Origin of the sequence: Nocardia sp. NPDC059177 (genome assembly GCF_042755165.1) — a bacterium.
Lineage (GTDB): Bacteria > Actinomycetota > Actinomycetes > Mycobacteriales > Mycobacteriaceae > Nocardia.
The window spans coordinates 227,229-281,690 of the sequence record NZ_JBHZBX010000005.1 but is presented as its reverse complement, the minus strand read 5'-3'; the positions used below and the strand labels follow the sequence as shown (position 1 = coordinate 281,690).

57 protein-coding genes (2 of these 57 running past the window's edge) are annotated in these 54,462 nt (G+C 70.2%); 14 read left to right on the top strand and 43 right to left on the bottom strand.

Annotation, left to right across the window (positions count from 1 at the left end):
- The 15 genes from ACFXK0_RS09255 to ACFXK0_RS09185 all read right to left on the bottom strand — a co-directional run.
- A protein-coding gene (locus ACFXK0_RS09255) for a cytochrome P450 (protein WP_379409528.1) crosses the window boundary here: on the bottom strand, positions 1-586 show its 5' portion. 596 nt of this gene lie to the left of the window's left edge; only the first 586 of its 1,182 coding nucleotides appear in the window; the start codon lies at positions 584-586; its stop codon lies off the left edge, out of view.
- A 94-nt stretch (positions 587-680) separates the two neighbouring features.
- Positions 681-875, bottom strand: a complete 195-nt coding sequence (locus ACFXK0_RS09250) for a ferredoxin (protein WP_378949392.1) — start codon at positions 873-875, stop codon at positions 681-683.
- On the bottom strand, positions 872-2,065 hold the full coding sequence (locus ACFXK0_RS09245) for an NAD(P)/FAD-dependent oxidoreductase (protein ID WP_379409495.1): 1,194 nt from the start codon (positions 2,063-2,065) through the stop codon (positions 872-874). The genes ACFXK0_RS09250 and ACFXK0_RS09245 overlap by 4 nt, the downstream gene beginning before the upstream one ends.
- Positions 2,062-2,889, bottom strand: a complete 828-nt coding sequence (locus ACFXK0_RS09240) for an SDR family NAD(P)-dependent oxidoreductase (protein WP_379409494.1) — start codon at positions 2,887-2,889, stop codon at positions 2,062-2,064. Before ACFXK0_RS09240 ends, ACFXK0_RS09245 begins: the two co-directional genes overlap by 4 nt.
- Positions 2,890-2,918: 29 nt before the next feature.
- The gene (locus ACFXK0_RS09235) at positions 2,919-3,773 is read right to left on the bottom strand and encodes an alpha/beta fold hydrolase (protein WP_379409493.1); all 855 of its coding nucleotides are present in this window, start codon (positions 3,771-3,773) and stop codon (positions 2,919-2,921) included.
- Positions 3,770-4,906, bottom strand: a complete 1,137-nt coding sequence (locus ACFXK0_RS09230) for a 3,4-dihydroxy-2-butanone-4-phosphate synthase (protein ID WP_379409492.1) — start codon at positions 4,904-4,906, stop codon at positions 3,770-3,772. Before ACFXK0_RS09230 ends, ACFXK0_RS09235 begins: the two co-directional genes overlap by 4 nt.
- Complete coding sequence (locus ACFXK0_RS09225; RefSeq protein ID WP_379409491.1) at positions 4,903-5,517, bottom strand: NADPH-dependent FMN reductase; 615 nt, start codon at positions 5,515-5,517, stop codon at positions 4,903-4,905. Before ACFXK0_RS09225 ends, ACFXK0_RS09230 begins: the two co-directional genes overlap by 4 nt.
- Positions 5,518-5,532: 15 nt before the next feature.
- Positions 5,533-6,522, bottom strand: coding sequence for a cyclase family protein (locus ACFXK0_RS09220; RefSeq protein ID WP_379409490.1), 990 nt, complete (start codon positions 6,520-6,522; stop codon positions 5,533-5,535).
- Between the two features lie 19 nt (positions 6,523-6,541).
- Positions 6,542-7,372, bottom strand: a complete 831-nt coding sequence (locus tag ACFXK0_RS09215; RefSeq protein ID WP_379409489.1) for a coniferyl-alcohol dehydrogenase — start codon at positions 7,370-7,372, stop codon at positions 6,542-6,544.
- A 29-nt stretch (positions 7,373-7,401) separates the two neighbouring features.
- On the bottom strand, positions 7,402-8,727 hold the full coding sequence (locus ACFXK0_RS09210) for an LLM class flavin-dependent oxidoreductase (protein ID WP_379409488.1): 1,326 nt from the start codon (positions 8,725-8,727) through the stop codon (positions 7,402-7,404).
- The gene (locus tag ACFXK0_RS09205; RefSeq protein ID WP_379409487.1) at positions 8,724-10,505 is read right to left on the bottom strand and encodes an FAD-binding protein; all 1,782 of its coding nucleotides are present in this window, start codon (positions 10,503-10,505) and stop codon (positions 8,724-8,726) included. The genes ACFXK0_RS09210 and ACFXK0_RS09205 overlap by 4 nt, the downstream gene beginning before the upstream one ends.
- A gap of 35 nt (positions 10,506-10,540) precedes the next feature.
- Complete coding sequence (locus ACFXK0_RS09200; protein ID WP_379409486.1) at positions 10,541-11,542, bottom strand: 3-carboxyethylcatechol 2,3-dioxygenase; 1,002 nt, start codon at positions 11,540-11,542, stop codon at positions 10,541-10,543.
- Positions 11,499-13,172, bottom strand: coding sequence for a bifunctional 3-(3-hydroxy-phenyl)propionate/3-hydroxycinnamic acid hydroxylase (locus ACFXK0_RS09195; protein ID WP_379409485.1), 1,674 nt, complete (start codon positions 13,170-13,172; stop codon positions 11,499-11,501). The genes ACFXK0_RS09200 and ACFXK0_RS09195 overlap by 44 nt, the downstream gene beginning before the upstream one ends.
- A 1-nt stretch (position 13,173) precedes the next feature.
- Complete coding sequence (locus ACFXK0_RS09190) at positions 13,174-14,037, bottom strand: alpha/beta fold hydrolase (RefSeq protein WP_379409527.1); 864 nt, start codon at positions 14,035-14,037, stop codon at positions 13,174-13,176.
- 38 nt (positions 14,038-14,075) lie between these two features.
- Positions 14,076-15,719: an FAD-dependent oxidoreductase gene (locus ACFXK0_RS09185; RefSeq protein WP_379409484.1), complete on the bottom strand. Its 1,644-nt coding sequence runs from the start codon at positions 15,717-15,719 to the stop codon at positions 14,076-14,078.
- Positions 15,720-15,981: 262 nt separating this feature from the next.
- Between ACFXK0_RS09185 and ACFXK0_RS09180 the strand changes: the two genes are divergently transcribed.
- Genes ACFXK0_RS09180 through ACFXK0_RS09160 form a run of 5 tightly spaced genes read left to right on the top strand, consistent with a single transcriptional unit; the run spans position 15,982 to position 20,890 of the window.
- The gene (locus tag ACFXK0_RS09180; RefSeq protein ID WP_379409483.1) at positions 15,982-17,343 is read left to right on the top strand and encodes a cytochrome P450; all 1,362 of its coding nucleotides are present in this window, start codon (positions 15,982-15,984) and stop codon (positions 17,341-17,343) included.
- Positions 17,343-18,440, top strand: a complete 1,098-nt coding sequence (locus ACFXK0_RS09175) for an amidohydrolase family protein (RefSeq protein WP_379409482.1) — start codon at positions 17,343-17,345, stop codon at positions 18,438-18,440. Before ACFXK0_RS09180 ends, ACFXK0_RS09175 begins: the two co-directional genes overlap by 1 nt.
- Before the next feature lie 17 nt (positions 18,441-18,457).
- The gene (locus ACFXK0_RS09170; protein ID WP_379409481.1) at positions 18,458-19,603 is read left to right on the top strand and encodes an amidohydrolase family protein; all 1,146 of its coding nucleotides are present in this window, start codon (positions 18,458-18,460) and stop codon (positions 19,601-19,603) included.
- A gap of 1 nt (position 19,604) precedes the next feature.
- Positions 19,605-20,009, top strand: a complete 405-nt coding sequence (locus ACFXK0_RS09165; RefSeq protein WP_379409480.1) for a Rieske (2Fe-2S) protein — start codon at positions 19,605-19,607, stop codon at positions 20,007-20,009.
- Positions 20,010-20,020: 11 nt separating this feature from the next.
- Positions 20,021-20,890, top strand: a complete 870-nt coding sequence (locus tag ACFXK0_RS09160) for an alpha/beta fold hydrolase (RefSeq protein ID WP_379409479.1) — start codon at positions 20,021-20,023, stop codon at positions 20,888-20,890.
- A 10-nt stretch (positions 20,891-20,900) separates the two neighbouring features.
- Here the strand turns inward: ACFXK0_RS09160 and ACFXK0_RS09155 are convergent, their stop codons facing one another.
- The 3 genes from ACFXK0_RS09155 to ACFXK0_RS09145 form a co-directional block, all read right to left on the bottom strand.
- Positions 20,901-21,344: a hypothetical protein gene (locus tag ACFXK0_RS09155; RefSeq protein ID WP_379409478.1), complete on the bottom strand. Its 444-nt coding sequence runs from the start codon at positions 21,342-21,344 to the stop codon at positions 20,901-20,903.
- A gap of 150 nt (positions 21,345-21,494) precedes the next feature.
- Positions 21,495-21,977 (bottom strand): nitroreductase family deazaflavin-dependent oxidoreductase, encoded by a 483-nt coding sequence (locus ACFXK0_RS09150; RefSeq protein ID WP_379409477.1) that lies wholly within the window; start codon positions 21,975-21,977, stop codon positions 21,495-21,497.
- Between the two features lie 32 nt (positions 21,978-22,009).
- Positions 22,010-23,173, bottom strand: coding sequence for an SRPBCC family protein (locus tag ACFXK0_RS09145; RefSeq protein ID WP_379409476.1), 1,164 nt, complete (start codon positions 23,171-23,173; stop codon positions 22,010-22,012).
- A 134-nt stretch (positions 23,174-23,307) separates the two neighbouring features.
- Between ACFXK0_RS09145 and ACFXK0_RS09140 the strand changes: the two genes are divergently transcribed.
- The gene (locus ACFXK0_RS09140) at positions 23,308-23,913 is read left to right on the top strand and encodes a TetR/AcrR family transcriptional regulator (RefSeq protein ID WP_379409475.1); all 606 of its coding nucleotides are present in this window, start codon (positions 23,308-23,310) and stop codon (positions 23,911-23,913) included.
- Position 23,914: 1 nt separating this feature from the next.
- Here ACFXK0_RS09140 and ACFXK0_RS09135 read toward each other — a convergent pair whose 3' ends face one another.
- On the bottom strand, positions 23,915-25,090 hold the full coding sequence (locus tag ACFXK0_RS09135) for an acyl-CoA dehydrogenase family protein (protein ID WP_379409474.1): 1,176 nt from the start codon (positions 25,088-25,090) through the stop codon (positions 23,915-23,917).
- Positions 25,074-26,066 (bottom strand): acyl-CoA dehydrogenase family protein, encoded by a 993-nt coding sequence (locus tag ACFXK0_RS09130; protein WP_379409473.1) that lies wholly within the window; start codon positions 26,064-26,066, stop codon positions 25,074-25,076. The genes ACFXK0_RS09135 and ACFXK0_RS09130 overlap by 17 nt, the downstream gene beginning before the upstream one ends.
- A 107-nt stretch (positions 26,067-26,173) precedes the next feature.
- Here ACFXK0_RS09130 and ACFXK0_RS09125 point away from each other — a divergent pair, with 107 nt between their 5' ends.
- Positions 26,174-27,775, top strand: coding sequence for an FAD-dependent oxidoreductase (locus ACFXK0_RS09125; protein WP_379409472.1), 1,602 nt, complete (start codon positions 26,174-26,176; stop codon positions 27,773-27,775).
- Here ACFXK0_RS09125 and ACFXK0_RS09120 read toward each other — a convergent pair whose 3' ends face one another.
- From ACFXK0_RS09120 to ACFXK0_RS09075, 10 genes are all read right to left on the bottom strand, one after another.
- Complete coding sequence (locus ACFXK0_RS09120; protein WP_379409471.1) at positions 27,776-28,099, bottom strand: hypothetical protein; 324 nt, start codon at positions 28,097-28,099, stop codon at positions 27,776-27,778.
- A gap of 88 nt (positions 28,100-28,187) precedes the next feature.
- Positions 28,188-29,630, bottom strand: a complete 1,443-nt coding sequence (locus ACFXK0_RS09115) for an MCE family protein (protein WP_379409470.1) — start codon at positions 29,628-29,630, stop codon at positions 28,188-28,190.
- Positions 29,630-30,757, bottom strand: coding sequence for an MCE family protein (locus ACFXK0_RS09110; protein WP_379409469.1), 1,128 nt, complete (start codon positions 30,755-30,757; stop codon positions 29,630-29,632). Before ACFXK0_RS09110 ends, ACFXK0_RS09115 begins: the two co-directional genes overlap by 1 nt.
- A complete protein-coding gene (locus tag ACFXK0_RS09105) occupies positions 30,754-32,004 on the bottom strand; it encodes an MCE family protein (RefSeq protein ID WP_379409468.1) in 1,251 nt (416 codons plus the stop codon). Before ACFXK0_RS09105 ends, ACFXK0_RS09110 begins: the two co-directional genes overlap by 4 nt.
- The gene (locus tag ACFXK0_RS09100; protein ID WP_379409526.1) at positions 32,001-33,035 is read right to left on the bottom strand and encodes an MCE family protein; all 1,035 of its coding nucleotides are present in this window, start codon (positions 33,033-33,035) and stop codon (positions 32,001-32,003) included. Before ACFXK0_RS09100 ends, ACFXK0_RS09105 begins: the two co-directional genes overlap by 4 nt.
- 2 nt (positions 33,036-33,037) lie before the next feature.
- On the bottom strand, positions 33,038-34,060 hold the full coding sequence (locus ACFXK0_RS09095; RefSeq protein WP_379409467.1) for an MCE family protein: 1,023 nt from the start codon (positions 34,058-34,060) through the stop codon (positions 33,038-33,040).
- Positions 34,057-35,202 carry an MCE family protein gene (locus ACFXK0_RS09090; RefSeq protein WP_379409466.1) on the bottom strand — a complete coding sequence of 382 codons (1,146 nt, stop codon included), beginning with the start codon at positions 35,200-35,202 and terminating at the stop codon, positions 34,057-34,059. The genes ACFXK0_RS09095 and ACFXK0_RS09090 overlap by 4 nt, the downstream gene beginning before the upstream one ends.
- A 9-nt stretch (positions 35,203-35,211) precedes the next feature.
- Entirely contained in the window at positions 35,212-36,057 is an 846-nt protein-coding gene (locus ACFXK0_RS09085) for an ABC transporter permease (protein WP_379409465.1), read from the bottom strand.
- Between the two features lie 13 nt (positions 36,058-36,070).
- Positions 36,071-36,868: an MlaE family ABC transporter permease gene (locus tag ACFXK0_RS09080; RefSeq protein WP_379409464.1), complete on the bottom strand. Its 798-nt coding sequence runs from the start codon at positions 36,866-36,868 to the stop codon at positions 36,071-36,073.
- Positions 36,869-36,901: 33 nt separating this feature from the next.
- A complete protein-coding gene (locus tag ACFXK0_RS09075; RefSeq protein ID WP_379409463.1) occupies positions 36,902-37,204 on the bottom strand; it encodes a hypothetical protein in 303 nt (100 codons plus the stop codon).
- A 158-nt stretch (positions 37,205-37,362) separates the two neighbouring features.
- On the opposite strand from ACFXK0_RS09075, the gene ACFXK0_RS09070 reads away from it, so the two are divergent.
- From ACFXK0_RS09070 to ACFXK0_RS09060, 3 genes are read left to right on the top strand one after another with little or no spacing between them, the layout of a single operon-like run.
- A complete protein-coding gene (locus tag ACFXK0_RS09070; RefSeq protein ID WP_379409462.1) occupies positions 37,363-38,181 on the top strand; it encodes a hypothetical protein in 819 nt (272 codons plus the stop codon).
- Positions 38,178-38,744 (top strand): twin-arginine translocation pathway signal, encoded by a 567-nt coding sequence (locus tag ACFXK0_RS09065; RefSeq protein ID WP_379409461.1) that lies wholly within the window; start codon positions 38,178-38,180, stop codon positions 38,742-38,744. Before ACFXK0_RS09070 ends, ACFXK0_RS09065 begins: the two co-directional genes overlap by 4 nt.
- A 31-nt stretch (positions 38,745-38,775) precedes the next feature.
- Positions 38,776-39,840 carry a dihydrodipicolinate reductase gene (locus tag ACFXK0_RS09060; RefSeq protein ID WP_379409460.1) on the top strand — a complete coding sequence of 355 codons (1,065 nt, stop codon included), beginning with the start codon at positions 38,776-38,778 and terminating at the stop codon, positions 39,838-39,840.
- Positions 39,841-39,904: 64 nt separating this feature from the next.
- On the opposite strand, the gene ACFXK0_RS09055 is transcribed toward ACFXK0_RS09060, so the two are convergent.
- Entirely contained in the window at positions 39,905-40,750 is an 846-nt protein-coding gene (locus tag ACFXK0_RS09055; RefSeq protein ID WP_379409459.1) for an HpcH/HpaI aldolase/citrate lyase family protein, read from the bottom strand.
- A 128-nt stretch (positions 40,751-40,878) separates the two neighbouring features.
- Here ACFXK0_RS09055 and ACFXK0_RS09050 point away from each other — a divergent pair, with 128 nt between their 5' ends.
- Positions 40,879-41,250: a hypothetical protein gene (locus tag ACFXK0_RS09050; RefSeq protein WP_379409458.1), complete on the top strand. Its 372-nt coding sequence runs from the start codon at positions 40,879-40,881 to the stop codon at positions 41,248-41,250.
- Here the strand turns inward: ACFXK0_RS09050 and ACFXK0_RS09045 are convergent.
- Together ACFXK0_RS09045 and ACFXK0_RS09040 are read right to left on the bottom strand one after the other, a co-directional pair.
- Positions 41,193-41,585: a DUF427 domain-containing protein gene (locus ACFXK0_RS09045; protein ID WP_379409457.1), complete on the bottom strand. Its 393-nt coding sequence runs from the start codon at positions 41,583-41,585 to the stop codon at positions 41,193-41,195. The two genes, ACFXK0_RS09050 and ACFXK0_RS09045, sit on opposite strands and share 58 nt — an antisense overlap.
- A 14-nt stretch (positions 41,586-41,599) precedes the next feature.
- Positions 41,600-42,430, bottom strand: a complete 831-nt coding sequence (locus tag ACFXK0_RS09040) for an acyl-CoA thioesterase (protein ID WP_379409525.1) — start codon at positions 42,428-42,430, stop codon at positions 41,600-41,602.
- A 144-nt stretch (positions 42,431-42,574) separates the two neighbouring features.
- Between ACFXK0_RS09040 and ACFXK0_RS09035 the strand changes: the two genes are divergently transcribed.
- Entirely contained in the window at positions 42,575-43,252 is a 678-nt protein-coding gene (locus ACFXK0_RS09035) for a TetR/AcrR family transcriptional regulator (RefSeq protein WP_379409456.1), read from the top strand.
- A 43-nt stretch (positions 43,253-43,295) separates the two neighbouring features.
- Positions 43,296-44,102 carry an acyl-CoA thioesterase gene (locus ACFXK0_RS09030; protein WP_379409455.1) on the top strand — a complete coding sequence of 269 codons (807 nt, stop codon included), beginning with the start codon at positions 43,296-43,298 and terminating at the stop codon, positions 44,100-44,102.
- A 43-nt stretch (positions 44,103-44,145) separates the two neighbouring features.
- On the opposite strand, the gene ACFXK0_RS09025 is transcribed toward ACFXK0_RS09030, so the two are convergent.
- On the bottom strand, positions 44,146-45,639 hold the full coding sequence (locus ACFXK0_RS09025; RefSeq protein ID WP_379409454.1) for a class I adenylate-forming enzyme family protein: 1,494 nt from the start codon (positions 45,637-45,639) through the stop codon (positions 44,146-44,148).
- A 96-nt stretch (positions 45,640-45,735) separates the two neighbouring features.
- A complete protein-coding gene (locus tag ACFXK0_RS09020; protein ID WP_379409524.1) occupies positions 45,736-46,245 on the bottom strand; it encodes a hypothetical protein in 510 nt (169 codons plus the stop codon).
- A gap of 155 nt (positions 46,246-46,400) precedes the next feature.
- Between ACFXK0_RS09020 and ACFXK0_RS09015 the strand changes: the two genes are divergently transcribed.
- Positions 46,401-46,949: a carboxymuconolactone decarboxylase family protein gene (locus ACFXK0_RS09015; protein ID WP_379409453.1), complete on the top strand. Its 549-nt coding sequence runs from the start codon at positions 46,401-46,403 to the stop codon at positions 46,947-46,949.
- 37 nt (positions 46,950-46,986) lie between these two features.
- Here ACFXK0_RS09015 and ACFXK0_RS09010 read toward each other — a convergent pair whose 3' ends face one another.
- The 8 genes in view from ACFXK0_RS09010 to ACFXK0_RS08975 are tightly spaced (at most 50 nt apart) and all read right to left on the bottom strand, a layout consistent with a single transcriptional unit that may run on beyond the window.
- A complete protein-coding gene (locus ACFXK0_RS09010; protein ID WP_379409452.1) occupies positions 46,987-48,162 on the bottom strand; it encodes an acyl-CoA dehydrogenase family protein in 1,176 nt (391 codons plus the stop codon).
- Positions 48,146-49,144 carry an acyl-CoA dehydrogenase family protein gene (locus tag ACFXK0_RS09005; RefSeq protein ID WP_379409451.1) on the bottom strand — a complete coding sequence of 333 codons (999 nt, stop codon included), beginning with the start codon at positions 49,142-49,144 and terminating at the stop codon, positions 48,146-48,148. The genes ACFXK0_RS09010 and ACFXK0_RS09005 overlap by 17 nt, the downstream gene beginning before the upstream one ends.
- A gap of 12 nt (positions 49,145-49,156) precedes the next feature.
- The gene (locus ACFXK0_RS09000; protein ID WP_379409450.1) at positions 49,157-49,990 is read right to left on the bottom strand and encodes a mycofactocin-coupled SDR family oxidoreductase; all 834 of its coding nucleotides are present in this window, start codon (positions 49,988-49,990) and stop codon (positions 49,157-49,159) included.
- Between the two features lie 16 nt (positions 49,991-50,006).
- The gene (locus tag ACFXK0_RS08995; protein WP_379409449.1) at positions 50,007-51,284 is read right to left on the bottom strand and encodes a cytochrome P450; all 1,278 of its coding nucleotides are present in this window, start codon (positions 51,282-51,284) and stop codon (positions 50,007-50,009) included.
- 29 nt (positions 51,285-51,313) lie between these two features.
- A complete protein-coding gene (locus tag ACFXK0_RS08990; RefSeq protein WP_379409448.1) occupies positions 51,314-51,952 on the bottom strand; it encodes a hypothetical protein in 639 nt (212 codons plus the stop codon).
- Positions 51,953-52,002: 50 nt separating this feature from the next.
- A complete protein-coding gene (locus ACFXK0_RS08985; RefSeq protein WP_379409447.1) occupies positions 52,003-53,283 on the bottom strand; it encodes an MlaD family protein in 1,281 nt (426 codons plus the stop codon).
- Complete coding sequence (locus ACFXK0_RS08980) at positions 53,280-54,386, bottom strand: MlaD family protein (protein WP_379409446.1); 1,107 nt, start codon at positions 54,384-54,386, stop codon at positions 53,280-53,282. The genes ACFXK0_RS08985 and ACFXK0_RS08980 overlap by 4 nt, the downstream gene beginning before the upstream one ends.
- Positions 54,383-54,462, bottom strand: partial view of an MCE family protein gene (locus ACFXK0_RS08975; RefSeq protein ID WP_379409445.1) — the 3' portion only. It continues 1,024 nt past the right edge of the window; 80 of the gene's 1,104 nt are visible here — the last part of the coding sequence; its start codon lies off the right edge, out of view — the gene reads right to left on this strand; its stop codon occupies positions 54,383-54,385. The genes ACFXK0_RS08980 and ACFXK0_RS08975 overlap by 4 nt, the downstream gene beginning before the upstream one ends.

Genomic DNA, 54,462 nt, shown 5'->3' with positions numbered 1-54,462 from the left:
CGTCGAGCTTGCGTTTGATCAGTTCGATCAGGTAGCGCGCCAGTCCGGCCCGGCCTTGGGCGGCCTGTTCCTTGGTGGCGAACCGGTCCACGTTCACGCTGGCGTGCTGCTGGAAGAACTCGTGGTCCTCGTAGGGCACGCCGAGCATCTCGCTGATCATCAAGGTCGGTACCGGCAGGGCGAGCGCCTCGACCAGGTCCGCCGGTGTCGGCCCGGCCAACAGCCGGTCGAGGTGCTCGTCGGTGATCTGCTGGATGGCCGGGCGCAGGCCCTCGACCCGTTTGAACGTGAACGGCTTCGTGAGCATGCGGCGGTAGCGCTGATGCTCGGCACCGTCGGTGGTGAACACCGATTTCGGCCTGCTGTCCTTGATCGCGAGCATGCCCTCGTTCCAGTGCGGAAACCCCGGCTGATGGTCGTCGACACTCACGTTCGGATCGGACATGAGCTGCTTGTACTCGGTGTATCCGGTGACCAGCCACGGGGTGCTGCCGTCCCAGATCCGGACCCGGTGCAGCGGTGCGGACCGGCCCAGTTCGAGGGTTTCGGCGGGCGGCGCGAACGGGCAGCCCGCGGCGCGCAGCATGGGATAGTCCGGGGCCGCCGCGGTGGCGGTCGTCTCGGCCGAGGTTTCGGACACGGTTGTCTCCTTCTCCGGGCGCCACGCGGGCGCCGCACGTTCATTCCTCGATGTGGATGGCCATGGCCGGGCAGACGGCGGCGGCCTGGCGCACGTCGTCGGCGAGTTCGGCCGGTGGCGTGTCGTCGAGGAGCACGACGATGCCGTCCTCGTCGCGCTGGTCGAACACCTCCACCGCGTGCATGACGCAGTGGCCGGCGGCCACACACTTGACCTGGTCGACGGTGACCTTCATCGGGACCTGCTCTCGCTCGGGACGAGCGGCTGCCCGTCGATCAATTCCTGGCGGCGGATCCTGGACTGCTTGGCCATGTTCCAGCCGAGGATCGCGGTGACTACGCCGTCGCGGGTGTAGCGGACGACGAACCGGCCCGCGGCCGGGTCACCGTCGACGATCTCGGCGTCCGCGTCGCGGGTGACGGTGCCGTGGACCTGGATCTTCGTGGCGAACTGGTCGGTCCAGAAGTACGAGATCGGCGCGTGCGGTCGGGGGGTGCCCGCGATGGCGGCGGCGACGGTCGCGGCCTGCTCGGTGGCGTTGGTGCGGTTCTCCCACCGGACCTCGGTGCCGAGCACCGGGTGGTGCCAGCGCGCGACGTCACCCGCGGCGTAGATCCCTTCGGCGGCACGGCAATACGGGTCGCAGACGACACCGTCGCGCAGGGTGAGGCCGCTGCCGTCGAGCCAGCGGGTGGCCGGTGCCGCGCCGATGGCCACCACGACCAGGTCGGCGGGCAGCACGGTGCCGTCGGCGAGGGCGACGCCGGTGACCGCGCCGTCGCATTCGGTGAGTCCCTGCACCGCCGCGCCCAATGCGAGACGAACCCCGTTGGCGCGGTGCAGATCGGCGAGCAGGCTCGAGACCAACGGGCCGAGCTGCCCGGCCATGGGCGCGTCGAGCGGCCCACACAGGGTGACCTCGCGGCCGAGTTCACGTGCGGTGGCGGCGATCTCGCTGCCGAGGACACCTTCCCCGACGACCACGACCCGCTGCGCGGTGCACAACCCGTCGCGCAGGGCGAGGGCGTCGTCGAGGCTGCGCAGGACGTGCACGCCGCGCAGTCCGCGCGAGTCGGGCAGGGTCCGTGGGCTGGCGCCGGTGGCGATCACGATGTGGTCGGCGATGATGGCTCCCCGCGCCGTGCGCACGGTCCGGGTCGCCGCGTCCAGGCCGAGCGCGGGGGTGTCCAGGATCAGGTCCAGGTCGAGACCGGCCAGCTGCCGTGGCGGGCGCAGCAGCGTTCGTTCCGGGCCCCACTGGCCGGAGAGGATCTGTTTCGACAGAGGCGGCCGGTCGTAGGGCAGGTGCGCCTCGGCACCGAGGACGGTGATCCGCCCGGGAAACCCTTCGCGCCGTAGTGCTTCCGCGGTCGCCAGGCCGGCGGCCGACGCGCCGACCACGAGAACATCGGTGCCGCGCTTCATCGCGCACTCCCCTGCTCGGCGGGTTTGCGGCGGCGGAGCGGTTTGCCCGCGACCGTGCCGCCGTCGACCGGCAGGACCGTCCCGGTGACGTAACGGGACAGTTCGCTGCCGAAGTAGACCGCTGCCTCCGCGACGTCGGCGGGTTCGCCGTCGCGCTGGAGCGGGCGGTCCTCGCGCATGGATTCGCGGACCATGCGGGTGAACTTCTCCATCGCCCCGCTGGGCATCCGGTCGGCGGAGGAGGCCAGCAGTGGGGTCGGGATGCTGCCGGGGGCGATGCAGTTGACCCGGATCCCGTACTGGGCCAGTTCGATCGCCGCCGATTTGGTGAAGTGGATGACCGCGGCTTTGGAGGCGCGGTAGGTCTGCACGCCGCCACCGGCTTGAATGCCGCCGATGGAGGACACATTGACGATCGACCCACCGTCGGCTTCGGCCATCCGCGCGGCGGCATGGCGGGTGCCTGCCATCACGCCGAGCAGGTTCACCCCGAGTACCCGGTGGAAGTCGAGCAGGTCGTCGTGCAGGAAGTCCTTGTGCATCACCCCGGAGATGCCTGCGTTGTTGCACATCACGTCGAGGCGCCCGAATGTCTCGACGCTCAGGTCGACCAGGCGCCGGACCTGTTCCGGGTCCGCGACATCGGTCTCGGCGAAGACCGCGGTGCTGCCGTAGCCTGCAATCGAGGCACGGCCCCGCTCGGTGTCGACATCGCCGACGACCACCCGGGCCCCGGCGGCGACGAAACGCGCGACGATCGCCCCGCCGATCCCGGAGGCGCCGCCGGTGACGACGGCGACCTTGCCTGCCAGCTCGTCGGCCATGTGTTCTCCTTTTCTCCGAAGTCCCCGGGTCACCGCACCGCGACGGGAGCGTCGGCGGCGTCGGCGTGCCGGGCGAGGAAGTCCAGCAGCAGTGCGTTGACAGCGGCGGGCCGCTCGATCTGTGGGCAGTGGCCCGCCCCGTCGATCACGGCGCTGCTCCCCCGCCGCACCCGGGCGGCGAGTTCGCTCGCCCAGCCCGCGGGCAGCAGCTTGTCGCCCGCGCCTTCGACGAACAGCGTGGGCACGGTGATCCGGTCGTAGTCGCGGTCGCTGGACGGGGTGCCCGGTGCCGCGGCGCCGGGTCGCCGGAATCTCGCCGCCGCCAGGGCTTCCCACGCACCGGGGGCGAGGCTGGACTCGTGCCTGCGACGCACGTAGTCGACGTCGGCGGGATAGGCGCCCGAGTGGAACAGTGCGGCCACGATGCGGCGCATGCCGTCGACGGTGGCGTCGTAGTCGTAGAGCGCGTCGACGTGCTCGTTGCGCAGGATGTCGCCGCCGCCGCAGATCGCGACCAGGCTGCGCGCCCGCAACCGGGGCCGCGTGGAGGTCTGGTCGACGAGCAGGTTGATCGCGCCCATCGAGTTGCCGACGAAGTGCGCGGTGCCGATACCGAGCAGCTCGAGCAGGGCGGCGACGTGCCGGATGCGTAGTCCGCGGCCGTCGGTGAAGTCGACCACCTTGGCCGAGCGACCGTAGCCGAGCATGTCCGGGGCGATGACCCGGTGCCGGCGGGCCAGTGCCGCGACGGTGTGTTCCCAGCCGAGGGCGGCGTCGGCGCCGAACTCGCCGCCGTGCAGCAGCACGACCGGGTCACCGGAACCGGCGTCCAGGTAGGCGGTGTCGTGCCCGTCGACGATCAGGCGGCGGTACTCGGGGCTCATGAGGCACGCTCCGTTCGTCCCGCGGCCACCGCGGACAGGGGGATCCGGGCTGCGACCCGGAGGTGGGCGGGTACGGCGTGGGTTTCGCCGGGTTCGGTGAGCAGGCGGATCTCCCGGATGCCGAGGTCGTCGAGGATGTCGAAGGCGGACTGCAGGTCGCTGTGGCCGACCGGATGTGCTTGGGGCGGTGCGCAATCCGCGTCGTGGCCGCGCGATCGCAGGGTGTCCCCGATCGCGGTGCGGCCGGCGCGCACGTAGATCAGCGCGCCGCAGCCCGCTTCGGCGATCCGTGCGAGGGCGTCGTGCAGGGCGTCGCGGCAGCCGCAGGCCCGCGAGCCCAGGACGTCGCCGACGAGGCATTCGAAGTGCAGGCGCACCAGCGGCGCCGTCGCGGCGGCGGGATCGCCGTGGACGAAGGCGACGTGCTCGCGGTCGAGCCCGTCGGTGAACCCGATGGCCCGGAACTCGCCGTGCGGCACCGGGATTCGTGCGGCGCCGTGCCGGGTCACCCGGCACAGTTCGCGACGCCGGTAGGCGATCAGTTCGGCCACCGTGACCACGGGGAACCTGTTGGCGCGGCCGAGTTCGGTCAGTTCCGGCCAGGTCGGCCATTCGCCGTCGGCGCCAGTGATCTCGCACAGGACTCCGGCGGGGCGCAGCCCGGCGAGTTCGGCGAGGTCGACGGCGGCTTCGGGGATCTCGGGCCGCGCGAGGACGCCCCCGACGACGGTGCCGAGCGGGAAGACATGGCCGGGGCGAGCGAAGTCGGCCGCCGCCGCGGTGGCGAGCGCGCGCACGGTGGCGGCTCGCTGGGAGGCACGGACCCCGCCCGCGCCGGTCAGGGCGACCGAGACCCGGTAGCGGGAGCGGTCGGGTCCGGTACCCGCCGGGTCGGCCGGGGGCACCCCGAACCCGTCGAGGACGGCGGCGGGCAGTGCGACCTGCACGAGCCCGCACCCCAGTCCACCGACCAGGGTGATCGCCGCCGCGGTGACGTGTTCGGCGGCCAGCATCAGATGGCCGCGCACACCGTCGGCCGCCGCGTCGGCGAGCAGTATCACCCGGCCGGCGCGCAGCGCGGTGAGCGCGGCCGACACCGCCTGATGCCCGGTCTCCGCGCGGGGTTCACTCATGGCCTGCCGCCGCCTGCCGGGACGAAGGCCAGCAGCTGACCGGCGAGCATGTCCAGCTGCGCCTCGACACCGGTGTCGACGAGGGTGCCCTCGGCGTCCCAGACCGCGTCGGCGGAGTTGATCGCCACACCGAGCGGAGTGGGCCAGGCACGCAGGGCGTGCCCGATGACCCGCAGCTGGCCCAGCGTGCCGACCGCGGCCTGCCAGCCGTAGGCGCAGGTGATGCAGCCCCACGGCTTGTTGTCCAGGTACACGGTGGTGTCGGCGCGCATGTCCTCGATGTAGTCGAGGGCGTTCTTCACCAGGCCCGACACCCCGCCGTGGTAGCCGGGTGACCCGACCAGCACGGCGTCGGCCTGCCGCAGCGCCTCGACCAGGGCGGCCGCGCGCGGCGTGCGTTCGGTCTCGTGCGGGCTGTACATGGGCAGGTCGATATCGGCGCCGCTGAACAGTGCCGTGCGCCCACCGCGTCGTTCGACCGCGGAAAGGCATTGGCGCAGAGCGCGTTCGGTCGACGAGTCCTGGCGCAGGGTGCCGCCGAGGCCGACGACGAAGGGGCGTCCGTCGGTGACCGGGCCTGCGGCGGTGCCGCTGGTCGTGCTGACAGTCATGGTCTCGGGCCTCCGCTACTTGATCGCGATGGGGTTCAGGGGCGAGCCGACCGCGCCGATCACGCGCAACGGCGGTGCGACGAGCTGGAATTCGTAGACGCCGTCGGCGGCGCAGTCGGCGGCCAGCGCCGAGAAGTCCCAGTACTCGCCGAGCATCAGGCCCATATCGCGCAGGCACAGCATGTGCAGCGGCAGGAAGGTGCCCTCGACGCCGGAGGCCGGGTCCTCGACCATCAGGTTGTCGGCGGCGACCGCGGCGATTTCGTGTTCGTGCAGCCACAGCGCGCAGGTCCAGTCCAGACCGGAGTACGGTTCGGCGCCGTCGCGGGCCTCGAGGTAGCGGTCCCACCAGCCGGTGCGGATCAGCACGATGTCGCCGGAGGCGATGGTGACGCCCTGGCGGGCGGCGCAGTCGTCGAGTTCGTCGGCGGTGATGGGCGCGCCGGGCGCGAGGTAGGTGTCGGCGCCGCGGTAGCGCACCAGGTCCAGCAGGACACCGCGGCTGGTGATGCCTTTGCTGTCGACTTTGTCGATGCCGCAGTGGAAGGCGCCCTGGCTGGTCACCGAGGCGGCGGGGAAACCGTTGTAGAGCTTGTCGTCGTAGTACACGTGGGAGAAGGCGTCCCACTGGGTGGCGGCTTGCAGCGGCATGATGATCAGGTCGTCGTTGAAGCGGAAGGGGTTGTCGGCGAAGAAGCTGCTCAGTTCGCCGGCGACGGTGTTGCGCAACCACTTCGGGCCGTATTCGGCCAGGGTCGCGGCGTCGCCGCCGTCGACGGTCATCACGTGGGTGGGGTTCTGCCGGAACTGGAAGGCGCCCTGCGGTCCGCCGGCGCCGAAGTCGATGCCGAGCGGGAAGACCTTGCCGTGCCGGACGAGTCCGGCGGCGGCGGCGATCTTGGCCGGGGTGATGAAGTTCAGGGTGCCCAGCTCGTCGCCGGTGCCCCAGCGGCCCCAGTTGCGGACCCGCTCGGCGAGGGAGTGGAAATCGGTGAGAGTTGCCACGGCGGTGGATTCCTTCCAGTTATTGCCGGGTGGGCCCGGCCAGTTCGTTCGCCAGTCGCGCGGCGAGGTTGCCGCCGTCGACCCACAGCACCTGGCCGGTGACGTAGGCGGCCGCCCGGCTGTTGAGGAACAGCAGTGCCGTGGCCTGCTCGGCCGGGTCGGCGGCGCGGCCCAGCGGCTGGTCGATGCCGTCGAGGTAGTGCGGACCGTAGGCGGTGCGCAGCTGGTCGAGGATCGGGGTGTCGGTGACGCCGGGCCCGGTGCAGTTGATCCGGATGCCGCGCCCGGCCAGTTCGGCCGCGCGCCGCATGGTGTAGAGGATCAGCGCCTCTTTCGACAGCCGGTAGCCGCCGCCGTCGGCGACGACGGCCGGGTGCGCCGCGCACCAGGCCAGCCCGTCGGCGAAGGACGTGGTGTCGAGTAATCCGACAGTGTCCCACCGATTCTCGTGATAGGCCGAGGCGGCCAGCGAGGACACCGAGACGATCACCGAACCCGGTGCCAGCTGCGCCGCGATCGCGTCGGTGAACCGGCGCAGGCCGAGGAAGTTCACCGCGACCACCCGGTGCGGGTCGCCGATGCCGGAGGAGACGCCCGCGACATTGAACAGCGCGTCGACCCCGTCACCGATCCGGGCGAGGGCGGCATCGATGGAATCCGGGTCGCCCTGGTCCATCGCGACGAACTCGTCGAGCCCCGCGTCATGGCCGGGTGCCCGCAGGTCGACCCCGACCACGCGCGCGCCCAGGCGCGACACCTCGGCGGCCACCCGCGCGCCGATGCCCGACGCGCACCCGGTGACGACCACCCGCTGCCCGTCGTATCGGCACCGCTGTGCGAAGGTTTCCATCCGCGACCCTTCCCGTCCCCGGCCCGATGTCAGCCCTGGCCGCGTTCTTCGAGCTGACGTTGCTGTTCTTCGAGCCGGGCGGCGGCCTGCTTCTGGCCCTCTTCGATCTCGGCCATCGCTTCGGGGATCTCGCCGGCGGTGAAGGTCCCGCCGCGACCGGTCGGCAGGCCGCCGAAGGCGTAGTCCTCGTCGAAGGCGGGCGAGGGCATCGGCACGCGCCGGGCCTCGGCCTTCGCCAAAATCGGCGCCATCCGCTTCGCCTTCTCGGCGACGGCCTTCTTATCGCGTTCGATGAACTCCGGCAGCACTTCCCGGCCCATGATCTCCAGCGATTCCATAGTGGCCTCGTGGCTGCGCGGGTTGAGCAGCAGGATGATCTCGTCGACGCCGCTGGCCTCGTAGCCGCGCAGGAATTCGCGCACGGTGTCGGGGGAACCGATCGCGCCGCGGCCGGGACCGTAGGCGACCGAGGGGTCTTCTTTCACCGCGTCCAGGTAGGACTGCCACACCTCGGTCCGGCCGGGGGTGTGCATGCCGGTCATGTAGTAGTGCATGATCCCGTAGGAGAAGAACCCGCCGCCGACACCGAGACGTTCGATCGCCTGTTCGTCGGTGGGCGCGACCATCATCGACAGGTCGCCGCCGATGGCGAGGATGTTCGGGTTCATCTGCGGCACCATCGGCGCGGCGTGGTCCTCGAACTCCTGGTAATAGCCGCGCACCCGCTCGCCCAGGGCCTCGGGCCCGGTGTAGGCGAAACTCAGTGCGCCGATCCCCATCCGGGCGGCCATCTGCACCGACGAGGGCCGGGTACACGCCACCCACAGCGGCGGGTGCGGGGTCTGGCGCGGCTTGGGGACGACATTGCGGGCCGGCATCTCGATGTGATTGCCCTTGAACCCGGTGAACGGTGCCTCGGTCAGGCAGCGCACGGTGACCTGCAGGGCCTCTTCCCACTGGGCGCGCTTGTCGGCCGGGTCGATGGCGAACCCGCCGAGCTCACCGACCGAGGACGATTCGCCGGTCCCGAATTCGACGCGCCCGTTGGACAGATGGTCGAGGGTGGCGACCCGCTCGGCGGCGCGGGCGGGATGGTTGATCGCCGGCGGCAGGTGCATGATGCCGAAGCCGAGGCGGATGTTCTCGGTGCGCTGGCTCGCGGCGGCCAGGAACATCTCCGGGGCGGTGGAGTGACAGTACTCCTCGAGGAAGTGGTGCTCGGTGAGCCAGACCGTCGAGAACCCGGCCTGGTCGGCGAGTTCGACCTCGTCCAAACCGTCCTGGAACATCTGGTATTCGTCGTCGTCGGTCCACGGCCGCGGCAGCGCGAATTCGTAGAAGAGGGAAATTTTCATCGGGTACCTCCAGAGGGGTCGACCGCGGCCGGGTCGGTGTCTTCGTGGGGAGCGGGGTGGGCGGCGAGGTGTCGCGCGGCGATGTAGCCGAAGGTCATGGCCGGGCCGATGGTGGCGCCGGCGCCGGCGTAGCTGCGGCCCATGACGGGGGCGGCGGTGTTGCCGACGGCGTAGAGGCCGTCGATCGGGGTACCGTCGGCGCGCAGTGTTCTGGCGTGCTCGTCGGTGGCGATCCCGCCCGAGGTGCCGAGGTCGCCGAGGATGACGCGGAAGGCGTAGTAGGGCGGGCCCGACAGCGGGGTGAGGTTGGGGTTGGGCAGGGTGGGGTCGCCGTAGTAGTTGTCGTAGACGCTGTCGCCACGGGCGAAGTCGTCGTCGTGCCCGGCGCGGGCGAGGTCGTCGAAGCGCTGGGCGGTGGCCTGCAGCGCGTCGGCGGGAACGTCGATCTGTGCCGCGAGTTCGTCCCAGCTGCCCGCGGCCTTCACAACCCCTGACTCCAGCCAGGCCGCGGGCACGGTGAATCCGGTGGGCACGGGGGCGAGGGGGATCTTCGGCAGCGGCAGGTGGCCGCCGATGACGTAGCGCTTCCAGGAGCGGTGGTCGGTGATCAGCCAGCACGGGATGTGGGTGACCCCGGACTTCTGGCCGTCGAGCATGGCGTGGCCGAAGTCCATGTAGGGAGCGGCCTCGTTGATGAACCGTTCGCCCGCGCCGTTGACCATGAACTGGGCGGGCATCATCCGCTCGTTGAGCATGAATTGCAGGCGGCCGTCGGGCCATCGGATCGCGGGGAACCACCAGGCTTCGTCCATCAGTTCGGTGCCCGCGCCCGCCGCGGTGCCCAGGCGGATGCCGTCGCCGAGGGAGAGCTTGTTGCCGAAGCTCCAGTCCTGCTCGACCAGGGGTTGTTCACTGGTGCGCCAGGCCATGTCGTGGTCGAAGCCGCCGGTCGCCAGGATCACTCCGCGCCGGGCCCGGATCCGCACCGGCGTGCCGTCGCGGGCGACGGTGGCGCCGACGACGCGCCCGCCCTCGGTGTGCAGGGCGGTGATCGGGCTGTCGAGCCACAGCGGGACACCGCGTTCGCGCAGTGCCAGGCGCAGCCGTGCGACCAGGGACTGGCCGATGGTGACGATCCGGTCGCCGAACACGTGCGCGCGCACCATCCGCCAGAGCAGTTTCAGCAGGACTGCTTTGCCCCGCCAGTGCTGGCGGATCTGGTAGAACAGCCGAAGGTCCTTGGGCCCCAGCCAGATCCCCTTCGGCGCGAGCGCCAGTGGTGGCAGCAGCCCCGCCTCGTCCTCCCCCAGCTCACGCAGGTCGATGGGCGGGACATTGATGGTGGAGCCCTGGTCGGAGCCGCCGGGCAGTTCCGGATAGTAGTCGGCGTAACCCGGCTTCCACACGAATTCCATACGGCTGCTGCGGTTCTCGAGGAATTCCAGCATGCGCGGCGCCTCGGTGACGTAGGCACGCAGGCGCGCTTCGTCCACCAGGCCCTCGGTGATGGCCTTCAGGTAGCCGACGACCGCCTCGGGGTCGAGCGCGAATCCGGCCCGGCGCTGCGCCGGCGCGTTGGGCACCCAGATGCCACCGCCGGACAGGGCCGTCGAGCCGCCGTAGTGGGACCCCTTCTCCACGATCAGGACCGACAGTCCCTCGGCCTCGGCCGCGAGCGCGGCGGTCAGCCCGCCACCGCCCGAGCCGGCGATCAGGACGTCGACCTCCTCGTCGAACGCGATGCCGGACCGCGGGTCGGGCGTTGCCTCGTCGCTCACGTGCGATCCTCCGTCGTCGGGTGCGGATTCGGCGTTCATGGGTGCCCCCCGTCGCTCGGGTGTGGGTCGGCCGGGAGTGCGGCGCGCACCGCGAACCCGGCGATGAGCGCCGGGGCGGCGCGGTAGTAGCGCGCGGTCGTCCGGTAGGGGCCCTGGTGGGCGAGTGCGGCGAAGGCTGCCACCCAGGTACGGATCTCGTGTGCGGAGGCTCCGGCGACCGCGGTCACCTCGGCGTTGTCCCAGCCCGTGACCTCGGCGAGCCCGCCGCTGTCCACGAGGTCGAGAAAAGCGTTGTCCCACTGTGGGTTCAGTGGTCGCAGAGCCGCGCCGCCGACCGGTTCCGGGGCGGCGGTGGATTCCTGGGCGGCGGCGAACTCGCGGGCGGCGGTGACGACTGCGGCGGTGCGGGCCGCGCGCTGTTCGGTGGTCATGGTGCCGCCGTGGACGATTCGCTCGCGGATCGGGCCGGTGGCGGTGGCCAGGGTCGGGACCGGCGGGTCGTGGGAGAGTCCGCCGGAGCCGATGATCAGCACGCGCCGGTCGAGGCCGGACAGGAATTTCCCGACGGCCGCGCCCAGGGCGGCGGTGCGGCGCAGGGGGCCGAGGGGGACGGCGACCGCGTTGACGAAGATCGGGACGACCGGGACGGCGGTGGCGCTGCCGAGCAGGCGCTGGAGGGGCTGGACCGTGCCGTGGTCGACCTCCATGGCCGTGGAGAGCGCCACGTCGACACCGTCGGCCAGCACGGATTCGGCGAGCTCGGTGGCCAGCTCTCCGGGCACATCGAGGGGTCCGGCGTGTGTGCCGTAGTCACCGACGCCGGTCGCGGCGGTACCGACGCAGAACGGGGGCATGGTGCGGTAGAAGAAGCCGTTGTAGTGGTCGGGAGAGAACGTGACGATCAGGTCGGGACCGAAGTCGCGGACGAACTCGGCCGCACGGTCGAGAGCCACACCGATCTCGGCACGCAGTTCCGGTGTGGGACCGGGCAGTTCAAGCAGAGGGCTGTGCGAGACGCAGCACACGGCCAGCGGCATCGGGACCTCCGGTTGTCGGGGCGTTGGCGTCGAGGATCTCGGTGCCGAGTTCGGGGGCGAACTGGGCGATGCAGGATCCGGCGATCACCCGATCCGGGCGCAGGAACAGCACCGAGTCGGCCTGGCCGTCGAACCAGCGCTTGAGGGCGCCGGTCCGGTCGCCGACGACGGTCACGTCGTCGTGATCCTGGTCGGTCCAGGACAATTGGCAGGCGGGCCGGGCGGCGACGAAGCGGGCACCGTGGGCCTTCCACCGGGCGAAGACCTCGGGGCCGAGGACCGTGCGGGGATCGTTGTTCCAGCACAGCACCGCGAACCACGGGCCGAGCACGTCGTCGAGGAGCACCTCGGGCCGGTCCCGGGTGCTGACCGTCGGCTGGACGAACAGGGTGCCCGCCGGCGAGGGTGTCGAGCGCGACCAGCGGTGCACCACCGCGCCCGTGTCGTAGCGGGGCATCGGCTTGAACCGCATGCCGAGCACATAGCCGCGCACCGGCGGGATCGCGGCCGCCGCGCGCACGAGGGCGTCGCGCAGCCGGGTGACCCGGCGGTCGGTCGGTGAGATGACCCGGCCCACGAGGGTGGACAGGTCGATCATGGCGCGGGCGTGCGGCCTGCGCTCGGCATCGTAGGTGTCGAGGAGTTCGTCGCCTGCGCGTCCGGTGACCACCGCGACCAGCTTCCAGCCCAGGTTCGCCGCGTCCCGGATGCCACTGTTGTAGCCCTGGCCCTGCCATACCGGCATGAGGTGCGCGGCGTCGCCGGCCAGCAGGACGCGACCGGCGCGGAAGGATCCGGCGATCCGGGAGTGGTGGGTGTAGACGCGGCGGCGGATGATGTCGAGGCGGTCCGGGTAGGGCACCAGCGGGGCGATCATCCGCGCCACGAAGGCCGGATCCTCGGCCAGTTCGTCGGATTCGTCGTCGTGGATCATGAATTCGAAGCGGCGGATGCCGTGCGCGATCGACACCGACACATTCGGCCGGGCCGGGTCGGCGCCGACCTCGATATTGGGGTGGCCGAGTGGATCGGTGGCGATATCGACCACCAGCCAGCGAGTCGCCGAGGTGGTCCCGTCGAAGCTGACCCCCATCGACTTGCGCACCACACTGCGGCCGCCGTCGCAGCCGACCACGTACCGCGCGCGCACCAGGGCGGGCCCGTCCGCGGTGGTGATGCCGACCGCGGCGTGGGTGCCCCGGTCATCGCAGGAGACCACCGCCGATGACCAGCGCACCGTCACCGTGGGGTAGCGGTCGAGTCCGCGCAGCAGCTCGGCGTCGACCAGTGGCTGGACGAAGCCGTTGCGCTTGGGCCAGCCGAGGGAGGTGTCGGCCGGGGCGATCTCGGCGAGCAGCCTGCGGCGGGCGTCGACGAACCGCATGATCTGGTTCGGGGTCGTGTGCGGCAGGATCTGCGCGACGAGCCCGATCGATTGGAAGGTCCGCAGGGACTCGTCGTCGAGCCCGACACCGCGCGGATAGTCGATGAGGGTGTCGCGTTCCTCCACGACCAGGGTGCGCACACCGGCCGCGCCGAGCATATTGGCCAGGGTCAGGCCGACCGGGCCCGCGCCGACGATGAGGACGTCGGTGTCCTCCGGTGGGAAATCACCACTGCTCCGCGACATCTCACGCTCCGAGCAGGAAGCCCAGGTGCAGGGCGTCGAAGGTGGTGGCGTCCTCGTACTGGGGCCAGTGCCCGCAGTTCTGCATGACCTCGAAGCGGGCGCCGGGGATCATCGAGGCGATCCGCCTGCCCTCGGCCACGTCGGCGGTCGGGTCGTGGCTGGTCCACAGCACGAGGGCGGGCGCGGTGATCTGCCCGTATTCCTTCTCCCCCAGCAGGTTTCGCTCCCGGATCACCGGGTCCTGCAGGGCCATGATGTCGTGCATCGCGGCGGCGAACCCCGGTTGCCGGTAGACGCGCTGCCTGCTGGCGACCAGGTCGGCGTAGTCCTTGGACTTGTCGGCCATCAGCCACCTGATCCGCGCCTGCACGGTCTCCCAGGTGGGGTCGGTGGCCGCTGCCATCGACAGGGTGACGATCCGGCGCATCACCTCGGGGTCGGCTTGGGAGCCGCCCGCGGTGTTGAGCACCAGGCGGTCGACCCGGTCGGGGTGGTCGACGGCGGCGCGCGCGGCGACCCAGCCGCCCAGCGATTCCCCGCTCAGCGACGCCTGCCGCACCCCGATGGTGTCGAGGAAGTTCATCAGATGCTCGACGTAGTGCGCGATCTCGAGCGGGTGCCCTGGCTTGTCGGTGTAGCCGTGGCCGAGCATGTCGATCGACCAGGTGGAGAAGTGCGCGGCGTGGGCGGCCAGGTTCCGGACGTAGGCCTCCGCGTGCCCGCCGGACCCGTGCAGCAGCACCAGGGTGGGCAGGTCGTCGGCGCCGGCGTGCAGGTAGCGGGTGCGTACCCCGCCCACGTCCAGGTATCCCTGGCTGAACGGGACGCCCTGCAGGTCGCTCCACACGCTCTCGTGTTCGGACAACTTCGTCACTTCCTCTGCCTGTCGACTGTGCACTGCGCTCAGGACTCCACTGATTTGCCGGTCGCCGCCGCGTGCCCGGCCCGATGGCCCCACACCATGGCGGGGCCGATGGTGCCGCCCGCGCCGCCGTAGGCCCGGCCGGTCACCCCGGCCATGGCATTGCCTGCGGCGAACAGGCCGGGGATGACCGAGCCGTCGACGTGCAGTACCCGCCCGTCGCGATCGGTGCGCGGGCCGCCTTTGGTGCCCATCGCGCCGACGGTCACCGGCACCGCGTAGTAGGGCCCGGTGTCGATCGGGCCGAGCGTGCGGCCCACCGTGGTCGGGGCGTCCTGGTCGCCCCACCAGCCGTCGTAGGCGCTCGCGCCGCGGCCGAAGGCCGGATCGTGGCCTTCGGCGACGTTGCGGTTCCAGCCGGCCACGGTGTCGGCCAGGCCGTCGACGTCGATCCCGATGCGCCCGGCCAGGGTGGGCAGGTCGGCGGATTCGTGGAACCAGGCGGGCACCGGCTCGCCCGGCGCGATGCCGAGGAAGCCGTAGCGGCGCAGATGTTCGGCGTCGAAGACGATCCAGCCCGGATCGTTGACGTAGCCGTCGCGCGGGTCCAGGTAGTGGAAGGCGCCGGCCATCGAGTTGTACTCCGAGGCCTCGTTGACGAACCGACGCCCGCGCCGGTTGACCATGATGCTGCGCGGCCTGGTGCGCTCGAGCCGGACGCTGCGGCTGCGCGGATGACCGTCGATGGTGTCGTCGGGGATCTGCACCACCGGCACCCACCAGGCCTCGCTCATGGTGCCCAGGTCGGCGCCGTGCGCCATGGCCATCCGCAGGCCGTCGCCGGTGTTGTTCGGCGGGGAGACCGGGCCGCGCATGGGTCCGCGCAGGTAGGCCTGGACCAGAACCGGGTCCCATTCGAAACCGCCGGTCGCCAGGATCACGCCGTGCCGGGCACGGACCGTGGAATCGCCTGCCGCCGTGGCGATCCGGACCCCGGTGATCGCGCCGCCGGCGGCGATCAGCTCGACCGCGCGGGCCCCCGTGCGCGGGACCACGCCCGCGGCGAGGACGCCCGCGAGCAACCCGGCGACCAGGGCGGTGCCTGCCACACACAGGTCGGCGGTGCTGTCCTCGCCGACCGAGGCGTGCAGCCGCGCTCTGGTCTCGGCGTCGAAACCGACATTGCTCCAGTCGGCCGGAAAGCTGGTGATCCGATCACGCCATGGGCCGAGTTCGGCCAGATCGAAGGCGGCCGGGCTCAGTGACCGTCCGCCGCCCGGTTTGCCGCCGGGCAGTTCGGGTTTGTAGTCGGGAAACCCGTCGGCGATCTCGAAGCGCACACCGCTGTGTTCCTCGACGAAAGCGACGGTGGCGGCCCCGGTTTCGACGAAGGTACGGACCAGGTCCTCGTCCATCGAGCCGAAGGACTGCGCGCGCAGATAGGACATGGCGTCGGCGACGGTCAGCGGTTGGCCCGGTGCCCGGTCGTGGGCGGGGATCCAGGCGATCCCGCCGGAGACCGCGCTCGTGCCGCCGACGGTCGGCGCCTTCTCGAACACCGCCACCGACGCGCCCGCGGTCGCCGCGCTCAGGGCAGCGGTGAGGCCGGCCGCACCGCTGCCGAGAACGACGACATCGACCTCGGTGTCCCACGTCGGGGATGCCGGATTCTGCTGCGAAGTCACTGTCCCGCCCTCCTTCTCGACCGCTCCCACCTCGCCGAACAGCGCCATGCCGGGCGAGATTGAAGTTATCGTATGACGAGAACGTCATTCTCCGCTAGCGAGTGCGGAAATCTTTTCCGGGCCACGGACCCACGGCTTTCGCTTGCGACGCGATACCGCGAGAGAGTACGGTTCTCATATCCGGCAAGTATTGTTCTTGCACGGAATTCCCTGTCGTGCCGCTCCGATCGCGCGACAGCTGCGCTGGAACAGGAGAGCATCCGTGAGCATCGACGATGCCGCCGACCGGGACCGCAAGGCGAACCGATACCACTTCGACCGGCACACCCCGGAATATCGGCACCGCTTCACCGAGATCACCCACGACCTACACGCCAAGTGCCCGGTCGCCTGGACCGACACCTACGAGGGCCACTGGGTGGCGGCCGGGGCGAACGCGGTCTTCGAGCTGGCCCGCTGCCCGCACGTGTCCAACGACCACGACCTCACCGGCGAACGCAACGGGTACAAGGGCATCTCGATTCCCACCGCCCAGCGCGCGCAACTCGTGCGCGGCGGGATTCTCGAGATGGACGATCCCGAACACAGGCTCTATCGGCAGGTGCTCAATCCGTACCTCTCGCCCGCCGCGGTGCGCCGCTGGGAACCGGTGATCGACGAGATCGTGCGCGCCACCCTCGACGAGAAGATCGAGTCGGGTCGCATCGATTTCGTCGACGACCTCGCCAATATCGTGCCCGCCGTGCTGACCCTCGCCATGCTCGGTATCCCGCTGACCAAGTGGTCGATGTACAGCGAACCGGTGCACGCCGCGGTGTACACCCCGGAGGACTCCCCCGACGCCCCGCGCGTGGCCGAGCTGCACCGGACCATGGGCATCGACCTGCTGACGAGTCTGGCCGAGGTCAAACAGAATCCGCGTCCCGGCCTGCTCGAGGCGCTCACCGAGCTGCGCATCAACGGCGAGCCCGCCCCCGATCTCGAACTGCTCGGCATGCTGGGGCTGATCATCGGCGGCGGTTTCGACACCACCACCGCGCTCACCGCGCACGCGCTCGAATGGCTGTCGCAGAACCCGGCCGAACGTGAACGGCTCAGCCGCGACCGGGAGACCTTGCTCGCGCCGGCGACCGAGGAGTTCCTGCGCTACTTCACCCCGGCACCCGGCGACGGGCGCACCATCTCCGCCGATGTCGAGATCGAGGGCACCGAATTCGAAGAGGGCGAACGGCTCTGGCTCTCCTGGGCGATGGCCAATCGCGACGCCACGGTGTTCCCCGATCCGGACGACATCGTGCTGGACCGGCGCGGCAACCGGCACTTCAGTTTCGGGCTCGGCGTGCATCGCTGCATCGGGTCCAATGTGGCGCGCACGGTGTTCAAGTCGATGCTGACCGCCGTGCTGGACCGGATGCCCGACTTCGTCTGTGATCCGGCCGGTACCGTGCACTACGACACGATCGGCGTCATCCAGGGCATGCGCAATCTGCCGGCCACCTTCACCCCTGGCCCGCGCCTGGGCGCCGGACTGGACGAGACCCTCGCGAAGCTCCAGATCATCTGCGACGAGCAGCAGCTGGCGGCCTCGGTGACGGTGCGGCCCGAGATGGCCCGGATCGACTGATGCGCACCCACGCCGACGGCACGACCACCCCGTACATCGATGCGAGCGTGCACATCTTCTTCGCCTCGAACCGGGACCTGCGCGATCATCTGCGCGAGCCGTTCAAGAGCCGGGGCGTGCCCGATGTGGATCTGGACTGGTACGGGGCGCCGGGCGGTGAATACCTCACCGGCGCACAGGGTTCCGGTCGCCGGGCTCCCGGCTCGGACCCCGCTGTGGTGGCCGGGCACCTGTTCGTCGAGCGCGGGGTGGATGTGGCGATCCTGCATCCGATGACCAGGGGCATTCTGCCCGACCGGCATCTGACCTCGGCGGTGCTGGCCGCGCACAACGACATGCTGGTCGGCCGCTGGCTCGAGCACGCGGAGTTCGGCGACCGGTTCCGCGGCACCCTGCGGGTCAATCCGGAGGACATCCCCGGCGCGCTGCGCGAGATCGACCGCTACGGGCAGCATCCGTCGATCGTGCAGGTCGGAGTGCCGCTACAGGCGCGCGAGCTCTACGGCAAACCGCAGTTCTGGCCGCTGTGGGAAGCGGCCGCCGCGGCGGGACTGCCGGTGGCGGTGCACATCGAGACCGGGGAGAGCATCGCCTTCGCGCCGACACCCTCGGGCCACACCCGGACCTATGAGCAGTACCTGGGATTCATGTCGCTCAACTACATCTATCACCTGCTGAACATGATCGCCGAGGGCGTCTTCGAACGGTTCCCCGGGCTCCGGTTCGTCTGGGCCGACGGCGGCGCCGACCTGCTGACCCCGTTCAGCTGGCGGATGGACACCTTCGGCAGGCCACACCTCGAACAGACCCCGTGGGCGCCGCGAATGCCGAGCGAATACCTGCCCGAGCACGTGTATTTCGTCCAGGACCGCCACGACGGCCCGCCCGCCGACGCCGACTTCGCCGCCGAATGGCTCGATTTCACCGGCAAGGACGACATGGTGATGTTCGGTTCGAGCTATCCGCACTGGCAGGCCGTCGACGTGGATTCCCTCTCTCCGGGTTTGACCACCGAGCAGCGCGACAAGCTCTGCTGGGGCAACGCTGCCCGGCTCTACGGCATCGAGGTACCGACCGCCGCCGCGGTCGGCAGTTAGTTCCAGGAAGGACGCGTATGCCGCCGATCCAGCACGAGCAGCGGGCCGCCGCACCCGAGCAGGTCGCCGTCCGGGTCGTCGACTCCGATGTACATCCGGTGCCGCGCCGCGGCGAACTCGTCGAGTACATCCCCGAGCCGCACCGCAGCGACTACTTCCTCAGTCACCGGGTGGGTGACACGATCATCTACGACGCCCCCGACTACGCGCATTCCTACGCCATGCGCGTGGACGCCTTCCCCGCCGACGGCCAGTTCCCCGGCAGCGATCCCGAGCTGGCCTACCGGCAGCTGATCGTGGAGGCAGGCTCCGACATCGCCATCCTGGAACCGACCGTGAAGGCGACCCGGCTGCCGCAGGCGACCCAGGCCATGGCCACCGGTATCAATCATTGGCAGGCCAACCACTGGCTCGATCCGGTCAACAACTGGCATCAGCGCTGGCGTGGCTCGATCTGTGTCGCCGTGGACGATCCGGCCGGCGCGGTCGCCGAGATCGAGCAGTGGGCCGGGCATCCGTACATGGCGCAGATCCTGCTCAAAGCCGAACCGCGGCCGTCCTGGGGCGATCCGCGCTACGACCCGATCTGGGCGGCGGCGACGCGGCACGACCTGGTGGTGAGCTGCCATCTGGGGCGCGGCGCGTTCGAGACGATGCCCATGTCACCGGTCGGATTCCCCAGCTACAACCACGATTTCATGGTCAGCTACTCGCTGCTGGCGGCCAATCAGATCATGAGCCTGATCTTCGACGGCACCTTCGACCGTTTCCCGGCGCTGCGCTTCGTGTTCGTCGAGCACGCGTTCACCTGGATCCTGCCGCTGATGTGGCGGATGGACGCGATCTACGCCTCACGCAAGCAGTGGATGACGATCAAGCGCCCACCGTCGGAGTACGTCAAGGAGCACATCCGGTTCACCACCCAGCCGCTGGACTATCCCGAGGACAAGACCGAGCTCAGCCGGGCGCTGGAATGGATGGACGCCGGGCGGATCCTGCTGTTCTCCTCGGACTACCCGCACTGGACCTTCGACGATCCGCGCTGGCTGGTCAAGCATCTGCCCGCCCCCGCCCGTGACCGGGTGATGTTCCGCAACGGCATCGAGACCTATCACCTGCCGGAATTCGTTCCGGCGCTGCCAGATCCACGGCGGAGGCGCTGAGATGAGCGAGGACAGCGCGAGTTCCGGCGAGCCGCCGCGCCTGGCGCAAGGCCGCGAACACGTGGTCGCCACCGTCGAGGAGATCCCGCCCGGGACGTCGAAGGTGGTGCCGATCGGGCGGTTCGGCGTCGGGGTGTACAACGTCGGCGGCACCTTCTACGCCATCGCCAACTACTGCCCGCACGAAGGCGGACCGCTGTGTTCGGGCCGCACACGCGGCAAGACCGTGGTCGACGAGAGCGTGCCCGGCGACGCGGTGATGGTGCGCGACAACGAGTTCGTCTACTGCCCGTGGCATCAGTGGGGTTTCGAGCTGGCCACCGGGACCACGGCGGTCAAGCCGGAGTGGAGCATCCGCACCTATCCGGTGCGGGTGGTCGACGGCGCTGTCGTCGTCCAGGCCTGAGAGGACCTGTCATGCCCGCTGTGACGGTGAACGGCGGCCGCGTCGTCTACGAGATCCTCGGCACGACCGGCCCGCCGGTGGTGCTGACCCCCGGTGGCCGGTTCGGGATGGACATTCCCGGGCTGCGGCCGCTGGCCGACGCCCTGGTCGCGCACGGACACACCGTGCTGCTGTGGGACCGGCCCAACTGCGGCGCCTCCGACGTCCAGTTCTACGGGGCCAGCGAATCCCATATGCGGGCCGAGACGCTCGCCGGTCTGCTCACCGAACTGGACCTGGGTCCGTGTGCGCTGGCGGGCGGGTCAGGAGGCGCGCGTGACTCACTGCTCACCGCGATCGAGTATCCGGAGCTGGTCACCCGGCTGGTGCTGTGGAATATCGTCGGCGGGACCTACGGGCTGTTCAATCTCGGCGCGCACTACGTGCTGCCGAGTCTGCAGGTGGTCCGGGGCGCCGGGATTCCCGGGCTGCTGAAGCTGCGGGAGTGGCGTGAGCGCGTCGCCGAGAATCCCGGCAACGAGCAGCGGCTGCTGGCGCTCGACCGCGACGAGTTCGTGAAACTGTCGCTGCGCTGGCTCAACGCCTACGTGCAGAAGCCCGGCCAGACCGTGCCGGGTGTCGACGACGAGCTGTTCGACCGGATCCGGGTGCCCACCTTGATCATTCGCGGCGGCGCGGGCGATCTGGATCATCCGCGGCGCACTTCGCTGGAGATCTCGTGCCTGATCGAGGGCGCGGAGCTGATCGATCCGCCGTGGCCGGAGGACGCCTGGGAGCAGGCCATGGCGGATCGGGCGACCGGGCGGGTCGACCGGTTCAATCTGTTCGACACGTGGGTGCTGGCCGCACCGGCGATCGCCGGATTCCTGGCCAGCCCATGAGTCCGGCGGGTCAGCGCAGCAGCAGGCGCACCTCGGCGTTCAGTGCCGCCTCGAGCGCGGTCAGTACCCGGCTCTCCGGGATTCGCGTCAGGTCGGCGGCACGCAGGGTCACGGTGACGATGTCGAAGCCGGCGATGTCGGCGGCGCGGTCCACCTCGCCGGTGAGGCCGAAACCGGCCAGCACACCGTGCGCGTCGTCGTCGGTGCCGCGGCTGAGGAAGGTCACCGCGCCCGGCACCGGGGTGGTGCCGAATGCCCGCGCGCAGGCGGCGACCAGGTCGCGCACGGCGCCGGCCGGGTCGTCGGTGGCGAGCTGGAATCGTAGTTCCGGGCCGGTGTCCGCGCTCGGTCGCACCGGGGAGTCGGCTCGCAGCGCGCGCAGCCCGGCCGCCCACCGCGCCGGGGTCAGCGTCCGGTCGGGGTCGACATCGATGCGTACAACCGCGGTCCTCATGCCGCCGAGCCTAGCCGGGTGAGCCACACCCTTCTACGCCTTTGAATACACGCCACCTCGGCGACACCGAACTGCGCGCAGGCACCGAGACCCTGATCCGCGACGCGGTAGCCCAGTGCCCCCGCGCCGCGCTGTCGATCGTGGACTGACTCAGGCGCGCGGGCGCAGCACGATGACCGGGATCTCCCGTTCGGTCCAGGACTGGTAGGTGTCGAAGTCGGCGTAGATGTCCACCAGCAGTGGCCACAGCCTGGCCCGCTGCTCGGCGTCGGCGACCTCCGCGCGCACCGGGAGCCGGTCGCGCCGGATCTGGATGTGGGTGTCGGGTTCGGCGCGCAGGTTGTGGTACCACTGCGGATGTTTCGGCAGCCCGCCCTGCGAGGCCACGATGACGGTGTCGGCGCCGTCGACGAGGTAGAGCAGCGGTGTCGTGTACCAGACCCCGGACTTGCGGCCCCGATGCTCGAGCAACAGGGTGGGGACCGGTTTGCGCCAGCCCGCGCCGACCCGCCAGAGCCCACCGATCCGGCCACCGGTCCACCGGTAGAGCCGCACGTGCGCCTTGCCCGCGAGGGAGAAGAGTTTGGGCAGCAGCGGGGAGTCGAGCTGGGCGGGCCGGGATGGATGGGTCATGGTTCCTCGTTCCGGGATGAAAGGGTCGGGCATCAGCCGAGGGCGACGCCGAGTTCGGTGGCGAAGGTACGGATCATGTGCTGCACGCCGATCTCGTTGCGGCCGATGATCATATGGTCGTGCTGGCCGCGGCGCACCCCTTCCCCGCACTGCGGCAACATGGCGAAGTCCTCGTCCCGCACCGCGGCGTGCACCTGCTGGTAGATGCTGTCGTACACCGCGCGCTGGGCGTCGTCGGTGGCGGGGATCCGGGCCATCCAGCTGTGGCGCACGGTGCAGCGCGTCGGCGCGCCCGCGGGCAGCATGTCCAGGATCTCCACCCCGACCGGACTGTTGGCCAGCACGAGGTTCGGGTAGATCCAGTAGATCACGCCCATGTTCATCAGCGGACTCCAGTCGGCGCCGGGCTCGGTGTCCAGGGTCCGGATCCAGTTGAACGGGAAGCCCATGCGGTGGTGGCGACCGAAGGAGTCGTGGGTGGAGGTGTCGGCGACGGTGTTCTGCCCGATCACGCTCTCACCGTGCACGAAGGGGAAGTGATAGCTCTCGGCGAAGGCTTCCAGCGCGCCCTTCCAGCTGACCTCGGAAACGAATTCGCGTTCGTCGTGGTACCCGTAGGAGGCGTAGTCGAGCTGCGCCAGTTCCGGTCCCATCGCGCCGAGGTGGGCGTCGACATCGATCTCGCCGCCCGCGGTCAGCACCGTCCAGATGAAGCCGTGCCGTTCCTGACTGGGCAGTTCGACCAGGCCGTAGTCGCCGCGGTCCATCCCGGTGAACCCGGCTTTCCCCGGCACGCCGACCAGTTCGCCGGTGTTGCGGTAGGTCCAGGCGTGATAGGGGCAGGTGAAGCGGGTGGCCTTGCCCGATCCGCAGGCGGGTTGCGCGCCGCGATGCCGGCAGTAGTTCAGCAGCACGTGCGCGGTGCCGGTGCGGTCGCGGGTGATCAGCAGCGAATCGCCGAGGACGGTGCGGACCACGTAGTCGTCGGGTTCGGGGATGCGGGCCGAGGGCATGACGGCCAGGGGTGTGCGGCGCAGGATCTGCGATTCCTCGACCTCGGTGATCTTCGGATCGCGGTAGTAGTGCAGCGGGACGCGCAGGGTGGATTCGGCCATGTCGGTGGTGCCGTCGAGGACCAGCCGCAGGGCACGGCGGGTCAGATCGTCGGTGAGGCCTGCGGCGGGTGGGTGCGGCATGAGTTGGTCCTTTCACGAGCTCCATTCAGACCATACATATCAACTTGAATGTATGGTCTGAATCGGGAGAACCCGTGCCTGCGGTGCGCAGCCGATAGGGTCGGCGGCATACCGGTTTACCCAGGGAGGTTCACTTGCGCAGGCATGGCTGGTCGGGCACGGTGCCGGGCACCGACGCCGAGGCGGTCGACCGCATTCTGACCGCCGCGCGCGCGGTTATCGAACGCTCCGGCGCGGCCTTCACCATGGCCGAGATCGCGCGGGAACTGGGCGTCACCCGGCAGACGGTCTACCGCTACTTCCCCAATGCCGACGCGCTGATCACCGCGACCGCGCTGGCCGAGACCGGCCGTTTCCTCGATGTCCTCGCCGCGGAACTCGACCGCATCACCGATCCCGCCGAGGCCGTGGTGGAGGGCATCGCGTACACACTCGAGACACTGCCCGAGGACCGCTACCTCAGTCTGCTGCTGATGCCCGGCCGTGCCAGTGCGTTCCCCGCCGAGGTCACCTCGGACACGGCGCTCGCCCTGGGCCGCAGCATCCTGGAACGCTTCGCCGTCGACTGGGACCAGGCCGGCATCACCGGCAGCCGCCTCGACGAACTCGTCGAGCACATGCTGCGCGTCGTCGCGTCGTTCGTGCTCGACCCGGGTCGCCCGCCGCGGCGCGGCACCGAACTGCGCGCCTATCTCACCACCTGGGTCGCCCCCGCGGTGCGCGGCCTACAGCGCCGCTGACTCAGGTCCGGGGCAGGCCGAGGATGCGTTCGGCGATGATGGTGCGCTGGATCTCGGAGGTGCCGCCGGCGATGGTGCCGGCGAAGGAACGGACGTAGCGTTCGAACCAGCCGGGGGCCGATTCCTCGAGGCTCAGCGGGCTGTAGCGGGCGGTGACATCGGGGTGGACGAGTCCGCGCGGGCCCGCGGCGGTCAAGGCCGCGGACGCACCGGCCTGGACCGCTTCGGAGCCGAGCAGTTTCAGTACCGACAGGCCGGCGACGTCGTCCTCGCCGCGGGCCGCGCCGGCCAGCGCGCGCGAACCGAGCAGGCGCAGGGCCTGGGCGTCGAGGGCGAGGGTGGCGTAGCGGTCGGCGTCGAGCGGGGTGGCCGGGTGGAAGTCGGCGAGCAGGCCGTCGAGGCGGCTGGCGAAACTCAGCCAGAGCAGGGTGCGTTCGTGGCCGAGTGAGCCGTTGGCCACCCGCCAGCCCTGGTTCACCTCGCCGACGATGTTCGCCGCGGGCACCCGGACCTCGGTGAAGAAGACTTCGTTGAAGTCCAGGTCGCCGGGGTCGGCTACCGAGGCGAACGGCCTGCGCTCGACGCCGGGCAGGTCGGTGGGGATCAGGATCGCCGAGATGCCACGGTGTTTGGGCGCGTCGGGGTCGGTGCGCACGAAGGCCAGCAGCACATCGGCGTCGTGGGCACCGGAGGTCCACACCTTCTGGCCGGTGACCACGAAGTCGTCGCCGTCACGCACGGCCCGGGTACTCAGCCCGGCCAGATCCGAGCCGGCGCCGGGTTCGCTCATGCCCAGGGCGGCGGTCAGGTCGCCGCGCAGCACCGGGATCGCCCAGCGGCGTTGCTGTTCGGGGGTGCCGAAGGTGATCAGCGAGGCGGCCACGATGCCGACGCCCTGCGGATTGAAGCTCTCGTGGATGCCGCGCCTGGCCAGTTCCTCGCGATGCACGTACTGCTGCACGATCCCGGCGTCGCGCCCGCCGAACTCCGGCGGATAGCCGGGCACCAGCCAGCCCGCGTCGAACTGCGTCCGCTGCCAGCGGCGCGCCCAGTCCGGCAGGTGCGCGCTGGAGCGGGGGCGCGGCGCCGCGCCCGCGTCGGTGGGCAGGTGCTCGTCGAGGAAGGCGATCAGGTCGGCGCGGAAATCCTCCACGTCCTGGTCAAACCGCAGCTGCACGGTACTGCCTCGCAATCGTCGCCCGGTGCTCGTCGGTTCCGCCGAGCAGCATCTCCCCCGCCTTGGCCCGCTTCAGCGCGAACTGCAGGTCGTTCTCCCACGTGTAGCCCATGGCGCCGAACAGTTGCAGCCCGTGCCGGAAGACCAGTTCCTGACACTCGCCCGCCGCCGCCTTGGCCATCACCGCCGCGAGCCCGGCGCGTTCGTCGGCCTCGGCCAGGGTCAGCGCGGCCCAATAGGTGAGCGCGCGGGCCCGCTCCACGGCGACGTGCATGTCGGCGGCCTTGTGCGCCACCGCCTGGAAAGACCCGAGGGGAGCACCGAATTGGCGGCGTTCGCGTACGTGCGCCACCACCAGGTCGAGCACCCGCTGACAGGCGCCGACCATGGTCGCGGCCAGCCCGGTCAACGCGCACGCCCGCGCGATCCCGACATCGGCGCCGGTGGCGCTGTCGGCCGCGACGCGCACGTGGTCGAAGGTCACGGTGGCCAGATGCAGCACCGGATCGAAGATCGCCGAGCGGCGCGTGTGCACCTGTCCCGCCTCGACCACGAAGACACCGGCGCCGGTGACCACGGCGAGCAGTTCGGCCCGATCACCGTCGAGCACCTCGGCCGTCCCGTGCAGCACCCACTCGGCACCCTCGCGCCGGGGCGTGATGCCGGCGAACACCGCGGCACCGGCCACCGTGGCGGGCGCCTGCGGCACCAGCGGCGCGAACTGGCTGGTGGTCGCCAGGTACGGCGTCGGATCGCAGACGCGGCCCAATTCCTCGTGCACGATGGTCAGCTCGACGGCATTGTCGCGGTCGGTCATCGCCGTCCAGCCGTGCTCGACATAGCGCTTCCACAGCGGGCCGGGGTCGGCACCCTGGTCGGCGACGGCCCGGACGAGGGTGGGCGGACAGTGTTTCGCGACGACCTCGCGCACGGTGTGCTGCCACCACCGCTGATCGTCGTCGAACTCGAGCAACATCCGACCGGCCTCCTCTGCTCCCACCACGGCGAGAACGTCATTCTTGTTCTCAGGATAGTATGTACTCTTCAGATAAGAAGATTATTTCCGGACTTCGAGGAACCGCCGTGGCCTACGTCATCACCCAGAACTGCTGCAAGGACGCCTCGTGCATCGCGGCCTGCCCGGTGGACTGCATCCGCCCGAGCGAGGGCGACGACGGCACCCAGATGCTGTTCATCGATCCCGAGACCTGCATCGATTGCGGCGCGTGCGCCGACGAGTGCCCGGTCGACGCGATCTACTCCGAATACGATCTGCCGCCGGAGCAGGAGCGCTTCCGGGAACTCAATGCCGCCTATTTCCACCAGCATCCGCTCGAAATGGGTGACATCACCGCCCCGGCGCCGCGCGCCGCCGTCGCACCCGGCGCGCTACGGGTCGCGATCGTCGGGGCCGGTCCCGCGGCCTGCTACGCCGCCACCGAACTGCTCGCGATCGACGGCGTCGAAGTCGACCTGTTCGACCGGCTACCCACGCCCTACGGCCTGGTCCGCTTCGGGGTCGCGCCGGATCATCAGCGCACCAAATCGGTGGTCCGGGTGTTCGACAACGCTTTTCGCACCGAACGTTTCGGCTGCCACCTCGCGGTGGAGATCGGGGCCGCGCTGACCCACCGGGATCTCCTCGACCACCATCACGCCGTGATCTACGCGGTCGGCGCGCCGGACAGCCGCGCGCTCGGCATCCCCGGCGAGAACCTGCCCGGACATCACGCCGCCGCCGACTTCGTCGGCTGGTACAACGGGCATCCCGACCACGCCGCCCACCGATTCGACCTGGCGACGCGGCGGGCGGTCCTGATCGGCAACGGCAATGTGGCCCTCGATGTGGCCCGGATGCTGCTGGCCGATCCGGCCACACTGGCCGCCACCGATATCGCCGACCACGCGCTGACGGCGCTGTCCGCCCAGCACATCGAGGAGGTGGTGATCCTGGGCAGGCGTGGGCCGCGCGAGGCGGCCTTCTCGGTCGGCGAGTTCAGCGCGCTCGGCCATCTCGGCGGGGTCGATGTGGTGATCGAGGCCGGGGATCTGACGGCGCATCCCGACGACGATGTCGAGACCGCGGCCAAACTCGAGCTGGCCCGCGAATACGCCGGGCGCCCGCCGACACCGGGCAACAAGCGCATCGTCTTCCGATTCCATGCCACCCCCAGCGAATTGGTGGGCACCGAGCGGGTCGAGGGACTGCGGGTGAGCGGTGATCCGGACCCGATCGAGACCGCCCTGGTCTTCCGCTCGATCGGCTATCGCGGCAGACCGGTCGACGGCCTGCCCTACGACGCGCACACCGGCACCGTCCCGCACCGGGCGGGCCGGGTGGTCGAGGCCGACGGCACTGCGGCGCCCGGGGTGTATGTGACCGGCTGGATCAAACGCGGGCCGCGCGGGGTCATCGGCACCAACCGCGCCTGCGCCGCCGAAACCGTCGCCGGCCTCCTCGCCGATCATACGAACGGCGACCTGGATCGCCCGGTCGCCGATCGCCGGGCACTCCTGGACACGATGACCGACCGGGGACTGACTCCCGTGGACTGGCCTGGCTGGCGGGCGATCGACGCCGCCGAGCGCGACCGCGGGGCGGCCCTGGACCGCCCACGCGTCAAGCTCGTCTCGGTCGAGGAACTCCTCGACACCGCGCGGCGCAAACCGCAGCTGCTCGCCTAGTTACTGGCGCGCGCGCCACACGGTGACGGCCAGGGAGGTGAGGTCCAGGGCGGGGCTGAGCCCGACCTTGCCGGTGGCCGCGTGCTCCTGGAAGGACTTGACGACCTCGTCCGGGTCGGCGTCGAGTTCGTAGACGGCCAGGTAGCTCTGCCCGGTGGCGTCACCGCCCGGCAGCTGCGCGGGCACCCGCCCGTACCGTTCACCGGCGACGATGCCCGGAACCGCGAGCACCTCACCGAGGTGCACGTTGTCGTACCACTCGTTGAATTCGGTGTCCTGACCTGCCACCGGATTCGAGAACACGAGCATCTTCGATCGGGCCATCGCCGTTCCCCTTCAGGGTCGAGAATTGAGATTTTTCACTGCGAGAACCAGCGTCTCACACGGAGTTGATCATGACCAGACCACCGGGTCAGCCCGTCGGGAGCAGCCGCTGCCACTGCCCGCCGGGCGGTTCGGCGAGATCGCTCTGCCGGTACAGGTTGCCGTCGGGACCGACGTAGTTGCCGGTCCGCGGATCGTATTCGGCGAGCCCGGCTCCGAGCCGCGACGGCACGGCGTTCGACGGCCGATCGCCCGGTAGCGGCACCGGCCGGGTGTCGGCGGGAATTCCCTGCTCTTCGAGGTTCGGATCACGGGGATAGGGGCCGGTGGCGGGCTGGGTGTCGGCCAGCGGGACGTACTCCTCGTCGCTGTTGCACAGCGCCGCCGTCGCCGCGCGTTTGCCCGGGCGCGCGGCGCACGGGATGTTGCGGGCGCCGCGGACCGCGATATCGGAGTCCTGGGGCAGCTTGCAGTACATGTCGTCGGGGGTGTCGATGGTCTCGGTGTCCTCCGGGGACCGCCACATGGACGGCGGCAGGAAACCGACGGTGCAGGTCACCGGGTCGGACAGGTTGCCGAAGCGGAAGTCGCCCAGGCCCAGGCCCGAGGCATTGCGGTTGGGCTGGACCGCCTGGATCATCGAGATCGACGGCGGGAGCAGGACCAGGATCTGTTCCAGGCCCGCGTTGTAGGTCACGGCGAGCTGCCCGATCGTGGTCAGATTCGCCAGCAGCACCGGCAGTGTCAGCTCGACCGACTCGAACAGCGCGCTCACCTCGTCGGCGAACCCCGGCCCGGCCTGCAACAGCGAACGGACCTGTGGATCGTCGGCGACGAGCTGGCCGGTGACCCCGGCGAGGCTGCGCGTCCACAGCTGGATGGCATCGGTGGTGCGGGCCTGCGCGTCCAGCAGCGGCACACTGTCGGTGATCAGTGTCGCGGTCGAATCCGACACGGAATTCAGGCTTTTCGTAATGGTCGCGGCTGAGGCGAGCAGTGAGTCCAGCTCCGGGCCCGCCCCGTTCACGCCCTGGAACAGCCGGTCCAGCAGCTCGTGCAGCCGGTCGACGGGAATCGTCCCGACCAGGGCGCTTAGCCGGTCCAGCATCGGCCCGACCTGCTGGGGCACGGTGGCGTCGGCGGCGGTGATCACCGACCCGTCGCGCAGGTAGGGCCCCGAGTCGGTCCGCGGCCGCAGGTCGACGTACTGCTCCCCCACCGCCGACACACTGCGCACTTGCGCCTCGAGATCGGCCGGAATCGGCCGCCCGGCATCCACGGTCATGGTCGCCCGTACTCCGGTCGCGGTCAGTTCGACGGCGGTGACCTTGCCGACCTGCACGCCGCGATAGGTGACATTGCCGAACCGGTACAGGCCACCGGATTCGGGCAGCTCGAGGTAGACGGTGTGGGTGCCGACCCCCAGCAGCGCGGGCAGGCGCACATACACCGTCAGCATCACCGTCAACCCGATCACCGACAGCACCGCGAAGATCACCAGTTGCGCGCGGACGAATCTGGACAGCAGCATCAGCGTTCTCCCGGAACGGGTTCCACGCCGACGCCGAGCGGATCGGAGGTCGGCCGGGCATACCCCGGATCGCCCACGGCGGCCTGCACCACGGCGGTCGGGTCACCGAAGGGGGTGCCGAGCAGTAGTTCCCGGCGCAGCCGTGGCACGGTGAGGTCGACCGTGGCGTGCAGATTCAGGTAGTCGCCGCGCACCGCGCGGTCGATCACCGACTGCCCGTAGGGGTAGACGGTGGCGTAGGCCAGCGCGGCGTCGATGCGCGGGCCGACATCGGCGAGGGCGCGCAGGGTCGGTTCGAGGTTGCGCAGATTCGCTACCAGATCCGATCCCACCTCGGTGACGACCGCATTCGCGGTGCCGCTGAAGACCCGCAACCGGTCCAGTGCGGTGGTCAGGGCGGGGCGTTCGGCCAGCAGGACATCGAGGGCGGCGGGCAGTTCCCGCAGTGTGTCGGTGAGTACGTCACGCTGACCGGCGAAGGTGGCAGAGAGCCGTTCGAGTCCGCGCATCGCGGCGACGATGTCGTCGCGCTGGTTCGCCAGGGTGCCCATGACGGTGTCGAGGCGGGTGAGCAGGGTGCCGATCTGCTGCTGGCGACCGTCGAAGGCGTCGCCGAGGCCGGAGACGATGTCGTCGAGCTGGCCGAGCCCACCACCGTTGAGCACCACCGACAGCGAGGCCAGGGTCTGCTCGGTCGAGGGATAGGTCGAGGCCCGGTTCAGTCCGATCGTGCTGCCGGGAGCCAGTGCCCCGGCGGGCGTGGCGCCGTCGGGCAGGTTGAGGGCCAGGTGGCTGGAGCCGAGCAGGCTGGTCTGGCCGATGGTGGCGACCACATTGCCCGGCACGGTGGTCTCGGGCCGGATGTCGACATCGACCACGGCGTGCCAGCCGGCCAGCCGGATCCGCCGCACGCTGCCGACCACCACATCATCGACCAGCACCGGCGAGTTCGCCACCAGCGTCCCGGCATCGGCGATCTCGATCGACAGTCTCATCGAGTCGGAACCGCCCTCCGCGCCGGGCAGCGGCAGCGAGTTCACGCCTTGCCAGCCACAACCGGTCAGCGACAGGGCGATCGCGGCGGCCAGCGCCCCGATCCGCTTGCGCCGGTACATGGTTCGCGTCATCGCGGTCCTCCCGGGAACAGAATGTCGGCCAGGGTCGGCAGCGTTACCGTCGGTGGTGCCGGTTCCCCGACGGCCTGCGGCACGAGATCGGGCTCGGTGTAGATGATGTTCTCCGGCTGGGCGGCCGGGCTGAGCACCGGATTGATCGGGATCGGCAGATTGTTCAGCTCGGCACTGTTGAGCAGGGGCAGGATCGGGCCGAGGTACTGGTGGCATTTGCGGGCCGATTCCGCCGAGGTGGTGTTCTCGATGGACGCGATCGCCGAGCACACCAGCTGCACCGGGTTGGAGAAGTTGTTGAGCCCGAAGACGCCCGCTTCGGTTCCGGTGTCCGGGTTGTAGATGTTGTAGAAGTTGGCCATGCTCGTCGGGAAGATGTGCAGCAGCTGTTCGAGGTCGTCGCGATGGTCGACGAGGTTCTGGGTGACGTTCACCAGGCCCTGTAGTTGCTGACCGGCCCGGTCGCGGTTGTCGCGGACGAAGCGCTGTACTTCGGTGACCGCGTGCGCGAGTTCGTTCAGCGCGGCGTCGAGGGTGGTACGGCTGTCGTCGAGCACGCTGGTCAGCGAGGCCAGCCGGTTCTGGAATTCGACGACCTGGACATTGCTGTCGCGCAGCGCGGTGACGAAACGCTGGAGATTGCTGATGATCCCGACGATGTCGCCGCTGCCGTCGGCGAGAATCCGCCCGATCCCGGACAGTTCGGTGAGCGCCTGGCGCAGGGTGTCGCCATTGCCTTCCATGGCCTTCGCGGCACTGTCGACGAACTGTCCGAGCGAGCTGGAGTTCAGTTCGGTGCCGGGGCCGAGATCGGTGGCCAGGCGGGTGAGCTGGGTTTTGATCTCGTCCCATTCGACCGGTACCGCGGTGCGTTCCACCGGGATCGTCGCACCGTCGGCCAGGCGCGGGCCGGTGTCGCGGTAGGCGGGGGTGAGCTGCACGTAGCGGGCGTCGACCAGGCTCTGCGCGATGATCACCGCGCGGGCCTGCGCCGGGACCGGCACCGCGCGGTCGACTTCCAGGACCAGTTCGGTGGTGGTGCCGTGCGGTTCGATCGACACGATCGAGCCCACCTTCACCCCGGACACCCGGACGTCGTCGCCGGGGTAGATCGCGGTGGCGGAGGTGAACACCGCCCGAATCATGTACGGCCCGAACAATTCTCGCCACGCGGTCGCTCCGCCCGCGACCAGCGCCACGGCGACGACCAGGGCGAGGCCGCCGCGCAGCAGCACTCGGCGGGTCATCGGGGGGCCGCCGGAGTCGGCACCGGGAACTGGCTCTGCGGCTGCACACCGAAGGCCTGATCGATGAAGGGCTGGATCAGATGACCGTCGAGCAGGTTCACCACGAACGCGTTGTAGAACGGGCCGCCGGAGACCGCTTCGCCCTGGGTCAGCGAGACCTTCGCCAGGCCGGGTAGCGCGGCGGCGATATTGTCGCGATTCTTTTCGAGCATGGCCACGATCGAGTTGAGCCGGTCCAGGGTGGGCGCGAGTTCGGCTTCGTTGTCGGCCACCACGCCCGAGAGCTGGGCGGCCACCGCCGAGACGTTCGCCAGCAGGTCCACGATCTCCTGCCGTCGTTGCGCGAGTACCTGAAGTAGCGAATTCGCGTCCAACAGCATCGTATTCAGTTTGCTGCCGCGTTCACCGATGATGCCCGACACCTCGGCGGTGGCGGCGAGCAGATCGCGCAACGATTGATCACGGCTGTTGACCGATCGGGAGACCTCGGTGAGCCCGGTCAGCGCCGGGCCGAGGTGGGGGGCGATCTGGTCGAGGGTCTGCGAGAGCAAGGTCAGGGATTGATCCAGGGCGGCGGTGTCGATCTCGCGCACGTTGGTGGTCAGGTCGCCCACGGCGTCGGTCAGCGAATAGGGCGAGGAGGTCCGTTCCACCGGGATCACCCGATAAGGGCGCAGGGTGTTCGCGCCGCGCGAGGTCAGTTCCAGTATCCGCTGGCCGAGCAGGGAGCCGGTTTTGATCCTGGCCTCGGTGTCGGCGCCGAGCACGATGTCGTCCTGGACGGCGAAGTCGACGCGTGCGTCCCCGTTGTCGAGGCGCACGCCGACGACCCGCCCGACGGTGACCCCGGACAGGACCACCTCGTCGCCCTCGCTCAGCCCGCCCGCCTCCTGGAAGACCGCGCCGTAACGCACGGTGGTGGCCAGCAGGATGAACTGCTGGGATTGCAGACCGATGGCGATCACGCACAGGGCCAGGGCGAGGCCGATCAGGCCCGGCCGCGCCAGGTGCGCACCGCGATACTGCGCCATACTCACGGGCTGCACCGTCCTGTCGTCTGTTCGATCCACGGCATCACCAGGACCTCGCCGTTCGCGTCGGTCACCCGGACGGTGATGGCGCAGATGTAGTACTGGATGAAGTTGCCGTAGGCGCCGGTGCGCACGAGTTTGCGGAAGTTCTCCGGCGCGCGCTGGAGGGCGCCGTCGAGGGTGGCTTTGTCGTCGTCGATCAGCGGTGCCAGCCTGGCCAGTTCGTTCACCGTGCCTGCCAGGGGTTTTCGTGCTTGGAGCAGCAGGTCGGCGACCGAGGCGGTGCCGCGATCCAGGGCGTCGATGGCGGCACCGATGGGTTCGCGTTCGCGGGCCAGTTCGGTGGTGAGGCTCTGCAGGCGGTCGAGGGTGCCGGCGAACTGGCCGCCCTCCTCGGCCAGGGTGGTCATCACCGTGTTCAGGTGGTCGATGAGCTGCTCGACCACGGCGCCGTTCTCCGCCAGCGTGGTGGTGAATGCCGCGGTCCCGGCGGTCAGCGAGTTCAGTGTGCCCTCCCTGCCCTGCACGATCTCGAGCAGCGACCAGGTCAGCGCGTTGACCTCCTGGGCGCTGAGGCCCTGCACCACCGGTTTCAGCCCGCCGAGCAGCAGGTCGAGATCCAGTGCGCTCGCGGTGCGTTCGCGCGGGATCTCCGCGCCGGGCCCGAGCCGCTCGTGTACCCCGGCGGTGTCGGTCAGTTCCAGGTAGCGGTCGCCGACGAGATTCAGGTACCGCACCGCGGCGGTGGTGCCGGTGCTCAGGTGCAGGGTGGTGTCGGCGTCGAAGCCGACCCGCACGGTGTGGTCGGGCAGCAGGTCGATGCTGTGCACGCTGCCCACCTGCACCCCCGCCACCCGCACCGAGTCGCCGGTACGCAATCGCGACACATCGGTGAACAGCGCGGTGTAGGAGTCGGTGTCGCCGCCGCGGTACTGGCCGAACACCACCACCAGCAGGCCCGACAGCACCACCATCACGGCCGCGAAGATCCCGAATTTCAGCAGTGGCGCATTGCGGCGGCTCATCGTGTACCCCCGAACAGCAGCTGGGACAGGTTGTCCACGTTGAGGATCAGCGACTCGTTGCCGCGCGCGAACGGGTTGGCGCCGATATCGGCCACCACGAACGGCGGCTTCTCCTCGTAACCGACCGGCAGCACCGAGCACTGTGAACCGCCCGTGGCGGCCACCTTGGGCAGGTTGTCCGGATACTTGTACGGGTCGATGCCCCACAGGAAGTTCGCCGAGAGGCCGAGGCCCGGGACGTCGACGGGCTTGGACTCCGACAGCCAGCCGAAACCGTCGAGCGAACAGTACAGCGCCTCCCGGTATTCGCTGGTGAGCGCGGTCGTGGGCACCAGCAGCTCCAGGGTCTGGGCCAGCGCAGGCGCATTGGCGTCCAGGACCCGGTTGCCGGTGTCGGCGAAGCCGATCAGCGAGACCAGCAGGGCGTCGAGATTGCGTTGCTCGTCGATCAGCGTGCGGCTGATCGCGGTGGCATTGCGCGCCGTATCCACCAGCGCGCCGGCGGAATTCGCGTAGGCGTCGAGCACCGGCGGTGCCAGCGACAGGTCGGTGCGCAGCGCGGGCAGCGCCGGTTCGAGGGTGGCCAGGAACTGTTCGAGGTCGCCGAGCATCGCGCCGACCTCGGCGCCACGGCCCCGGGTGGCGGTGGCGATCGCGCCGAGGGTGGCGTTGAGCTTCGCCGGGTCGAGGGCGGCCAGCACCGTGGTCAATTGCTCGAAGACGGTGTTGATCTCGACGGTCACCCGGTCGGCGGTGAGCACCTGACCGGCCCGCAGCGACCCGGCCACCGAGCGTTCGGGCGGATTCAGCTGCACGTATTTGGCGCCGAACACCGTGGTCGAGGCGATGGCGACGCGCACGTCGGCGGGGATCAACGCCAGGGTGTCGGTGTCGACCGCCAGTTCCAGCGCCGCGGTGCCGTCGGGGCGTTCCCGGATGGTGGTGACCCGGCCGACGGTCACCCCGCGCATCTTCACATCGGCGTCGGGGTTCATCACCAGTCCGGCGCGTTGCGCGATCACCGTCACCGCCGCGGTGTCGGCGAGTCCACCGCGGAACAGCACGATACTGCCCGCCAGCACCGCGCAGCCGCAGCCGATCGCGATCAGCCCGGCGACGACCCGGCCCAGGGTGCGAAGCATCGGCCCTCCCTAACCCGAGAGATCGAAGTTGCCGTTGGCGCCGTAGACGGCCAACGAGATCAGCAGGGTCACCGAGACGACCGCGATCAGCGAGGTACGCACCGCGTTGCCCACCGCCAGCCCGACCCCGGCCGGACCGCCCGCGGCATGGAAACCGAAGTAGGTGTGGATGAGCAGCACCGTCAACGCCATCAGCAGCGCCTGCGCGAACGACCAGGCCAGGTCGACGGGGTTGAGGAAGGTCGTGAAGTAGTGGTCGTAGAGCCCGGGCGACTGGCCGAGCAGGAACACCGTGGTGAACCGGCTGGCCACGAACGAGGCCACCACCGCGAGCGCGTACAGCGGGGTGATGGCGATCATCCCGGCCACGATCCGGGTACCGACCAGATACGAGACCGGTTCGATCGCCATGGATTCCAGCGCGTCGATCTCCTCGTTGATGCGCATCGCGCCCAGTTGCGCGGTGGTACCGGCGCCGAAGGTCGCGGCCAGCCCGATCCCGGCCACCACCGGCGCGGAGATCCGCACATTGATGAAGGCGGCCAGGAATCCGGTGAGCGCCTCGATCCCGATGTCGCCGAGGGAGTTGTAGCCCTGCACCGCCAGGGTGCCGCCGGTGGCCAGGGTCAGGAACCCGACGATCACGACCGTGCCGCCGAAGACCGCGAGCGCGCCGGCGCCCATGCTGATCTCGGCGATCAGCCGGATGGTCTCGCGCCGGTGATGGATCGCCGCGAACGGCGCGTACACCAGGGCTTTCAGATAGAAGATGGCGTGGTCGCCGACCCGGGCCAAGCTCAGGAACGGGCGTCGGAGTCGCTGGAAGGTCAGTGGGTAGCGTGCGGTCAGAGTCATAGAGCCCTCTCGCTCATCGCCCGGTCAGCTGGATCCCGACCGCGGTGACGACGACATTGATGACGAACAGCGACATGAACGCGTAGACCACCGTCTCGTTCACGGCATTGCCCACCGCCTTGGCGCCACCGGTCACGATCAGCCCGCGATAGCAGGCCACCAGCCCGGCGACGAAGCCGAACAGCAGCGCCTTCACCGAGGAGATCAGCAGTTCGCCGAGCCCGGTCAGCAGCGTGATGCCCGCGGCGAACGCGCCGGGGTTCACGTCCTGGACGAACACCGAGAAGGTGTAGCCGCCGAGGATCCCGATCAGGCAGACCAGGCTGTTGAGCAGCAGCGCGACCAGTCCGGAGGCGAGCATGCGCGGGGTGACCAGCCGCTGGACCGGGTCGATGCCCAGTACCTGCATGGCGTCGATCTCCTCGCGGATGGTGCGCGAACCGAGATCGGCGCACATGGCGGTGGCCCCGGAGCCGGCCACGATCAGCACCGTCACCATGGGACCGACCTGGGTCACCGCGCCGAAGGCCGCGCCCGCGCCGCTGAGATCGGCGGCGCCGAGCTCACGCAGCAGGATGTTGAGCGTGAAACTCACCAGCACGGTGAACGGGATCGCGACCAGCACGGTCGGCAGCATCGACACCCGCACGATGAACCAGGCCTGTTCGAAGAACTCCCGCGCCTGGAACGGCCGCCGGAAGGCGTAGCGCACGGCATCGGCCGACATCGCGAACAAGCCGCCGATCGCGGTGAGCGGTCCGGCCGTCCGCGCGGCCACCGCGCGACCCCAGCGGGGGGTCCCGGGGGTCATCGGAGGTCCGGCCCGAACGCGCCGGTGGACATGTCAGTCGCTCGCGGGCAACGGCTGAGCGCCCTTGAGCGCCAGCCGGACCGTGCCGATACTCAGCGCGCCCGCACCGGGTTTGGTCACCAGGACCTCGGCGCCGGACTCGTCGACGTAGCGCTTGCCGAGCACACTGCCGTCGGCGAAATCGGCGTCCAGGGTGAGCCCGGTGGCGACGGCGGTCCCCAGCGGGACCATCGGCGCGCCACCGGCGCGCAGGTCGTCGAGACTGTCCGCCGGACGGACCACGATGACCTCGGTGTCACAGACCTGACTGCGTAGCCGCGTCCCGCTGGTGACCATATCGACCTCCCTACCCACACCGACCTGCGATATCGGCGTTCTTCATGAGCGAGAATAGCATATTCACTTTTCGCTCAAACCGATTCTGGTAATGTCGGCCACACTGCTGCAGCAGGTGTGAGGTGTTGACCCGATCGACCGAAAGCGGACCCGGCACAATGGAACTCGAAGAGCACGACACCGACACGCTGCAGCTCGAGGCTCTGGAGGCCGAGCAGGAGGCGATCGCCGCCGAAGCGGTCGCCGAGGCGGCCCGCGCCAGGGCCCGCGCGGCCCGGCTGCGCCGCCGCGCCGCCACCGCCGAGCGCACCCCGGCGGTATCGCCACCCAACGATCCGCTGGAGCCAGCGCCCACACCCGAGCCGCCGCCCGAGCTCGACAAGCCATCCGAGCTCGACATGCCGCCCAAGCTCGACGTGCTGCCCGAGCTCGACGTGCTGCCCGAGCTCGACAAGCCATCCGCGATAGAGCCTGTGCCCAAAGCCCCGCCCCGGCGACGACGACGGCGGATACTCGTGACCGCCGCAGCTCTCGTGCTGATTGCCGCGCTCGGCACCAGCGGGTATCTCACCTGGCATCACCGGAACACGAGCACCGAAGCCGACCGGACCGCGGAGTTCGCGGCGGCGGCCGAGCAGGGCGTCGTCGCGCTGACCTCCCTCGATTTCAACCAGGCCGACCAGGACGTCCGTCGCGTGCTCGACCTCTCGACCGGCGCTTTCCGCAGCGACTTCGAGAGCAGGGCAACCGATTTCACCACCGTGATCGAACAGTCGAAGGTCGCCACCGCGGGCCGGGTGACCGCCGCGGCCGTGGAGTCGATGACCGAGGACTCGGCAGTGGTGCTGGTCGCGGCCACCTCGCAGGTCACCAATTCCGCGGGCGCCCAGCAGGAGCCGCGCACCTGGCGGCTGAGCGTCACGGTGACCCGCGAGGGTGATCAGCTCAAGATGTCGAAGGTCGAGTTCGTCCCATGAGCACCGATATCCCCGCCTCCGCGCGGCCGTCCCGCCGCGCCCGGTTCTTTGCCGGAGTCCGCGGCGCCGCCGGCGTGCTCCGCGCCGACGCGCTGGTCACCGTCCTGGTCGCACTGGCGGCCGTGGCGGTGGGCGTCGCCGTGGTGCTGTGGTCGACGCAGTACCGCCCGGACAGTGCCGTGGACACCTCGGCCAAGCAGGCCGCGGTCGAGGCGGCCACCACCGGAACCGTCGCGCTGCTGTCCTACCGGCCGGACACGATCGACGAGGACTTCGCCTCCGCCAGAACCTATCTCACCGGCGACTTCCTGGCCTACTACAGCCAGTTCACCCAGCAGGTCGTCGCGCCGGCGGCCAAGGAGAAGTCGGTGTCGACCACCGCGGCCGTCGTGCGCGCGGCGGCCGCGGAGATCGGCCCGGACCGGGCGGTGGTGCTGGTGTTCGTCAATCAGACCACCACCAGCGCCGAGAAACCCGAACCGGCGATCACCGCGAGCAGCGTGCGGGTCACCTTGACCAGGGTCGACACCCAGTGGCGCATCTCCTCGTTCGAACCCGTCTGACGCGGGCGGCGCACTACCGAAAGGCACTGCCGTGGAACCGGATACCTTGTACCGCACCGCGATACGACCGAACCCGCGCCGCTACACGGTTGTCGTGTGGTCCTCGGGCCGGCTCGCTCGCCACCTCGCGGCCGCGGTCGGCGAGCACCCGGGTCTGGACCTGCTCGCCGTGCGCACCGACCCGCATCCGGGCGCGGGCCCGGCCGCGCACGGCGAGGACGTCACCGCCTTGCGCACCACCCAGGACGTACTGACCCTGGCCCCGGACTGCGTGCTGTACATGCCGCGGGTGTTCGACGCCGACACGGTGTGCCGGCTGCTGATGGCCGGGATCAATGTGATCACCACCCGCAGCGATCTACACCATCCCGACAGCATGGAACGCACCCTGTGCGCCCGCCTCGAATCCGCCTGCTGGGCAGGCCGCGCCTCGCTGCACAGCACCGGTGTCAGTCCGGGCTTCGTGACCGAGCTGATGCCGATCACGATCGGCGCGGTCCAGCGCCGCGTCGACACCGTGACCATCGAGGAGTACACCGACCTCACCCATAGCGACCCGATCGCGCCGCTGCCCGATATCGCCGGCTTCGGCACGACCTGCCCGGGGCACGTGGATCAGCGGGCGCTGATCCGCTTCCAGCAGAGTTTCGGCCCGTCGCTGCGCCTGGTCGCCGACGGTCTCGGGCTCTCGATCGACACCATCGAGGTCAGTGGGGACTACGCGGTCGCCGCGCGCACGACGCCGACCCCGTCCGGTCCGATTCCCGCCGGAACCGTCGGCGCGTACCGGCTTTCACTGGTCGGTGGGCGCGCCGCAATGCCACGGGTGGTCTACCGGGCGACCTGGTATCGCGTGCCCGATCTCGATCCCGCGTGGCCACTCGAACACAACGGCTGGCGCGCCGGCCTGGCCGGTGACAGCGGTCCGGTCGAGATCAGTGTGCGGACTCCCGCTCTGGACCGGTCGCGCGCCGGGCTCTCCCCCGCCCACACCGCCCAGCACGCGGCCCGCACCATCCCGGCCCTGTGCACGGCACCGCCCGGGATCCGCACCAGCCTCGATCTGCCGCCGTCGGCGGTGACCACCACCGGCTGAGCACCCGGCCGGTGTGGTGGCGCCGACCCGGGTGCGGCGGGTGTGCACGAGGTGGGCGCCTCGGTCAGCGGGCCACCCGCGCCGAGTCCGCCCGGGCGACGATCCGGCGGGCGTGGCTCAGGATGGGCGCGTCGACCATCCGGCCGTCGACGGCGAAGACACCCCGGGAATGCTCGGCGGCGGTCAGCACGCGCCGCGCCCAGGCCAGTTCGTCCGGTTCGGGGCGGAAGGCGTCGGCGATGATGGGGACCTGCGTGGGATGCAGTGCGACCTTGATGTCGTAGCCGGAGGCGACGGCGTCCTCGGCTTCGGCGGCCAGCCCGGCGAGATCGGGGATATCGAGGTAGACGCCGTCGACGGCGAGCTTGCCCTGAGCCTTGGCCGCCACCAGCGTCGTCGCGCGCAGCTGGCGGGCGACATCACGGTAGCTGCCGTCGGTGTGCCGTGACGAGCTGCCACCCAGGGCGGCGACCAGGTCCTCGGCACCCCACATCACCGCGACCACGCGCGGCGCCGCGGCGATCTCGTCCACCCGCCGCAGACCCGCCGGCGTCTCGACCAGCGCGATGATGTCGTAGCCGTCCAGAACCGCAGGCAGCGCGCCGGTTTCGGCTTTCGGGAGCATAAGCACGCGGTACGGCGATTGCGCGAGCAGCCGCAGGTCGTGGTCGACCTCAGGGCAATCCAGCGGATTGATCCGGATGACCGTGCGCGCCGGATCGAGGCGGCTGTCCCGGATCGCCTCGCGTGCCACGGCTTTCGCGTCCGCGCCGACACCGTCCTCGAGGTCCAGGATCACCACGTCGGCACTGGCGGCGGCCTTGGCGAACCGTTCGGGCCGGTCGGCCGGGCAGAACAGCCACACGGGCCCGGCGGGTTCCCATCGATCGACTTCCACAGATCGTTCCATGGATCAGACGATAACGTCATTCTCGCAGCTATAGCAAAGCTTCTCGATCGGGATACCTGGCACACCAAGCCACTTCGTGGATATAGTGGAAATGCCATTCTCACGCGATCGACAGATACGGAACGATCATGCGCACTCGAATCGATCCCCGCGATGTCACCGGACGGCCGGGCCCACCCCGCAGCCACCGTCGCCCGACACCTGCCGCCGCCGAGGCGGCCAAGCCACGCGCGCGCGTGCTGGTGCGCCAGGCGCTCGACTTCTTCGAACGGTGCCCGGCGTGCGACTACCCCGCCGAGGCCACCGAGACCGTCGTCGTCCTCGGGGACGGCCGCGTCGCCACGACACTGCTGCCGACCTGCGGACTGCCGTGCGGCTGGCACGGACAGCCCCGCCCGCACGTGCCGGTCCGCGAGCCGGCCGGAACCGATTCCCCCAGCGCTCAGCGGCCGCTCACCGCCGGGGTCGCGACGCCGACCCGCAGCGTCACCCGATCCTGATAGAACGCCACATGGCCTTGCAGTCGCGCCACCTGCGGGGCCGGATCCTCATAGCTCCAGACCACCGGTTCCCCACCGTCACCGGCGAAGTTCCAGTAGGTCGCCACGCCCTTGAACGGGCAGGTGCTGGTGAATCCCTCCGCCCGCGACAGCGGCACGCGGACATCGGCGCGGGGCAGATAGAAGACCAGGCCGTGGTCCTGTTCGTCGACCAGCAGGGTCCTGGTCGATTCCGCGAGCACCGCGTCACCGAGCGTCAAGGTGACAAGATTGCGGCGGGCGTGGATGTCGACCCGGTAGTCCGGGCGCTCGAGAAAACCTCGGTGTGCGGTCATCGGTGTCCTCCTGCTCAGAGCCGGGCCGCGGCGGGCACAGCGGTGTCGTCGGCGCGCAGGCCGCGAATCATCGCCTCCTGGGTGAACGAAGCGAGCAGCCTGCCGTCCTCGGTGTGCACCAGGCCGCGCACGCACGACATGCCCGCACCGACCTGAATGCTCTCGTGGGAATACAGTAGCCAGCCCCGCCAGCGGATCGGTTCGTGGAAGCACACCGCGACCGTCAGCACCGCCGTCGACAGGGCGTGATGCGCCTGGGCGGTACCGATCCCGGCGTGCGCGCGCAGCGTGGCCGAGACCGACAGGTGCCCGGTGAAATGGGCCAGCAGCGCCTTGGCCAGCTCGTCGCGGTCGGGCACCGGGTCGTAGCGCAGCCAGGCGTACAGTTCCGGCGGCCCGACCTCGTCGGGATCGTTGACATCGGCGACTCCGACGATGCGCAGTTCCCGGCCGGTCATCGGCATGTCGGCGGGTAGCGCGGCGGCCGGCGCCGCCACCGTGGGGCGGGAGAGCTGGTGGCGCACGACATCGGCCGCGGGCACATCGGCCAGCACCGAGACGGTGGCACATCGCCTGCCCGCCTGCTCGACCGAGACCACCGTGGCGGCCGTACTTCTGCCCCGATGGGTCACCTCGACCACGAAGCGCACCGGCACGGCGGGATCGACCGCGCGGGTGAACACCGCGTGCGCCGAGCGAAGTGTCTTCTCCGGCAGCGTCTTCGCGGTCGCGACCAGCGCCTGGGCCAGCAGCTGGGTGCCGTCCACCACCTGGCGCGAACCACCGTCGCTGACGCCGGTGAAACAGTCCGGTCCGTCGGGTTCGACATCGAAGATGCGCAGCATTCGCGCGACCGACGACGTCTGCTGCTCGGGTGTGATCGTCACCTTGCCCCCTCGGCTGTCCCGGATATGCCGGCGAGAATGTCATTCTTACAATACGGTAATGGATACTCCATGCAGTCGCCAGACGTGAACGGAGGCACCCCCGTGTCGATTCGCCAGGACCCACCCCACGGCGCCAAGGGCAGCCGCGGCGAGCAGCCGGCCTGGAAGCAGCGCGCCGTCGAGCGCTCACTGCGCACCGCGACCCAGCGCGCGGGCGAGCGGGTCCAGCGCTTCCTCGACGCCGCGCAGGCCATCATCACCGAGCGGGGCACCACCGATTTCACGGTGCAGGAGGTCGTCGACCGCTCGCGGCAGTCGCTGCGCAGTTTCTATCTGCAATTCGACGGCAAGCACGAGCTGCTGCTCGCCCTCTACGAGGACGCCGTCGGCCGCACCACGATCCAGATCCGCGCGGCCACAGCCAGCCGCGCCGATCCGCTCGAAAAGCTGCGTACCGCAGTGGTATTGCTGTTCCAGCTGTGCCGCCCCGACCCGGACGCGCACCGGCCGCTGTTCGCCGAGTTCGCGCCGCAGCTCACCAGATCCGATCCGGCCGAGGTCCGCTCGGCGCACGCCGAGCTGTTCACCATGTTCGCCGAGTTGATGACCGAGGCGGGCGAGGCCGCCTGCCTGCGCGGCGACCTGCACCCGCGCCGGATGGCCGCGATGACGATGCACATGGCCATGACGCCGGGCGCCTCGGTGGGCGAAGGACGACCACTCACCGCCGAGGAGATCTGGACCTTCTGCGCGCGCGGCATCACCGCGCCGACCGACTGAGAATCACATTCTCCAAGGGCAGAATTTCAATTACACTGGGCCGATGCCTGACATGTGGAACGACCTGCTCGCCTGCCTCGATCTGAAACCGGTGGTCGGCATCGACACCATCGCCCTGGAAGGCGGGAATCAGACCCTGCCGTATCACCGGGTCTTCGGCGGCCAGGTGCTCGGCCAGCTGATGGTGGCGGCCCAGCTCGCCTTCCCGGACAAGGCGGTGAAGTCGCTGCATACCGCGTTCCCGCGAGAAGGGCGTTCCGACACCCCGATCCGGTATCACGTGCACACCCTGCACGAGGGCCGTTCCTTCGCCACCGCCTCGATCGTCGCGCACCAGGGCGAGCAGGTGATCGCGTCCGCCGTCGCGTCCCTGCACGTTCCCGAGGAGGGCACGCAGCGGCAGAGTCTGCCCGAGGTCGGGCCGCTGCTCGGCCCGGAGCACCGGGTGGAGATGTCGCTGCTGCCCTGGGAAGCGCGCGCGGCCGACGATCTCGACAGCACCGAGGTCGCCGCACCGGACTACACACTGTGGATGCGTACTCCCCCGGTCGAGCCGGAGCTGGGCGCGGCCCTCACCGCCTACGCCACCGACCTGACCCTGATCGGCACCGCCCTGCGCGCCGAGTCGGGGATCAGCCACACCGGCAACGGCACCGATTTCCTGTCCGCGGTCACCACCCACACCCTGTGGTTCCATCGGCCCGTGCGCAGCGATGTCTGGCAGGTCCTGCGCCAGCACAGCCCGATCCTGGCCGGTGGCCGCATCTTCGGCCGCGGCGACGTGCTCACCGAGGACGGACTGCTGGTGGCCTCCTACGCCCAGGAAGCGATGTTCCGGCACCGGTCCTGAGGCCCCACGGCGCCCGGGCCACGACCGGCCCGGGCGGCACCGGTCACTGGGCGCTGTACTCGGCGACCAGATCCCGGCGCAGGATCTTGCCGGTCGGGGTGGCAGGCAGCGAGTCGCGGAAGACGACCCGGTCGGGCGTGCGCGAGCCGCGCAGGCCGGCGCGGGCGAAACCGCGCAGTTCCTCCGGGTCCGGGGTCCCCGCGCCGCCGGGCACGACGACCGCCACGATGATCTGGCCCCACTGCACGTCCTCGACGCCGATCACCGCGACTTCGCGGACCTGGGGATGTTCGACCAGTACGTCCTCGATCTCGGCGGGGGCGATGTTCTCGCCGCCGCGGATGATGGTGTCGTCGGATCGTCCACCGATGTAGAGGAATCCGTCGCTGTCGAGCGCGGCGACATCCTTGGTCGGGAACCAGCCGTTGGCGTCGAGCACCGAGCCGATGCCGGTGTAGCGGCCCGACACCTGTGCCCCGCGCACATAGAGCTCACCGGTCACTCCGGCGGGCAGCACGGTGCCGTTCCCGTCGCGGATCTGCAGTTCGATGCCGGGGACGGCGGTGCCGACCGAGCCCAGCCTGCGGGCCAGCGCCGGGTCGTCGCCGGCCAGCGCCGCGCGATGGTCCTCGGGCCCGAGCACCGCGATGGTGGAACTGGTCTCGGTCAGGCCGTAGGCATTGACGAAGCCGACCTCGGGCAGCAGCCGCAACGCGGTGCGCAGCAGCGGCAGGGCGACCTTGGAGCCGCCGTAGGCGAGCGTGCGCAGTGAGGGCAGCGTCGCGCCGGTGCGTTCGAGTTCGGTGACGATGCGCGCGAGCATGGTCGGTACGACGGTGGCCGCGGTCACCGACTCCCGGTCGACCGCGGCGATCCAGTCGGCGGCGTCGAAGGCACGCAGGTAAACCACTTTTCGGCCGGCGTACAGGTGCGACATGGCGGCGCCGATGCCAGCGACGTGATAGGGCGGCACACACACCAGCGCGGCGTCTTCCGGTGCGGCGGAGGCGAAGTCGATGGTGCCGGTGATGTAACTGAACAGGTTGTTGTGGGTCAGCTCGACCGCTTTGGGCGTCGAGGTGGTTCCCGAGGTGAACAGCACGACCGCCACCTGGTCGGGATCGGCGTCCACGGTGGCGGGCTCGGCGGCGGCCGCCTCGGCCAGGAATCGCGCCGAGGACAGCACGGTGCCACCGGTCGCCTCGCGGGCGACGATGTCGTGGTACTCCTCGTCACACACGATCAGCGGCGCGTCCAGCCGGGCGATGAGCGCGCCGAGCGCGTCCGCGCCGAGCCGGTAGTTCAGCGGTGTGAACGGCACCGCCGCGCCGGCGGCGGCGAAGAGCAGCAGCGGCAGCAGATGCCCGCCGGTGCCCACATAGGCGAGGCTGCGGGCACCCGAGCCGGTCAGCACCGCGGCGCCGCCGCCGACCAGGCGGCTCAATTCGCCTGCGGTCCACTGGGTTTCGTCACAGGCCACCGCACAGCGATCGGGGTCGCTCGACGTGGCCATGTCCAGCAGCAGCGAAATGCTCATATCGCACCCTCTCCACCCGCACCGCTCGACGGCATGCCGATGCGCGTCTTCACCATGGTGCGAAAATTGCATTCTCTTAGCCGGAGAATAGCATATTCACAGGGCCGCGAGATCCGTCGTCCCCCAGGCGCCGGTGACCAGCAGCTCGCCACAGCGGAACCGCTCACTCGCCCCACCGTCGACCTCGGGCAGCCCCGCCGCAGCGAGCGCGCAGTCCTTGAAAGTCCGCGCCGCCATGCTGATCCGGTGCTGCACCGTGTCGAGCCGGGCGTCCAGACTCGCCGGGACCGTGTCACCCCACAGCACGACTTCAGCCCGGCCGTGGTCCAGGCAGTCGAGCAGGCCGGCCCTGACCCGCGCGTCCGTGGCGACCAGGTCGGCGGCGACGGCCAGCGCGTGCGGCCACGGATCGTGTACCGCCGCGGCGAGGGAGGTGTCCAGGTCCAGCACGCTCGCGCCGAGGATCTCCACCGCCTCGGCGCCACGGGTGTCGGCCAGTACCACGGTGACCTCCCAGCCGGCCATGGTGCGGTCGCACAGCCAGCCGCCCGCGTGCCGCACCACGTCGGCGGAGGTGCCGGCGACCACGGCGAGGCGATAGCGCAGATGGTGCCGGCGGATCTCGGCCCGCCGCCGCGGTGCCGATCGGGTCGCGGCGCCGCGAAAGTCCTGTGCAGTCATTGGAGAAGTATATTCTCTTCTGAGAAGAACTGAACCGCCAAACGGCGTGCGGTCTCGCCCGCGCCGGAGAGGAGGCCGACATGGCCCTGCCCCCGCTTCCCGAGGACCGGTGGGACGACGAGGTCGACGCGGCACTGTCGCGGATGCTGCCCAAGGAGCGGCGCAACCCGGCGCAGGCGGGCAACGCGCTGTCGGTCCTGGTCAATCACCCCCGGCTGACCCGCGCCTTCCTGGGTTTCAACACGCACCTGCTGTTCGGCTCGACCCTCGAACCACGGCTGCGTGAGCTGGTCGTGCTGCGCGTGGCACATCGCCGCGACTGCGCCTACGAATGGCAGCATCATGCCGAAATGGGCAGGGACGCCGGTCTTTCCGAGGCGGAGATCGATGCGGCCCGCCGGGTGGGCAGCGCGCCCGACGAGTTCGATCGCCTGGTGCTCGCCGCCGTCGACGAACTGGACGAGAAGTCCGGACTCACCGACGAGACGTGGGACGCGCTGGGCGCCCGCCTCGACGACCGCCAGCGCATGGACCTGGTCTTCACCGTCGGCTGCTACACGACCTTGGCCATGGCGTTCAACACCTTCGGTGTCGCACTCGACGAGACCGCCGGACGGCCGCGGCACTGACCGTGCCGGGGCGCGCGGCTCGCGCGCCCCGGACCGGTCACGCCCGTGGCAGGCCGAGGACCCGCTGGGCGATGATGTTGCGCTGGATCTCGGAGGTCCCGCCGGCGATGGTGCCGGAGAAACTGCGCAGATAGCGTTCGAACCAGCCGCCGGAGAAGTTCTCCAGATTCAGCGGGTTCGGTGGTGACGTGACCGCCGGATGCGCCAGCCCGTCGACACCGACGGCGTCGAGCGCCCGTTCCGCCGCCGCCTGCACCGCCTCGGACCCCAGCACCTTGAGCACCGAAAGCGCGGGCACGTCCTGTTCGCCGCGCGATTCCCTGGCCAGCGCGGCCGACCCGAGCAGCCGCAGCGCGTAGCTGTCCATCACCAGCCGCGCGTAGGCGTCGCGGTCGAGTTCGGTGCGTGGCCGGAAGTCGCCCAGCAGGTCCTGGAGGCGATCGGCGAAGCCGAGCCACAGCAGGGTGCGTTCGTGCCCGAGCGAGCCGTTGGCCACCGACCAGCCCTCGTTCTCGGGTCCGACCCGGTGGGCCACCGGCACCCGCACACTGTCGAAATAGACTTCGTTGAAGTCCAGGTCGTCGGGCGCGCACGCCGACGGGAACGGCCGCCGGGTGACACCAGGGGTGTCGGTCGGGATCAGCAGCACGCTGATCCCCTTGTGTTTGGGGGCGTCCGGGTCGGTGCGCACGAAGGTGAGCAGCACATCGGCGTGGTGGGCGCCGGAGGTCCAGACCTTCTGCCCGTCGACCACATAGTGGTCACCGTCGCGCACCGCCCTGGTCCGCAGCCCGGCCAGATCCGAGCCGGCGCCCGGTTCGCTCATGCCCAGCGCGGCGGTGATCTCGGCCCGCAGGATCGGGATCGCCCACCGTTGTTGCTGTTCGGCGGTGCCGAAGGACAGCAGCGAGGCGGCGATGATGCCGACGCCCTGCGGGTTGAAACTGTGGTAGATCCGCCGCTTGGACAGTTCCTCGTGGAAGACGTACTGCTGCAGCACCGAGGCATTGCGGCCACCGAACTCCGGGGTGTTGCCCGGCAGCAGCCACCCGTTGTCGAACAGCAACCGCTGCCAGCGGCGCGCCCATTCCGGCACGTGCGCACTGGATTCCGAGCGCTGCGCCGCCTCCTCCTCGCCGGGCAGGTGCGCGGCGAGGAAGGCGACGAACTCCGCGCGGAAGTCCTCGACATCGGCGTCAAAGCTGAGTTGCACGGTATTCCTCCGTCACGAGTGCCCGGTGCTCGGCGGCGCCACCGAGCAGTAGTTCGCCCGCTTTCGCGCGTTTGAGCGCGAACTGCAGGTCGTTCTCCCAGGTGAAGCCCATGGCGCCGAAGAGCTGCACGCCGTGGCGGAACACCAGCGACTGGCATTCGCCCGCGGCGGCTTTGGCCATCGAGGCCGCCAGCCGCCTGCGTGGATCGTCGGCGGCCAGGCACAGCGCCGCGAAGAAGCCGAGCGCCCTGGCCCGTTCGATCGCGACGTGCATGTCGGCGGCCTTGTGCTGCACCGCCTGGAACGATCCGATCGGCACCCCGAACTGGGTCCGGCCCCGGACGTGGTCGAGTGCCAGGTCCAGGATCCGGCGGCAGGCGCCGACCGTGGTCAGCGCCAGACCGGTGAGCGCGACCTGCCCGGCCCGCTCGACGTCGACGTCGGCCCGGTCGCCGCGCCCCACCGCGACCCCGTCGAAGCCGACCTCGGCCAGATGCAGCACCGGGTCGAAAACCGGTGTGCGGCGCGCGATCACCGATTCGGCGCCGACCACGAACACCCCGGCGGCGGTGACCACCGCGAGCTGCTCGGCCCGGTCACCGTCGAGCACCTGCTGCGCCGTGCCGGACAGCCGCCAGCCCGCACCGTCGCGGGCGGCGGTGACCCCGCTGTACACCGCCGCCCCCGGCCGGTCCAGGCCGACCGCGCCCGGTGCCAGCGGCGCGAACTGGGTCATCGTCGCGAGGAACGGGGTCGGGTCGGTGGCCCGGCCCAGTTCCTCGCAGACGATGCCCAGTTCGACCGCGGCAGCGGGCTCGCCGAGTTCGGTCCAGCCGAGACCGACATAGGTCTGCCACAGCGCGGCAGGATCGGCGCCCTTGTCCGCGATGTCCCTGATCAGCGACGGCGGGCACTCCTTGGCAGCGACCTCACGCACGATCTCGCGCAGCAGCCGCTGCTCGGAGTCGAACTCGAACAGCATCGCCGGACTCCGCTACTTCAGCATGCTGCCGGCGTCGACCGGCAGCGAGACACCGGTGATGAACCGCGCCTCGTCGGAGACCAGATACAGCACCGCGTTGCTGACGTCCACCGGGTCGACCCACGGCGTGGGCAGGGTGTGGAACATCTGGCAGATCGGCTTCAGATCATCCGGGCCCGGGCTCTCCAGGTCGGGGCGGAACAGCTTGTAGGTGCCCTCGTTGAGCAGCATGGAGGTACTGACGTGGGTGGGGTGCACCGAGTTGACGCGGATCGACTGGTGCCCGTGCTCCACGGCGAAGGTGCGCATCAACCCGACGACACCGTGCTTGGCGGCCACGTAGTGCCCGACATTCGGGTAGGCCTTGAGCCCGCCCACCGAACCGGTCAGCACGACCGCGCCGCCGCCGGCCGCGACCAGGTGCGGCACACCGGCTTTCACGGTCTTCCAGACGCCGCCGAGGTTGACCGCGATCATGTCGTCCCACAGCGTCTCGTCGAGGTCGGCCAGCGCGCCGCCCTCGTTGCCGATGCCGGCGTTGGCGACGATGATGTCGAGCTTGCCCAGCTGTTCGACACCGCTGTCGACCGCCGCTTTGAGCGCGCCGTAGTCGCGGACGTCGACCTCGGCGGTGACCACCCGTCTGCCTTCCGCCTTCACCAGCTCCGCGGTCTCGGCCAGGTCCTCGGGCGTGGACATGGGGAAGGGCACGTTGTCGAGCTGTTTGCAGACATCGATGGCGATGATGTCGGCGCCCTCCTGCGCCAGCCGCACCGCGTGGCTGCGGCCCTGGCCGCGCGCCGCGCCGGTGATGAAGGCGACTTTGCCGTCTACTCGTCCGGTCATCGTGAACCTCTTTCTCTCAGGGATTGGGGGTGAAGGTGATGTGCAGGTCGGACAGGCCGCGCAGGATGAACGTCGGCTCGTAGCGGTAGTTCCGGTCACCGGCGGGACCGTGCTGGTCCTCGTCGATGCGGATGTCGAGCATCCGGTCCAGGATCCGCTCGATCGACACCCGGCCCTCGACCCGCGCCAGCGGGGCACCGGGGCAGGAGTGCACGCCACGCCCGAAGGCCATGTGCTCACGGAAGTTCGGGCGGCCCAGCTGGAATTCGTGCGGGTTCTCGAAGCGGCGCGGGTCGCGGTTGGCCGCACCGGGGCAGACCATCACCGTCGAACCGACCGGGATGTCGACGTCGCCGACGGTGGTGGCACGCTTGGCGAGCCGGAAACCGGACTTCACCGGCGCGTCAAGCCGCAGGGTCTCCTCGATGAACGCGGGGATCAGGCTGCGATCCGCGCGCAGCGCCTGCTGCACCTCGGGATGATCGCCGAGGATCCGCATGGCGGCGCTGAGCAGTTTGGCGGTGGTCTCCTGGCCCGCGCCGAAGAGGAAGGTGGCCGAGCGGACCACGTCGATCACTTCGGGGGTGGAACCGTCGGGGTATTTCGCCAGCGCGAGCGAGGTCAGCACGTCGTCGCGGGGGTTCTCGCGCCGGTCGGAGATGTAGCCGACGAACTTCTCGTCGAGCCATTCCAGCGGATTGGAGGCGACGATCTCGTTGTCCAGCGCGCCCACCCGGGCACCGGGGCGTTCGGCGCCGAGCACGATCCGGAACTGCTCGTGGTCCTCTTCGGGCACCCCGAGCATGTCGGCGACCACCAGCAGCGAGAACGGTTTGGCGTAGTCGACCAGGAACTCCGACTTGCCCGCGGCGAGGAACTCGTCGAGCTGGCGGTCGGCCAGCCGCCACATGAACTCCTCGTTCTCCTTGAGCCGGGCCGGAGTGAGCAGCCGGTTGAGCAGCGAGCGCGCGTAGGTGTGCTGCGGCGGGTCCATGGTGACCATGTGCTCGTACATCGGCAGCTGTGAGCGGTGCTGTTCGAGCAGCTCGCTGATGTCGTCGCCCTCGATGGCGAAGGGCAGCGGCGGGAACGGGCCACCGACCGAGATCGCCGAGGAGAACAGGCTCGCGTCGCGCAGCACCTCCACCGACTCGGCGTAACCGGTCACCGCGTACACCCCGTACTGCGATTCCTGGGTCACCGGGCACTTGGCGCGCAGATGGTCGAAGTACGGGTGCGGATCGGGCACCAGGGCCGGATCAGTGAAGTAGTCGACGGTGTCGAAATCAGTCATGCGGATACTCCTCGGGAAACATCGTTGGATCAGGGCAGATAGACCCGGCTCGCGAGCCAGCGTCCGTCGACGAGCTGCATGGTCATCAGGACCCGGCTGCGATCGACACGGGGATCGGTGGAGGCGGCGTTGGTGACGGTCTGGTCGATGAACAGCAGCACCTCGACCTCGGTCTCGGTCGCCGATTTCACCGCGGCCTCGAGCACGGTGCCTTTGCCGGTGGCCTTGTTCTCCTGCAGCAGTTCGCGCAGCTGGCCGCTGGAGCGGGTGTACATGTCGCGGAACTCACCGGTCGAGCCGTCGAGCACGGCGGCGAAATCGCTGTCGAGGCGGCTGGAGTCGACGCTGGTCAGGGTCACCCCGTAGGCGCGGGCGGCCTGCAGTGCGGCGTCGGCGGCGGCGTCCAGCGCGCGCTCCTGACGCAGTTGCCAGCCCAGGATCGCGGCGGCGGCGAGGGAGAGCACCGTGACGAGGCCGAGCACGGGCAGCAGTGCCCGGCGGCCGACCCGCAACCGGCGCCGCAGGCCCGCCAGCCGCGCCGGGCGTTCGGCCGGTGCGGTGTCGTCGGCTTTCGACAGCGAAACCTCTTGCGCCGCGATCTCTTTCGGCTCGTCATCGGTAGCTTCTTCGGTCTTGCGGTCGATTACTACTGTGTCGGTGTCACTCATGGTGTCGTTCCTCGCGGTAGGGATCGGGCTGGGGCTGTGGTCTGGTCCGGTCATCGCACCGGTGCCGGGGGTGGATCGGGCAGCGGCGGGCCGGCGAAGGTGAGCGGGATCGACAGCGGCCCGATCGGTGTCGACGTGGTCTGCCGGGTGGGGCTCTCCCCCGGCGGCGGCGCACCCGGGACGACGGTGCCGGTCGGGCGTGGCGCGTTGGCAGCGCCACGGATCAGCACCGAGGGGTCGGTGTTCGGGCAGTAGGTGTACACATACGGCTCGGGGAAATCGGGCAGCGACGGTGACCGGCGGGGCAGGTCGTAGTCGCAGGAGTAGCGGGGATACAGGTTCACCAGGCCCCAGACGCCGCCGTCGTGGAAGGCGACCGCGATGGCCTCGAGGGTGGACCCGTCGCGTTCGGTCGGGAAGAAGAATTCCTGGAGTGCGGGTACCCGGGCACCGGTGACCTCGGCGACCACCCCGAGGTTGTCGATGAGCTGCCCGCCGGTGCCTGCGTTCTGCGCGATCACCGCGTCCAGCGCGCGCAGGGTGCCCGGTGCCGCGCCGAGCAGTTCCACGTAGCCACCGGCTTTCGCGCTCGCGCCGGTGAGCACCTGGTTCAGATCGCCGGCGAAGTCGCCGAGGCCGGGGGTGAGATCGCGGATGGTGCCGAGTACCTGCCTGCTGTCGCGGATCAGGCCGACGGTCTGGGGCAGCACCGAGTCCAGGGTGGAGATCAGGAAGACGCCGCCGTCGATCAGGTCGGCCAGTTTCCGCGCGCCCTGCGGCCCGACCCCGAACTCGTCGACAATGGCCGCCAGCTGGGCCGGATCCACTTGGGCCAGTGTCGAATCCAGCTGCGCGAGGGTCTGCCACAGCGGGGTCGGCGTGCTGGTGTTCTCCACGGCCACCTCGGCGCCGTCGGCCAGGAAGGGGCCGTCGTCGCGGGTGGGCCGGAAGTCCAGGTACTGCTCACCGGCCAGCGACAGACTCGCCACCCGGACCTCGCCGTCGGCGGGCACCGCGGTTCCCGCGTCGATCACCGCGACCGCGACCAGGCCGCGCTCGGTGAGGGAGACCGACTCCACGGTGCCGATCGGCACCCCCCGCAACGCGACGGTGCGACCGGCCAGCAGGCCACCGGAATCGGCGAGGTGGACCCGGACCCGGTAGGTCGCGGCGGCGGGGTTGACCCCCAGCGCACCGAAGGCCAGGTAGCCGATGCCGAGGATCAGGATCACCACCAGCGACAGCGCCGAGGCCGCCGCGCGCCGGGCGCGCACCGCCCGCACCACGTCGACCAGGCCGCGCGCCGCGGTCTCCCGCACGCCCGCGCTCATCGCCCGGCTCCGGTGATCTTGCCCTGCAACCGCAGCAGGGTGTAGGTGAGGGTGCCGACGAAGTTCGTCCAGTCCCGCGCGTCGGGCAGCCTGCTCTCCGGGTCGCCGGGATGGTTGACATCGGGCAGCACGCCCAGTGCCAGGTCCTGGAAGTCGGCGTCGGTGCTGGCCGCGGTGCTGGTGGTGACCGCGATGACCGGGCCCAGCATCGAATTCATCGCCGCCACACTGGCTTCCGGGTGGGTCGCGGCGGCGTTGAGCTGCTCGGCGATGCGGTTGATGTCGGCGATCATGCCGGTGGTCTCGGTGCCGTCGAGGCCGGGGAACTTCGCGAGCTGACGCGAGAGCCTGCCGACCTCGCCGACCAACGAGAGCGCTTGCGCGGAATTGTCGCGCAGGGTGGTCAGCGCGGGCCCGGCCGAAGTGAGGACGTCGTCGATGGTGCCTGCCTGTTCGTGCAGGGTGAGTGCGAGCCGGTCGACTTCGCCGAGGGTGGCGCGGATGTCGTCGGAGCGGGCCGCCAGCGCCTGGACGACGCTGGTCGATTGCGCGATCAGTTCGGCCATCCGGTCGCCGCGATCGCCGACGGCGCGCCCGAGCCCGTTGATGATCGTGGTGAGATTGCGGATGGCGCCGCCGTTCACCAGCAGCGAGGCGGTGGTGAGCAGTTCCTCGACGGTGGCCGCGGCGGAGGTGTGTTCGCGGGCGATGCGGTCACCGTCGGCCAGTGCCGGGGTGGCCGCCGTGGCGTCCGCGGGTGCGGTCAGGGACACGAACACATCCCCGAGTGGGGTGGCGGTCCGCAGTTCGGCGGTGGTGCCCAGCGGCAGCCGGACATCGGGCCGGATGCTCAGGGTCACCACGGCGGTGTAGTCGCGCACCGCCATCTCGGTCACCTCACCGACGTCGGCGCCGGCGAGGCGGACCTTCGCCTTCGCGGGCAGGTTCAGCGCGTTCGCGAAATCGGCTCGGACGGTGTAGTTCTCGCTGCCACCGCCGGGTGCGGGCAGCGGCAGATCGCCGAGCCCGACGGCACAGCCGGTGCCCGAACACAGGGCCGCCAGCGCGAGGGCCGCGAGCCGGGAGCCGTGCGGGGGCCTCATCGGGGCATCCCCGCCATCGCCTCGAGCATGTCGGTGATCCCGAAGTCGGGGCCGAAGTCCTGCAAAGTCCCGGTGG

What these genes read in the sequence shown, in the direction of transcription:
- ACFXK0_RS09250 (WP_378949392.1), bottom strand. Translation starts at nt 875, where the DNA reads ATGAAGGTCACCGTCGACCAGGTCAAGTGTGTGGCCGCCGGCCACTGC.
- ACFXK0_RS09245 (WP_379409495.1), bottom strand. Translation starts at nt 2,065, where the DNA reads ATGAAGCGCGGCACCGATGTTCTCGTGGTCGGCGCGTCGGCCGCCGGC.
- ACFXK0_RS09240 (WP_379409494.1), bottom strand. Translation starts at nt 2,889, where the DNA reads ATGGCCGACGAGCTGGCAGGCAAGGTCGCCGTCGTCACCGGCGGCGCC.
- ACFXK0_RS09235 (WP_379409493.1), bottom strand. Translation starts at nt 3,773, where the DNA reads ATGAGCCCCGAGTACCGCCGCCTGATCGTCGACGGGCACGACACCGCC.
- ACFXK0_RS09230 (WP_379409492.1), bottom strand. Translation starts at nt 4,906, where the DNA reads ATGAGTGAACCCCGCGCGGAGACCGGGCATCAGGCGGTGTCGGCCGCG.
- ACFXK0_RS09225 (WP_379409491.1), bottom strand. Translation starts at nt 5,517, where the DNA reads ATGACTGTCAGCACGACCAGCGGCACCGCCGCAGGCCCGGTCACCGAC.
- ACFXK0_RS09215 (WP_379409489.1), bottom strand. Translation starts at nt 7,372, where the DNA reads ATGGAAACCTTCGCACAGCGGTGCCGATACGACGGGCAGCGGGTGGTC.
- ACFXK0_RS09210 (WP_379409488.1), bottom strand. Translation starts at nt 8,727, where the DNA reads ATGAAAATTTCCCTCTTCTACGAATTCGCGCTGCCGCGGCCGTGGACC.
- ACFXK0_RS09200 (WP_379409486.1), bottom strand. Translation starts at nt 11,542, where the DNA reads ATGCCGCTGGCCGTGTGCTGCGTCTCGCACAGCCCTCTGCTTGAACTG.
- ACFXK0_RS09195 (WP_379409485.1), bottom strand. Translation starts at nt 13,172, where the DNA reads ATGTCGCGGAGCAGTGGTGATTTCCCACCGGAGGACACCGACGTCCTC.
- ACFXK0_RS09175 (WP_379409482.1), top strand. Translation starts at nt 17,343, where the DNA reads ATGCGCACCCACGCCGACGGCACGACCACCCCGTACATCGATGCGAGC.
- ACFXK0_RS09170 (WP_379409481.1), top strand. Translation starts at nt 18,458, where the DNA reads ATGCCGCCGATCCAGCACGAGCAGCGGGCCGCCGCACCCGAGCAGGTC.
- ACFXK0_RS09165 (WP_379409480.1), top strand. Translation starts at nt 19,605, where the DNA reads ATGAGCGAGGACAGCGCGAGTTCCGGCGAGCCGCCGCGCCTGGCGCAA.
- ACFXK0_RS09160 (WP_379409479.1), top strand. Translation starts at nt 20,021, where the DNA reads ATGCCCGCTGTGACGGTGAACGGCGGCCGCGTCGTCTACGAGATCCTC.
- ACFXK0_RS09155 (WP_379409478.1), bottom strand. Translation starts at nt 21,344, where the DNA reads ATGAGGACCGCGGTTGTACGCATCGATGTCGACCCCGACCGGACGCTG.
- ACFXK0_RS09150 (WP_379409477.1), bottom strand. Translation starts at nt 21,977, where the DNA reads ATGACCCATCCATCCCGGCCCGCCCAGCTCGACTCCCCGCTGCTGCCC.
- ACFXK0_RS09145 (WP_379409476.1), bottom strand. Translation starts at nt 23,173, where the DNA reads ATGCCGCACCCACCCGCCGCAGGCCTCACCGACGATCTGACCCGCCGT.
- ACFXK0_RS09130 (WP_379409473.1), bottom strand. Translation starts at nt 26,066, where the DNA reads ATGTTGCTCGAGTTCGACGACGATCAGCGGTGGTGGCAGCACACCGTG.
- ACFXK0_RS09120 (WP_379409471.1), bottom strand. Translation starts at nt 28,099, where the DNA reads ATGGCCCGATCGAAGATGCTCGTGTTCTCGAATCCGGTGGCAGGTCAG.
- ACFXK0_RS09115 (WP_379409470.1), bottom strand. Translation starts at nt 29,630, where the DNA reads ATGCTGCTGTCCAGATTCGTCCGCGCGCAACTGGTGATCTTCGCGGTG.
- ACFXK0_RS09110 (WP_379409469.1), bottom strand. Translation starts at nt 30,757, where the DNA reads ATGACGCGAACCATGTACCGGCGCAAGCGGATCGGGGCGCTGGCCGCC.
- ACFXK0_RS09105 (WP_379409468.1), bottom strand. Translation starts at nt 32,004, where the DNA reads ATGACCCGCCGAGTGCTGCTGCGCGGCGGCCTCGCCCTGGTCGTCGCC.
- ACFXK0_RS09100 (WP_379409526.1), bottom strand. Translation starts at nt 33,035, where the DNA reads ATGGCGCAGTATCGCGGTGCGCACCTGGCGCGGCCGGGCCTGATCGGC.
- ACFXK0_RS09095 (WP_379409467.1), bottom strand. Translation starts at nt 34,060, where the DNA reads ATGAGCCGCCGCAATGCGCCACTGCTGAAATTCGGGATCTTCGCGGCC.
- ACFXK0_RS09090 (WP_379409466.1), bottom strand. Translation starts at nt 35,202, where the DNA reads ATGCTTCGCACCCTGGGCCGGGTCGTCGCCGGGCTGATCGCGATCGGC.
- ACFXK0_RS09085 (WP_379409465.1), bottom strand. Translation starts at nt 36,057, where the DNA reads ATGACTCTGACCGCACGCTACCCACTGACCTTCCAGCGACTCCGACGC.
- ACFXK0_RS09080 (WP_379409464.1), bottom strand. Translation starts at nt 36,868, where the DNA reads ATGACCCCCGGGACCCCCCGCTGGGGTCGCGCGGTGGCCGCGCGGACG.
- ACFXK0_RS09075 (WP_379409463.1), bottom strand. Translation starts at nt 37,204, where the DNA reads ATGGTCACCAGCGGGACGCGGCTACGCAGTCAGGTCTGTGACACCGAG.
- ACFXK0_RS09070 (WP_379409462.1), top strand. Translation starts at nt 37,363, where the DNA reads ATGGAACTCGAAGAGCACGACACCGACACGCTGCAGCTCGAGGCTCTG.
- ACFXK0_RS09065 (WP_379409461.1), top strand. Translation starts at nt 38,178, where the DNA reads ATGAGCACCGATATCCCCGCCTCCGCGCGGCCGTCCCGCCGCGCCCGG.
- ACFXK0_RS09055 (WP_379409459.1), bottom strand. Translation starts at nt 40,750, where the DNA reads ATGGAACGATCTGTGGAAGTCGATCGATGGGAACCCGCCGGGCCCGTG.
- ACFXK0_RS09050 (WP_379409458.1), top strand. Translation starts at nt 40,879, where the DNA reads ATGCGCACTCGAATCGATCCCCGCGATGTCACCGGACGGCCGGGCCCA.
- ACFXK0_RS09045 (WP_379409457.1), bottom strand. Translation starts at nt 41,585, where the DNA reads ATGACCGCACACCGAGGTTTTCTCGAGCGCCCGGACTACCGGGTCGAC.
- ACFXK0_RS09040 (WP_379409525.1), bottom strand. Translation starts at nt 42,430, where the DNA reads ATGCTGCGCATCTTCGATGTCGAACCCGACGGACCGGACTGTTTCACC.
- ACFXK0_RS09030 (WP_379409455.1), top strand. Translation starts at nt 43,296, where the DNA reads ATGCCTGACATGTGGAACGACCTGCTCGCCTGCCTCGATCTGAAACCG.
- ACFXK0_RS09025 (WP_379409454.1), bottom strand. Translation starts at nt 45,639, where the DNA reads ATGAGCATTTCGCTGCTGCTGGACATGGCCACGTCGAGCGACCCCGAT.
- ACFXK0_RS09015 (WP_379409453.1), top strand. Translation starts at nt 46,401, where the DNA reads ATGGCCCTGCCCCCGCTTCCCGAGGACCGGTGGGACGACGAGGTCGAC.
- ACFXK0_RS09005 (WP_379409451.1), bottom strand. Translation starts at nt 49,144, where the DNA reads ATGCTGTTCGAGTTCGACTCCGAGCAGCGGCTGCTGCGCGAGATCGTG.
- ACFXK0_RS09000 (WP_379409450.1), bottom strand. Translation starts at nt 49,990, where the DNA reads ATGACCGGACGAGTAGACGGCAAAGTCGCCTTCATCACCGGCGCGGCG.
- ACFXK0_RS08995 (WP_379409449.1), bottom strand. Translation starts at nt 51,284, where the DNA reads ATGACTGATTTCGACACCGTCGACTACTTCACTGATCCGGCCCTGGTG.
- ACFXK0_RS08990 (WP_379409448.1), bottom strand. Translation starts at nt 51,952, where the DNA reads ATGAGTGACACCGACACAGTAGTAATCGACCGCAAGACCGAAGAAGCT.
- ACFXK0_RS08985 (WP_379409447.1), bottom strand. Translation starts at nt 53,283, where the DNA reads ATGAGCGCGGGCGTGCGGGAGACCGCGGCGCGCGGCCTGGTCGACGTG.
- ACFXK0_RS08980 (WP_379409446.1), bottom strand. Translation starts at nt 54,386, where the DNA reads ATGAGGCCCCCGCACGGCTCCCGGCTCGCGGCCCTCGCGCTGGCGGCC.